The sequence below is a fragment of the Halomarina litorea genome (assembly GCF_024227715.1).
Taxonomy (GTDB): domain Archaea; phylum Halobacteriota; class Halobacteria; order Halobacteriales; family Haloarculaceae; genus Halomarina; species Halomarina litorea.
The window spans coordinates 1640035-1691332 of sequence record NZ_CP100448.1 but is presented as its reverse complement, the minus strand read 5'-3'; the positions used below and the strand labels follow the sequence as shown (position 1 = coordinate 1691332).

65 protein-coding genes (2 of these 65 running past the window's edge) are annotated in these 51298 nt (G+C 69.9%); 32 read left to right on the top strand and 33 right to left on the bottom strand.

Annotated elements, in window-relative coordinates:
• Nucleotides 1-59: the 5' portion of an alpha/beta fold hydrolase gene (locus NKG96_RS09215; protein WP_254534642.1), read on the bottom strand. Its footprint begins 820 nt before the window's first position; the window shows 59 of its 879 coding nt (coding positions 1-59); the start codon lies at nucleotides 57-59; its stop codon lies beyond the left edge, outside the window.
• Between the two features lie 89 nt (nucleotides 60-148).
• Between NKG96_RS09215 and NKG96_RS09210 the strand changes: the two genes are divergently transcribed.
• On the top strand, nucleotides 149-340 hold the full coding sequence (locus NKG96_RS09210; RefSeq protein WP_254534641.1) for a hypothetical protein: 192 nt from the start codon (nucleotides 149-151) through the stop codon (nucleotides 338-340).
• A gap of 18 nt (nucleotides 341-358) precedes the next feature.
• On the opposite strand, the gene NKG96_RS09205 is transcribed toward NKG96_RS09210, so the two are convergent.
• The 3 genes from NKG96_RS09205 to cyaB all read right to left on the bottom strand — a co-directional run bounded on the left by NKG96_RS09205 (nucleotide 359) and on the right by cyaB (nucleotide 2787).
• Entirely contained in the window at nucleotides 359-886 is a 528-nt protein-coding gene (locus NKG96_RS09205; RefSeq protein WP_254534640.1) for a DUF5804 family protein, read from the bottom strand.
• Between the two features lie 87 nt (nucleotides 887-973).
• Nucleotides 974-2179: a methionine adenosyltransferase gene (locus NKG96_RS09200; protein WP_254534639.1), complete on the bottom strand. Its 1206-nt coding sequence runs from the start codon at nucleotides 2177-2179 to the stop codon at nucleotides 974-976.
• Between the two features lie 59 nt (nucleotides 2180-2238).
• Nucleotides 2239-2787, bottom strand: a complete 549-nt coding sequence (gene cyaB, locus NKG96_RS09195) for a class IV adenylate cyclase (protein ID WP_254534638.1) — start codon at nucleotides 2785-2787, stop codon at nucleotides 2239-2241.
• Between the two features lie 462 nt (nucleotides 2788-3249).
• Between cyaB and NKG96_RS09190 the strand changes: the two genes are divergently transcribed.
• Together NKG96_RS09190 and NKG96_RS09185 are read left to right on the top strand one after the other, a co-directional pair.
• Nucleotides 3250-3648, top strand: coding sequence for a hypothetical protein (locus tag NKG96_RS09190; RefSeq protein WP_254534636.1), 399 nt, complete (start codon nucleotides 3250-3252; stop codon nucleotides 3646-3648).
• Nucleotides 3649-3868: 220 nt separating this feature from the next.
• Entirely contained in the window at nucleotides 3869-4840 is a 972-nt protein-coding gene (locus NKG96_RS09185; protein ID WP_254534634.1) for an FKBP-type peptidyl-prolyl cis-trans isomerase, read from the top strand.
• A gap of 24 nt (nucleotides 4841-4864) precedes the next feature.
• On the opposite strand, the gene NKG96_RS09180 is transcribed toward NKG96_RS09185, so the two are convergent.
• The 3 genes from NKG96_RS09180 to NKG96_RS09170 form a co-directional block, all read right to left on the bottom strand.
• Nucleotides 4865-5215 (bottom strand): DUF7344 domain-containing protein, encoded by a 351-nt coding sequence (locus tag NKG96_RS09180; protein WP_254534632.1) that lies wholly within the window; start codon nucleotides 5213-5215, stop codon nucleotides 4865-4867.
• A gap of 199 nt (nucleotides 5216-5414) precedes the next feature.
• Nucleotides 5415-6041, bottom strand: a complete 627-nt coding sequence (locus NKG96_RS09175) for an RAD55 family ATPase (RefSeq protein ID WP_254534630.1) — start codon at nucleotides 6039-6041, stop codon at nucleotides 5415-5417.
• Nucleotides 6042-6068: 27 nt separating this feature from the next.
• Nucleotides 6069-6740, bottom strand: a complete 672-nt coding sequence (locus NKG96_RS09170; protein ID WP_254534629.1) for a MinD/ParA family ATP-binding protein — start codon at nucleotides 6738-6740, stop codon at nucleotides 6069-6071.
• Between the two features lie 96 nt (nucleotides 6741-6836).
• On the opposite strand from NKG96_RS09170, the gene pyrB reads away from it, so the two are divergent.
• The 6 genes from pyrB (at nucleotide 6837) to NKG96_RS09140 (ending at nucleotide 11123) form a co-directional block, all read left to right on the top strand.
• Complete coding sequence (pyrB, locus tag NKG96_RS09165; protein WP_254534628.1) at nucleotides 6837-7754, top strand: aspartate carbamoyltransferase; 918 nt, start codon at nucleotides 6837-6839, stop codon at nucleotides 7752-7754.
• Nucleotides 7747-8211, top strand: a complete 465-nt coding sequence (pyrI, locus tag NKG96_RS09160; protein ID WP_254534627.1) for an aspartate carbamoyltransferase regulatory subunit — start codon at nucleotides 7747-7749, stop codon at nucleotides 8209-8211. Before pyrB ends, pyrI begins: the two co-directional genes overlap by 8 nt.
• Before the next feature lie 30 nt (nucleotides 8212-8241).
• Entirely contained in the window at nucleotides 8242-8391 is a 150-nt protein-coding gene (locus tag NKG96_RS09155; RefSeq protein ID WP_254534626.1) for a hypothetical protein, read from the top strand.
• Nucleotides 8392-8598: 207 nt separating this feature from the next.
• A complete protein-coding gene (locus NKG96_RS09150; protein ID WP_254534625.1) occupies nucleotides 8599-9426 on the top strand; it encodes a hypothetical protein in 828 nt (275 codons plus the stop codon).
• A 66-nt stretch (nucleotides 9427-9492) separates the two neighbouring features.
• Complete coding sequence (locus tag NKG96_RS09145) at nucleotides 9493-10662, top strand: thiolase C-terminal domain-containing protein (protein ID WP_254534624.1); 1170 nt, start codon at nucleotides 9493-9495, stop codon at nucleotides 10660-10662.
• Nucleotides 10659-11123 (top strand): Zn-ribbon domain-containing OB-fold protein, encoded by a 465-nt coding sequence (locus NKG96_RS09140; RefSeq protein ID WP_254534623.1) that lies wholly within the window; start codon nucleotides 10659-10661, stop codon nucleotides 11121-11123. Before NKG96_RS09145 ends, NKG96_RS09140 begins: the two co-directional genes overlap by 4 nt.
• Before the next feature lie 11 nt (nucleotides 11124-11134).
• On the opposite strand, the gene NKG96_RS09135 is transcribed toward NKG96_RS09140, so the two are convergent.
• Together NKG96_RS09135 and NKG96_RS09130 are read right to left on the bottom strand one after the other, a co-directional pair.
• Nucleotides 11135-11335 (bottom strand): hypothetical protein, encoded by a 201-nt coding sequence (locus NKG96_RS09135; RefSeq protein ID WP_254534622.1) that lies wholly within the window; start codon nucleotides 11333-11335, stop codon nucleotides 11135-11137.
• A complete protein-coding gene (locus NKG96_RS09130) occupies nucleotides 11314-11868 on the bottom strand; it encodes an NUDIX hydrolase (protein ID WP_254534621.1) in 555 nt (184 codons plus the stop codon). The genes NKG96_RS09135 and NKG96_RS09130 overlap by 22 nt, the downstream gene beginning before the upstream one ends.
• Before the next feature lie 771 nt (nucleotides 11869-12639).
• Here NKG96_RS09130 and NKG96_RS09125 point away from each other — a divergent pair.
• From NKG96_RS09125 to NKG96_RS09110, 4 genes are all read left to right on the top strand, one after another.
• The gene (locus NKG96_RS09125; protein ID WP_254534620.1) at nucleotides 12640-12843 is read left to right on the top strand and encodes a DUF1918 domain-containing protein; all 204 of its coding nucleotides are present in this window, start codon (nucleotides 12640-12642) and stop codon (nucleotides 12841-12843) included.
• Nucleotides 12844-12853: 10 nt separating this feature from the next.
• Nucleotides 12854-13279, top strand: coding sequence for an RNA-binding protein (locus NKG96_RS09120; protein WP_254534619.1), 426 nt, complete (start codon nucleotides 12854-12856; stop codon nucleotides 13277-13279).
• Between the two features lie 281 nt (nucleotides 13280-13560).
• The gene (locus NKG96_RS09115) at nucleotides 13561-14268 is read left to right on the top strand and encodes an RNase P subunit p30 family protein (RefSeq protein ID WP_254534618.1); all 708 of its coding nucleotides are present in this window, start codon (nucleotides 13561-13563) and stop codon (nucleotides 14266-14268) included.
• Complete coding sequence (locus tag NKG96_RS09110) at nucleotides 14252-14878, top strand: class I SAM-dependent methyltransferase (RefSeq protein WP_254534617.1); 627 nt, start codon at nucleotides 14252-14254, stop codon at nucleotides 14876-14878. Before NKG96_RS09115 ends, NKG96_RS09110 begins: the two co-directional genes overlap by 17 nt.
• A 12-nt stretch (nucleotides 14879-14890) precedes the next feature.
• Here NKG96_RS09110 and NKG96_RS09105 read toward each other — a convergent pair whose 3' ends face one another.
• The gene (locus tag NKG96_RS09105; RefSeq protein ID WP_254534616.1) at nucleotides 14891-16708 is read right to left on the bottom strand and encodes a PAS domain S-box protein; all 1818 of its coding nucleotides are present in this window, start codon (nucleotides 16706-16708) and stop codon (nucleotides 14891-14893) included.
• Between the two features lie 147 nt (nucleotides 16709-16855).
• Between NKG96_RS09105 and NKG96_RS09100 the strand changes: the two genes are divergently transcribed.
• The 3 genes from NKG96_RS09100 (at nucleotide 16856) to NKG96_RS09090 (ending at nucleotide 18931) form a co-directional block, all read left to right on the top strand.
• Nucleotides 16856-17341, top strand: a complete 486-nt coding sequence (locus tag NKG96_RS09100; protein ID WP_254534615.1) for an Rpp14/Pop5 family protein — start codon at nucleotides 16856-16858, stop codon at nucleotides 17339-17341.
• Nucleotides 17342-17346: 5 nt separating this feature from the next.
• Nucleotides 17347-18114: an archaeal proteasome endopeptidase complex subunit alpha gene (gene psmA / locus NKG96_RS09095; RefSeq protein WP_254534614.1), complete on the top strand. Its 768-nt coding sequence runs from the start codon at nucleotides 17347-17349 to the stop codon at nucleotides 18112-18114.
• 91 nt (nucleotides 18115-18205) lie between these two features.
• On the top strand, nucleotides 18206-18931 hold the full coding sequence (locus NKG96_RS09090) for a ribosome assembly factor SBDS (protein ID WP_254534613.1): 726 nt from the start codon (nucleotides 18206-18208) through the stop codon (nucleotides 18929-18931).
• 6 nt (nucleotides 18932-18937) lie between these two features.
• On the opposite strand, the gene NKG96_RS09085 is transcribed toward NKG96_RS09090, so the two are convergent.
• Both NKG96_RS09085 and NKG96_RS09080 read right to left on the bottom strand, forming a co-directional pair.
• Nucleotides 18938-19147: a hypothetical protein gene (locus tag NKG96_RS09085; protein WP_254534612.1), complete on the bottom strand. Its 210-nt coding sequence runs from the start codon at nucleotides 19145-19147 to the stop codon at nucleotides 18938-18940.
• Nucleotides 19148-19218: 71 nt separating this feature from the next.
• Nucleotides 19219-19539, bottom strand: a complete 321-nt coding sequence (locus NKG96_RS09080) for an FUN14 domain-containing protein (protein ID WP_254534611.1) — start codon at nucleotides 19537-19539, stop codon at nucleotides 19219-19221.
• A 115-nt stretch (nucleotides 19540-19654) separates the two neighbouring features.
• Here NKG96_RS09080 and hflX point away from each other — a divergent pair, with 115 nt between their 5' ends.
• Nucleotides 19655-20971, top strand: a complete 1317-nt coding sequence (gene hflX / locus NKG96_RS09075; protein ID WP_254534610.1) for a GTPase HflX — start codon at nucleotides 19655-19657, stop codon at nucleotides 20969-20971.
• 27 nt (nucleotides 20972-20998) lie between these two features.
• Here hflX and NKG96_RS09070 read toward each other — a convergent pair whose 3' ends face one another.
• Nucleotides 20999-21430 carry an SCP2 sterol-binding domain-containing protein gene (locus NKG96_RS09070; protein ID WP_254534609.1) on the bottom strand — a complete coding sequence of 144 codons (432 nt, stop codon included), beginning with the start codon at nucleotides 21428-21430 and terminating at the stop codon, nucleotides 20999-21001.
• A gap of 68 nt (nucleotides 21431-21498) precedes the next feature.
• Nucleotides 21499-22566, bottom strand: a complete 1068-nt coding sequence (locus tag NKG96_RS09065) for a zinc-dependent alcohol dehydrogenase family protein (protein ID WP_254534608.1) — start codon at nucleotides 22564-22566, stop codon at nucleotides 21499-21501.
• 141 nt (nucleotides 22567-22707) lie between these two features.
• Between NKG96_RS09065 and NKG96_RS09060 the strand changes: the two genes are divergently transcribed.
• Both NKG96_RS09060 and NKG96_RS09055 read left to right on the top strand, forming a co-directional pair.
• Nucleotides 22708-23814 carry a mandelate racemase/muconate lactonizing enzyme family protein gene (locus NKG96_RS09060; RefSeq protein WP_254534607.1) on the top strand — a complete coding sequence of 369 codons (1107 nt, stop codon included), beginning with the start codon at nucleotides 22708-22710 and terminating at the stop codon, nucleotides 23812-23814.
• Nucleotides 23815-23856: 42 nt separating this feature from the next.
• Nucleotides 23857-24444, top strand: coding sequence for a hypothetical protein (locus NKG96_RS09055; RefSeq protein ID WP_254534606.1), 588 nt, complete (start codon nucleotides 23857-23859; stop codon nucleotides 24442-24444).
• Nucleotides 24445-24464: 20 nt separating this feature from the next.
• Here NKG96_RS09055 and moaC read toward each other — a convergent pair whose 3' ends face one another.
• From moaC to NKG96_RS09035, 4 genes are all read right to left on the bottom strand, one after another.
• On the bottom strand, nucleotides 24465-24989 hold the full coding sequence (moaC, locus tag NKG96_RS09050) for a cyclic pyranopterin monophosphate synthase MoaC (protein ID WP_254534605.1): 525 nt from the start codon (nucleotides 24987-24989) through the stop codon (nucleotides 24465-24467).
• The gene (locus NKG96_RS09045) at nucleotides 24982-26424 is read right to left on the bottom strand and encodes an NAD(P)H-hydrate dehydratase (protein WP_254534604.1); all 1443 of its coding nucleotides are present in this window, start codon (nucleotides 26422-26424) and stop codon (nucleotides 24982-24984) included. Before NKG96_RS09045 ends, moaC begins: the two co-directional genes overlap by 8 nt.
• Nucleotides 26425-26449: 25 nt before the next feature.
• On the bottom strand, nucleotides 26450-26938 hold the full coding sequence (locus NKG96_RS09040) for a double zinc ribbon domain-containing protein (protein WP_254534603.1): 489 nt from the start codon (nucleotides 26936-26938) through the stop codon (nucleotides 26450-26452).
• Between the two features lie 63 nt (nucleotides 26939-27001).
• Complete coding sequence (locus NKG96_RS09035; RefSeq protein ID WP_254534602.1) at nucleotides 27002-28240, bottom strand: MFS transporter; 1239 nt, start codon at nucleotides 28238-28240, stop codon at nucleotides 27002-27004.
• 100 nt (nucleotides 28241-28340) lie between these two features.
• Between NKG96_RS09035 and NKG96_RS09030 the strand changes: the two genes are divergently transcribed.
• The gene (locus NKG96_RS09030; protein WP_254534601.1) at nucleotides 28341-29699 is read left to right on the top strand and encodes a pentapeptide repeat-containing protein; all 1359 of its coding nucleotides are present in this window, start codon (nucleotides 28341-28343) and stop codon (nucleotides 29697-29699) included.
• Here NKG96_RS09030 and NKG96_RS09025 read toward each other — a convergent pair.
• Together NKG96_RS09025 and NKG96_RS09020 are read right to left on the bottom strand one after the other, a co-directional pair.
• Nucleotides 29638-30492, bottom strand: coding sequence for an inositol monophosphatase family protein (locus NKG96_RS09025; RefSeq protein WP_254534600.1), 855 nt, complete (start codon nucleotides 30490-30492; stop codon nucleotides 29638-29640). The two genes, NKG96_RS09030 and NKG96_RS09025, sit on opposite strands and share 62 nt — an antisense overlap.
• The gene (locus NKG96_RS09020; RefSeq protein WP_254534599.1) at nucleotides 30489-30785 is read right to left on the bottom strand and encodes an acylphosphatase; all 297 of its coding nucleotides are present in this window, start codon (nucleotides 30783-30785) and stop codon (nucleotides 30489-30491) included. The genes NKG96_RS09025 and NKG96_RS09020 overlap by 4 nt, the downstream gene beginning before the upstream one ends.
• A gap of 93 nt (nucleotides 30786-30878) precedes the next feature.
• Between NKG96_RS09020 and NKG96_RS09015 the strand changes: the two genes are divergently transcribed.
• Complete coding sequence (locus NKG96_RS09015; RefSeq protein WP_254534598.1) at nucleotides 30879-31943, top strand: 2,3-butanediol dehydrogenase; 1065 nt, start codon at nucleotides 30879-30881, stop codon at nucleotides 31941-31943.
• Here the strand turns inward: NKG96_RS09015 and NKG96_RS09010 are convergent, their stop codons facing one another.
• A complete protein-coding gene (locus tag NKG96_RS09010) occupies nucleotides 31944-32858 on the bottom strand; it encodes a DNA-3-methyladenine glycosylase family protein (RefSeq protein WP_254534597.1) in 915 nt (304 codons plus the stop codon).
• A gap of 80 nt (nucleotides 32859-32938) precedes the next feature.
• On the opposite strand from NKG96_RS09010, the gene NKG96_RS09005 reads away from it, so the two are divergent.
• Nucleotides 32939-33385, top strand: coding sequence for a DUF555 domain-containing protein (locus NKG96_RS09005; RefSeq protein ID WP_254534596.1), 447 nt, complete (start codon nucleotides 32939-32941; stop codon nucleotides 33383-33385).
• Between the two features lie 67 nt (nucleotides 33386-33452).
• On the opposite strand, the gene NKG96_RS09000 is transcribed toward NKG96_RS09005, so the two are convergent.
• The 3 genes from NKG96_RS09000 to NKG96_RS08990 all read right to left on the bottom strand — a co-directional run bounded on the left by NKG96_RS09000 (nucleotide 33453) and on the right by NKG96_RS08990 (nucleotide 35059).
• On the bottom strand, nucleotides 33453-33686 hold the full coding sequence (locus NKG96_RS09000; protein WP_254534595.1) for a UPF0058 family protein: 234 nt from the start codon (nucleotides 33684-33686) through the stop codon (nucleotides 33453-33455).
• A gap of 155 nt (nucleotides 33687-33841) precedes the next feature.
• Nucleotides 33842-34024 (bottom strand): DUF7836 family putative zinc-binding protein, encoded by a 183-nt coding sequence (locus NKG96_RS08995; RefSeq protein ID WP_254534594.1) that lies wholly within the window; start codon nucleotides 34022-34024, stop codon nucleotides 33842-33844.
• A gap of 60 nt (nucleotides 34025-34084) precedes the next feature.
• Nucleotides 34085-35059 (bottom strand): transcription initiation factor IIB, encoded by a 975-nt coding sequence (locus NKG96_RS08990; protein ID WP_254534593.1) that lies wholly within the window; start codon nucleotides 35057-35059, stop codon nucleotides 34085-34087.
• Between the two features lie 288 nt (nucleotides 35060-35347).
• On the opposite strand from NKG96_RS08990, the gene NKG96_RS08985 reads away from it, so the two are divergent.
• Nucleotides 35348-36829, top strand: coding sequence for a sodium:solute symporter family transporter (locus NKG96_RS08985; RefSeq protein ID WP_368409301.1), 1482 nt, complete (start codon nucleotides 35348-35350; stop codon nucleotides 36827-36829).
• A gap of 270 nt (nucleotides 36830-37099) precedes the next feature.
• On the top strand, nucleotides 37100-37777 hold the full coding sequence (locus tag NKG96_RS08980) for a helix-turn-helix domain-containing protein (protein WP_254534591.1): 678 nt from the start codon (nucleotides 37100-37102) through the stop codon (nucleotides 37775-37777).
• Nucleotides 37778-37792: 15 nt separating this feature from the next.
• Here the strand turns inward: NKG96_RS08980 and NKG96_RS08975 are convergent, their stop codons facing one another.
• The gene (locus NKG96_RS08975; protein WP_254534590.1) at nucleotides 37793-38077 is read right to left on the bottom strand and encodes a DUF357 domain-containing protein; all 285 of its coding nucleotides are present in this window, start codon (nucleotides 38075-38077) and stop codon (nucleotides 37793-37795) included.
• 165 nt (nucleotides 38078-38242) lie between these two features.
• Nucleotides 38243-39343, bottom strand: a complete 1101-nt coding sequence (locus NKG96_RS08970; RefSeq protein WP_254534589.1) for an aminotransferase class V-fold PLP-dependent enzyme — start codon at nucleotides 39341-39343, stop codon at nucleotides 38243-38245.
• A 125-nt stretch (nucleotides 39344-39468) separates the two neighbouring features.
• On the opposite strand from NKG96_RS08970, the gene NKG96_RS08965 reads away from it, so the two are divergent.
• The 3 genes from NKG96_RS08965 (at nucleotide 39469) to NKG96_RS08955 (ending at nucleotide 42630) form a co-directional block, all read left to right on the top strand.
• A complete protein-coding gene (locus NKG96_RS08965) occupies nucleotides 39469-40737 on the top strand; it encodes a putative manganese transporter (RefSeq protein WP_254534588.1) in 1269 nt (422 codons plus the stop codon).
• Between the two features lie 87 nt (nucleotides 40738-40824).
• Nucleotides 40825-41652, top strand: a complete 828-nt coding sequence (locus NKG96_RS08960) for an alpha/beta fold hydrolase (RefSeq protein WP_254534587.1) — start codon at nucleotides 40825-40827, stop codon at nucleotides 41650-41652.
• A gap of 30 nt (nucleotides 41653-41682) precedes the next feature.
• Nucleotides 41683-42630, top strand: a complete 948-nt coding sequence (locus tag NKG96_RS08955; RefSeq protein WP_438267343.1) for a TIGR03571 family LLM class oxidoreductase — start codon at nucleotides 41683-41685, stop codon at nucleotides 42628-42630.
• Nucleotides 42631-42637: 7 nt separating this feature from the next.
• Here NKG96_RS08955 and NKG96_RS08950 read toward each other — a convergent pair whose 3' ends face one another.
• The gene (locus NKG96_RS08950) at nucleotides 42638-43360 is read right to left on the bottom strand and encodes a hypothetical protein (RefSeq protein ID WP_368409300.1); all 723 of its coding nucleotides are present in this window, start codon (nucleotides 43358-43360) and stop codon (nucleotides 42638-42640) included.
• 151 nt (nucleotides 43361-43511) lie between these two features.
• Here NKG96_RS08950 and NKG96_RS08945 point away from each other — a divergent pair, with 151 nt between their 5' ends.
• The 5 genes from NKG96_RS08945 (at nucleotide 43512) to NKG96_RS08925 (ending at nucleotide 46551) form a co-directional block, all read left to right on the top strand.
• On the top strand, nucleotides 43512-44402 hold the full coding sequence (locus tag NKG96_RS08945) for an NOP5/NOP56 family protein (protein ID WP_254534584.1): 891 nt from the start codon (nucleotides 43512-43514) through the stop codon (nucleotides 44400-44402).
• Nucleotides 44399-45043: a fibrillarin-like rRNA/tRNA 2'-O-methyltransferase gene (locus NKG96_RS08940; protein WP_254534583.1), complete on the top strand. Its 645-nt coding sequence runs from the start codon at nucleotides 44399-44401 to the stop codon at nucleotides 45041-45043. The genes NKG96_RS08945 and NKG96_RS08940 overlap by 4 nt, the downstream gene beginning before the upstream one ends.
• Nucleotides 45044-45099: 56 nt before the next feature.
• Nucleotides 45100-45582, top strand: coding sequence for a DUF7992 family protein (locus NKG96_RS08935; protein WP_254534582.1), 483 nt, complete (start codon nucleotides 45100-45102; stop codon nucleotides 45580-45582).
• 316 nt (nucleotides 45583-45898) lie between these two features.
• Nucleotides 45899-46378: a DUF5799 family protein gene (locus NKG96_RS08930; RefSeq protein WP_254534581.1), complete on the top strand. Its 480-nt coding sequence runs from the start codon at nucleotides 45899-45901 to the stop codon at nucleotides 46376-46378.
• Nucleotides 46375-46551 carry a hypothetical protein gene (locus NKG96_RS08925; protein ID WP_254534580.1) on the top strand — a complete coding sequence of 59 codons (177 nt, stop codon included), beginning with the start codon at nucleotides 46375-46377 and terminating at the stop codon, nucleotides 46549-46551. Before NKG96_RS08930 ends, NKG96_RS08925 begins: the two co-directional genes overlap by 4 nt.
• A gap of 236 nt (nucleotides 46552-46787) precedes the next feature.
• Here the strand turns inward: NKG96_RS08925 and NKG96_RS08920 are convergent, their stop codons facing one another.
• The 6 genes in view from NKG96_RS08920 to ilvN are tightly spaced (at most 7 nt apart) and all read right to left on the bottom strand, a layout consistent with a single transcriptional unit that may run on beyond the window.
• Nucleotides 46788-47771, bottom strand: coding sequence for an isocitrate/isopropylmalate dehydrogenase family protein (locus NKG96_RS08920; RefSeq protein WP_254534579.1), 984 nt, complete (start codon nucleotides 47769-47771; stop codon nucleotides 46788-46790).
• Nucleotides 47768-48388 carry a 3-isopropylmalate dehydratase small subunit gene (leuD, locus tag NKG96_RS08915; protein ID WP_254534578.1) on the bottom strand — a complete coding sequence of 207 codons (621 nt, stop codon included), beginning with the start codon at nucleotides 48386-48388 and terminating at the stop codon, nucleotides 47768-47770. The genes NKG96_RS08920 and leuD overlap by 4 nt, the downstream gene beginning before the upstream one ends.
• Nucleotides 48385-49860, bottom strand: coding sequence for a 3-isopropylmalate dehydratase large subunit (gene leuC / locus NKG96_RS08910; protein WP_254534577.1), 1476 nt, complete (start codon nucleotides 49858-49860; stop codon nucleotides 48385-48387). Before leuC ends, leuD begins: the two co-directional genes overlap by 4 nt.
• Nucleotides 49857-50156, bottom strand: a complete 300-nt coding sequence (locus NKG96_RS08905) for a DUF7989 family protein (protein WP_254534576.1) — start codon at nucleotides 50154-50156, stop codon at nucleotides 49857-49859. The genes leuC and NKG96_RS08905 overlap by 4 nt, the downstream gene beginning before the upstream one ends.
• A 4-nt stretch (nucleotides 50157-50160) precedes the next feature.
• Nucleotides 50161-51198: a ketol-acid reductoisomerase gene (gene ilvC, locus NKG96_RS08900; protein WP_254534575.1), complete on the bottom strand. Its 1038-nt coding sequence runs from the start codon at nucleotides 51196-51198 to the stop codon at nucleotides 50161-50163.
• A 7-nt stretch (nucleotides 51199-51205) separates the two neighbouring features.
• Nucleotides 51206-51298, bottom strand: the 3' end of a protein-coding gene (gene ilvN / locus NKG96_RS08895; RefSeq protein ID WP_254534574.1) for an acetolactate synthase small subunit. Its footprint extends 621 nt past the window's final position; the window shows 93 of its 714 coding nt (coding positions 622-714); the start codon falls outside the window, past its right edge — the gene reads right to left on this strand; it ends in the stop codon at nucleotides 51206-51208.

Genomic DNA, 51298 nt, shown 5'->3' with positions numbered 1-51298 from the left:
CAGTCGATGCCGTTGCCGAGGACGACGGACCGGCGGTCGACGGCGGGGGTCGCGGACATACACCGGAGACGGTGGGTCCCGAGATGAAGACTGCGGCAACGTCCGCCCGGTGGGAAAGACACCTACGTGTGGAGTCGAACCGTCGGTCATGGACTACAGTCGCTCACGGTGGACCGGACCCCGAACGGTCATCGCCGCCACGGGCGTCGTCCTCCTCGGCGTCGCGCTAGGCGTCCTCGGCGCGCAGGGGGCGCTGACGACGACGCGCCTCGCGATGGTCACGTTCGCGTTCGCGGTGGTCGCGCTCGCGGGGTCGGTGGCCCACCGCAGACTCGTTTGACGGTGAGGACCGTCAGCGTCAGCCGCCGAACTCGTCTTCCGTGACGCGCACCACCAGCGTCTCCTCGACGTCTCGCAGGTCGTACTCCGGGAGCTGTCGCCCCGTTCGGGCGACGTACATCGGTTCGACGAGTCGCCGCGTCGCGGTCCGACCAGTCGGGGGCGGCTCCGAGTCGGCGTCCCCGCCGTCATCGGCGTCCCCGGGGTCGTCGACTCGCTCGACGCCGTACACCGTCAGGTAGCGGTCGGACTCCGCCGGGGACACCTCCCCCTCGCGGACGGCCGTCGCGAGTCTGCGGGAGAGCCACTCGCCCTCGCTGACGGACGGTTCGAGGACCAGCGCCGTCTCGACGAACCGCACGAGGTACCAGTTGAGGTCGTTGAGCAGGGCGACGGCCGCCCCGAGGCTGATGGTGTCGACGCAGACGCTGTTCTCGAAGGGTCGGTCGAGCGTGTACGTCGCCAGCGCGTCGCGGGCCGTCTCCCGGGAGAGCAACTCGTATCTGAGGTCGCAGTCCTCGGTGCCGACGAGACAGACCCGCGTCATGGCAGAGGGTGGACGAGGGCGAGGCAAAGCGGTTTCGTTCGACCGGCCGGCGATCGCGGGGCGGTCTCGGAGGGGTCGGCCGGCAGTTCAGAAGGTCGTGAGTTCGCCCTCGATGACGCGCTCGGTGATGCCCGTCACGTCCGCGAGTTCGCGGTCGATGATGGCGGACACCTCGTCCTCGATGTCGGCGACGGTGACGCCCTCCTCGGTGACGAGGGTGGCGTCCGCGACGTGCGGGTCGTCGATGGGCTGGCCGATCTGACTCAGGAGGCGGATGCGAATCTCGCGGATGCCCGTCACCTCGCTCACGACGGCCTCGGCGATGTGCGTCGAGAGCAGGTTGTAGATCTTCCCGATGTGGTTGACGGGGTTCTTCCCGCTGGTTGCCTCCATGCTCATCGAGCGGTTGGGCGTGATGAGACCGTTGGCGCGGTTCCCGCGCCCGACCGAGCCGTCGTCGCCCTGTTCGGCGGACGTGCCGGTCGTGGTCAGGTAGATGGCCCCCTCGTCGTAGTCGTCGGCGGTGTTGACGTGGACGGCGACGTCCCGGTCGGTGTAGTCCGTCGCGAGGCCGGCGACGTACTCGCGGACGGACTCGACGGCCTCGCGGTACTCCGCGAGGTCGGCGACGTACGAGTCCACCATGGCGGCCGCGACGGTCACGTCGATGTGGTCGCCCTCGCGCTTGCCCATCACCTTGATGTCCTGCCCGAGTTCGGGGTGGTCAGCGGCGTACTCGCCGTTGAGGCTGCGCTCGGTGTTGAGGACGATCTCTTCGGTTTCCGTGAGGGGGGCGTGGCCGACGCCGAAGGAGGTGTCGTTGGCCATGGGGACGCGCGCGCCGCCCTCGCCGAAGACGCCCTTCAGGTCGCCGCTGCCCTCGCCGAGGCGGACGTCCACGACGATGTCCGTCCCGAAGTCGAGTTCGGGGAAGTGCTCGCCGAAGTACTCGCGGGCCGCCCGGAGCGCGATGGTCTCCGTGGGGATGCGCGTCCCCTCGTACTCCTTCGTGGCGCGGCCGACGATGAGGAGGTAGACGGGTTCGGTCGTCTCGCCACCGCCGAACGCCGGGGCGGACGACCCGGCGACGAGTTGCGTCTCGTCGGTGTTGTAGTGCAGCACCTGCCCCACGCGGTCGAGGTACGCGCGGGCGAGCGCCTGCGAGACGTGTTCGGCGATGCCGTCGCAGATGGAGTCGGGATGGCCCAGCCCCTTTCGTTCGACGATCTCTACCTCCTGGTCCTCGACGGCGAGGCCCGCCATCGGCTCCACGCGGATGTTCCGGTCGGTCATTGACCCCGGTTCACCCCGACCGGGGGTATAACTTACGGAAACTTTCGCCCCGAGATTGATTACTGTGGGGAATCAGCGAGCAGCATCCCGAGGTAGGAGGTGCGAATCTGCTCGTCGGGGTCCAGTCCGAGTCGGTCGAGACAGGCGAACACCGCCTCGCGGGCCGCATCCACGTCCTCGCTCTCGACTTCGACCTCCACGAACTCCCCGAGGTCGGTCACGCGGTCGAGGACGACGGTGAGGCCGTCGAGGGCGTACTGTTCGCGGCGCTTCTCGACGGTCGCCGCCGGCGCGTAGCCCAGTCCGTCGAGCACCCCGGCGAGTTCCTCGTCGTCCGCGACGGCCGTCTCGTGTTCCTCGCGGGTCTTCGAGGCCTCGTCAACGAGCGGTCCCTTGTACGTGACGAGGGCGCGCCGCTCGCCGTCGTCGGACACGACCGTCTCCCGGCGGATGCGTAGCGCCTCGTCGGTCGCGGCGAAGTCGCGGTCGGGCGCGTCGTAGTAGGTGTCGACCTGCTCGACGGTCCGTTCGTGAGTCGCACCGAGCGACCCGAGGCGGTCGCGGACCGGGTCGTGGGTCGCTCGCACCTTCACCTCGACCTCGTACATACCGACACGCGCGAGGGCGGGCGGCAAAAACCTACCCGGTCGGCGCTCCGACAGTTGCTTGCGGACGAAAGGAATGGAACGATACCACCGGGTGCTGTGGGTTGGGCAGAGTCGCCCACCGCCACGCCGCTCACCGACGACGCACCGCGGGGGGACTCGATACTCCCATGCCCGACCACGCGATAGTTACCTGTCGTGACTGCAGCCGCCCGTACACCGCACGGGTCCGTGACAACGGAAGCATCATCCTTCCGGTCGCGGACAACCGGTGTCCGTGCGGCGGCGAGTCATTCGACGAGTTCGCCCTCTGACCGTTCGTCCCGACGACGGACCCCGTCTGAGACACACGCACCGAGCGGTCAGGCCACCGCGACCGTCTCGACTCCCGGACGTACGGGGCCGGCGGGGGCCACCTGCACGCCTCCAGTTTATCCTCCCGTCCGCCCATATAACGGAGCGACGATGACAGGTCGTACGTCGTATGAGAAGCGTGACCGGGACTCCGAGGGCGAGACGGGCACCACCGGGACGAGCGGGCAGTCGAGTTCGAAGTCCGGAACCGCCGGGTCGACCAAGCGGTCCGGCCGGACGTCGGGGATGACCGAGTCCGTGCGGAAGTTCGGTCGGAAGACCGGGATGCGCGAGTCGGAAGAGTACGGGGCCGACATCGCCCTCCTCGGGGCCGCCGGGTCGGTCCTCCTGGCGTGGTTCCTGTTCTACGGACGGGGCAGGCGCGAACACGGCCTGTTCGTCGGCCTCTGGCCGCCGACCATCCTCGCCTTCGCGAGCTACCTCCGCGGGCGGGGCATCGCCCAGCGACTCGAGAAGATGACGCCGGGCGACGACGACACCGGGCGGTAACCCGCCCGACCGGGTCGACGCGGTGAGACCGCCGACCCGTTTGACTGCTTTTCCGGCCGTTCTCCACCGGCGAACGGTACCCGCCCACCCGAGACGCGCCTCGTCCACGCGGGTCGGAAGCGCTCGGCGGGACCGACTGTCAGGTGTTCGCATGGGTCGCCCATCCAACGTGAGGGCGGAAGCGTGGTAATTAAGGGTGCGTCGGGAGGAGGTGTCTGGTATGAGTGACGAATCCGAGGCGGCCGAGAACGAATCCGAGGCCGACGCGGCCGAGGAGGCAGCGGCGGCCGAAGCCGAAGAGACCGAGGAGACGGGACTGCAGGACGGCGACTTCGTCCGTATCGCCTATACGGCGCGCACCGTCGAGGACGACCAGCTCGTCGACACGACCGACCAGGAGGTCGCAGACGAGGAAGACGTCGGCGACCAGGGCGAGTTCGAACCCCGCGTCATCGTCCTCGGGGCGGGCCACATCTTCGGCTCCGTCGAGGAGGACATCAAGGGCAAGGAGGTCGGCGACTCCGGCAGCGTCACCGTCTCCGCAGAGGAGGCCTTCGGCGAGTACGACCGCGAGCAGGTCAGGACCATCACCGCCGACAAGATTCCCGACGACGACCGCTACCCCGGCGCGCAGGTCCAGATCGACGGCGAGCAGGGCTACCTCGAGACCATCGTCGGCGGGCGCGCCCGCGTCGACTTCAACCACCCGCTGGCCGGCGAGAACATCGAGTACGAGTACGAGATTCTCGACGTCGTCGACGACAAACTCGAGCGCGCACAGGGCCTGCTCGGCATGTTCCTCGACATCGACCTCGACATGCACATCCAGACCGACGAGGTCGAGGAAGAGCAGGTCGTCGAGAGCGACGACGAGGACGACGAGGGCGAACCCGAGACGGAGACCGTCACCGTCGAGAAGGAGACGCTCTACATCGAGGCGACGCCGCAGCTGACGATGAACCAGCAGTGGATGTTCCAGAAGCAGCAGATCGCCCAGCAGGTCATGGACCGTGTCGACCTCGACCGCGTCATCATCCAGGAGACCATCGACGGCTCCGGGATGGGCATGATGGGCGGCATGGGCGGTATGATGGGCGGCATGGGCGGTGCCGGCGGCGAGGACATCGAGGAGGCTCTCGAGGACGCCGACGTCGACACCGACGAGATCCTCGACGAACTCGACGAGGAGTAAGAGAAAGCGAGGCGGGCCGTCGGACTACGCCGAGTGGCCCTCGAAGAACACGCCGGGGTCGGCGTCGGGGGTGGCGTCGTCGAGCGGCGGCGTGTAGACGACGTGTGCGTCGGCGTCGTACTCGATGAGTCCCGCGTCCGCCAGTTTCGGGAGGTGGACGTGGTGGAGCGTCGCGCTGACGCTCTCCGGGTCGACCGGCCCGTCGCCGTCCATGAGTTCGCGGGCGATGACCCGACTCGTGAGGTCGTCTATCGCGATGTCCTCGTGCGGGTGTCCACGGAGGTACGCGAGCACGTGCCGCCGCCGCCGGTTCGCCATCAGGTCGTACGCAGCACCGCGAGCGTCGGTGTGTGCAGGGGGTTGTCTCGTGGCCATCTGCCTACAGGTGGTGGCCCGGAGGGCAAAACCCCTGTAGAGCGTTGTGAGTGGTTGCACACCGTTGCACACTGTTTCACACCCGCACCGTCCGTCGATTTTCGCGAAACCGTCGGTGGGGATGACTCTCTCGTAATGCTGCACTTTTGCGCCGCTCGCCGCGAAACAGTTCGACGTTCGTGAGGGTCGCGGCCGACGGCTACGCGATGTCGCGGCTCGTGTCGATTGCCACCGAGTCGGCCAGTTCGAGTTTCACCACGTCGGTGAGCGCCCGGCCCCCGCGGAACTTGGGCACGGTGAGTCGGTTCTCGATGCTGTCGCTCCCGACGCGCGTCTCCAGGTCGAACACCACGTCGGCCATGTGGCGCGTCGTGTCGCGGCCCTGCGGGAGGTGGTTGCCGGCCAGACAGTGGAGGATGGCGAGCCCCTGCGTGTTGTGGATGTGGTTCTGGAGTTCGTTGAGAAAGTTCCGGTACCGGTCGTGTGACTCGCGTTCGAGGACGTCCACCGGGTCGACGATGAGGTTCGACGCCTCCGGGAGCGCGCTGACGAGTTTCGCCGCGTTGTCGATGGGCGCGTCCCCGGAGACGTGCCGGATGGTCGGTTCGCCGGTGCGCGTCGAGGAGTTGGCGATGCTGTCGGCGACGGCCTCCTCGGTCCGACCGAGCGTGATGTAGAGCGTTCCGCGCGTGGCGGTGAGTTCGTGGAGCAGGAGTTCCGCCTGACTCGCCGGCTCCGCACAGAGCGCGACAGTGCTGCCCGCGGGGATGCCCCCGTCGAGCTTCCGGTCGAGCACGTCGACTCCAGTCGGTAGCCGGTCTCTCATCTACACGAGACATTCTCGTGAATATAGTTAACCCTTGTGCCTGCTGAAACGATGTGTCACCCGCCGATACGTCGCGGCGACGGCCCGTGACCCGAGCGGGTCCGCGACAGGGGGAATCGCCGTGACGGGGACGCCTCCGAGGAGCGCACCGACGCCGTCGGGGACCGCCCGACACCGGGTGAGGACCGCCCCGACGAGGGGGGTGTCGAGGGCGTCGGCCATCGCCGCCGTCTTCGCCGCGTCGCGGAGGGCCGCCGGGCGGGACGTCGAGACGACCAGCGCACGGTCCGCCAGCCCAAGCGGGAGCGCCACGTCCCGGCCCGCGCCCGCCGGACAGTCGACGACCACCGGTCCGTCGTGGGCCCGCACCCGGCAGAGCGCGTCCCGGTACGCCGACGACGGGGCGGGACCGCCGGGGACGACCAGCACCTCGGGGTGGTCGGGACCCGGCGTCGCCACTGCCCCGACCGACGCCCCCGCCGCGAGGGCGTCGACCGCGGACGCCGCTGACTCGACGTGCTCCCGCGACCGACCCGGTCCGTCCCCGCTGTCGACGTCGGCGACCCGCGCGAGGTTCGGGGCGTCGCGGTCGGCGTCGACAGCGACCGCCCGGCGTCCGGCCCGTCCGAGTGCGCGGGCGACGCCGAGCGTGGTCGTGGTCTTGCCGACCCCACCTTTCCCCCCGACGACGGCGAGCATACGCCGACTGGCCCCGCCTTCCTACTTGAAGGTTCGTCGCGGGGGAGAGGCGGTCTTCCGGGGGATTGAAGCCGCCTCCCCGACCGGGTTCAGGTGATGCGGCACGACCACCTGATAAGCGCGAAACAGCTCTCGCGGGACGACATCGAGACGGTGCTCGACCGTGCCGCGGCCATCGACGGCGGTGAGGTGACGCCCGAAACCGACGGGGTGCTCGGCCTCCTCTTCTTCGAACCCAGCACCCGGACGAAGATGAGCTTCGACGCGGCGATGAAGCGCCTCGGCGGGAACACGGTGGACATGGGGAGCGTCGAGTCCTCCTCGGTCAAGAAAGGCGAGACGCTCGCGGACACGGTGCGCGTCGTCTCGGGGTACGCGGACGCCCTCGTCCTGCGCCACCCGAGCGAGGGGGCGGCGAAACTCGCCAGCGAGTTCGTGGACGTCCCGCTGATCAACGCGGGCGACGGGGCGGGCCAGCACCCCACCCAGACCCTGCTCGACCTCTATACGATGCGCGAGAACGCGGGGCTCGACGACCTCACCGTGGGCATCATGGGCGACCTGAAGTACGGGCGGACGGTCCACTCGCTGGCGAGCGCCCTCACCAACTTCGACGCGCGCCAGCACTTCGTCAGCCCAGAGAGCCTGCGACTGCCCCGGAGCGTCCGGTACGACCTGCACGAGGCGGGCGCGCAGGTCCGCGAACACACCGACCTCGACGCGATTCTCCCGGAACTCGACGTCCTCTACGTGACGCGCATCCAGCGCGAACGCTTCCCCGACGAGAACGAGTACCGGCAAGTCGCCGGCGAGTACCGCATCGACGCGGAGACGCTTGAGGCGGCCCGCGAGGACCTCGTCGTGATGCACCCGCTGCCCCGGGTAGACGAAATCGCCCCTGAGGTGGACGCCACCACACACGCGAAGTACTTCGAGCAGGCCCACAACGGCGTTCCCGTGCGGATGGCGCTGCTCGACCTCCTCCTGAAAAGCGGGGGTGAGGGCGATGAGTGAGGACGCCGACCGGGAACTCCGCGTCAGCAAGATTCGCGACGGGACGGTCATCGACCACGTCCCCGGCGGCAACGCGCTGAAAGTGCTGTCCATCCTCGGCATCGACGGGTCGGGCGGCGAGACGGTGTCCATCGGGATGAACGTCCCGTCGGGCGAACTCGGGAAGAAGGACATCGTGAAAGTCGAGGGTCGGGAACTGAGTCAGGACGAGGTGGACGTCATCTCGCTCATCGCACCGATGGCGACCATCAACATCGTCCGGGACTTCGAGGTCGAAGAGAAACACCGAGTGGACCGCCCCGACCGGGTGACGGGCGTGTTCACCTGCCCGAACGCCAACTGCATCAGCACGGCGGGGGAACCCGTCGAGAGCGTCTTCGACGTCCTCGACGAGGGCGTCCGGTGTGCCTACTGCGACACCATCGTCCGCGAGGACATCGCCGCCCACGTCGGGTAGCGCTATGTCGGTGCGGGGACGAGTCGTCGTGTGTCCCGTCTCCCGCCCGCCCGCGACCTGACTGTCGTCGCCCTCCTGACCGCCTTCGTGGCCCTCACCGGCGAACTCCTCGTCGGTCTGGGCGTCGCCGTCCTCCTGAACTCCCTCGGACGACGCGCGAAGCGAGGGGAAGGAATATAATCCGTCCCGAGTAGGTAGCGAGTGATGTCCCGCAAACTCATCGCACTCGTCGCACTGGTCGCAATCGCCGTCCTCTTCCTCGCCCGACGGTAGACTCGACCACTCGACGACCGACCACTCGACGACCCGAACGCGAACCACCCGAACGGCGGCCCATCGCGGGGCCGCCTTCCGAACCCTTACCCCGAGCGGCCGCGTTCTCCGACCATGTACGGCGTCGTCACCCGCAACGAACCCGAACTCGACTGGTCGGAGTTCGACCGCACCTTCTTTGAGGCGAAGTCCGTCTCCGGCCGGGCCGCCGACCCGCAACCACACGCGGTGAACATGGTCTCCTGTTTCGCCGACAACGCCGCCACGCAGGCGAACCCCGACCTCCTGCCCGTCGACGACGAGGGGGAACCCGCCACCCGCGACCGGCCGTACTTCGACTGGTCGTACGTCTGCCCGACCCACCCCGAGTACCGCGAGGGCTTGCTCGAGACCATCGCCGACTGCGCCGCCGTCAACGGCGACGTCCGACTGGACGACGTGGGCTTCCCCCGACAGGAGTACTGCCGCTGTGAGCGCTGTGCCGACCAGTTCCGCGAGAGCGAGTACGAGGACCGCTTCGACTGGCGCGCGAGCGTCATCGAGGAGTTCGTCGCCGAGGCGAGAGAGCGAGTTCCCGGCCGCCTCTACCTCACCCTCTATCCCGACCCCTACCCCGGGCACATTCGAGAGCGGACCGGCGTCGACCCGCGGGCCCTCGACGAGTACGTCGACGAGTTCGTCGTCCCCATCTACGACATGGCGTACTCGACGACCTACTGGCTGGAGATTCTCGCCACCGGGTTCGTCGACGAACTGGTGACGCCCTTCTCCATCGAACTGTACGCCGTCGACGTCGACATCGACCGACTGGCGAAGGCCACGGAGGTCGCCGAGGCGTACGCGAAGGACGTCCTGTTCGGCTACGACGCCTCGAACGCGCGGGCCACCCTCCGGCGGATGGACGCCGACTCGCGCGAGGGGAAGTCCTTCGGGCCGGAGTAGTTCGGGCCGAAATAGTCCGGGAGTCGGCAGGAACACCTAAGCGACCGGAGTGACGAACGCCACCGTATGCCACAACCGCGCATCGTCTCGGTCGGCCTCTCAGAGGTGGGCCGGACCGACCTGACGGGCAGAGACCTGTTCTCGGCGGCCCTCGCGGAGGCCTTCTCCGGCCTCCCGGACCCCGCCGAACTCGTGGACGCCCTCTACGTCGGCAACCAGTCCGAGACGTACGAACACCAGATCATGTACGGCACGCTCCTCGCGGAGTGGGCGGGCCTGACGAACGTCCCCGCCGAACGCGTCGAGGGGTGCGCCGCCGCGGGCGCACTCGCCCTGCGCCACGCCGTCGAGGACGTCCGGCAGGGGACACACGACGCCGTCCTCGCCTGCGGCGTCGAGAAGATGACCGCCGGGGGGACGGCAGGCGCGACGGACGCCCTCTCGGCGGCGTTCGACCGGGCGCTCGAACAGCGCTCGGGCATCACCGCCCCGAGCCAGTACGCCCTCCTCGCCCAGCGATACCTCCACGAACACGGGTGCACTGAAGAGGACCTCGCCCGAATCGCCGTCAAGAACCACCGGAACGCCGCCCAGAACCCGCGGGCGCAGTTCCAGCGGGAGATAGACCTCGATACGGTCCTCGACTCGGACTACATCGCCCCACCCCTGAAACTGTTCGACTGCGCGCCCGTCAGCGACGGGGCGGCCGCCGTCCTCGTGACGACGCCCGAACTCGCGGACGAACTGGGCGACGCCGAGGACCAGTTGGTCGCCGCCGGGTCCGGCGCGGCCGCGAACAACATCTCAGTCGCGGAGCGCGACCTGACGTTCGTCGAGGGGGCGAACCACGCCGCGGAGACCGCCTACGGACAGGCCGGCGTCGAGGCGGCGGACGTGGACGTCGCAGAGGTCCACGACGCCTTCACCGTCTGTGAGGCACTGCTCGCGGAGTCCGTCGGGTTCGCCCCGCGCGGGAAGGGAATCGAGTCGGCCCTGCCCCCGGAGGAGCGAAGCGAGGGGTGGACGGACGTCGAACTCTCGACCAGCGGCGGCCTGAAGGCCCGCGGCCACCCCATCGGCGCGACGGGCATCGCGCAGGCCGTCGAGGCGTACGAACAGTTGACGGGACGCGCGGGCGACCGACAGGTCGAGGGCGCGGACACCGCGTTCCTCCTGAACGAGGGCGGGGTGGCCGACGCCGTCACCGTCGCGCACGTCCTGCGGAGGGCGGCATGAGCGACGATACCCCCTCCCTCCGCGGCCCGCTCGCCCCGGAGGACGTGACCAGCGACAGCCCGTTCACCCTGCCGGGGTTCTTCGACGCGCTCGCGGAGGGGACGCTGTACGGCGCCGTCTGCGAGGACTGCGGGAACGCGATGGTCCCGCCGCGACCCGCCTGTTACGGCTGTGGCTCCCGGTCGGTCGTGGCCGAGGAGCAACCCCGCGAGGGCCGCGTCGTCTCCTACACCGAGGTCAGGACCGCGCCGCCCGCGTTCGCCGAGCGAGCGCCCTACACCGTCGCCGTCGTCGAACTGGCGTCGGGCGCGCGACTGACGGGGCGGGTGGACGCCGACTACGAGTCGGTGAGCATCGACGCGCCCGTCGAACTCGTCGTTCGCGAACCGAGCGCGGAAGAGCAGAAGGCGGCGCTCTCCTACGAGGAGGGCTGGCCGGTCCACGAGTTCGAACTCCGGTGAGCGGGCGGGAGTCAGGCCGGGCCGTGGACGAACGGGAACTCGGTCCCGCAGTGTGAACACTCGGTCGTCTCCTCGTCCAGTCCGGGGCGCTTCGAGGCGTCGCGCTCGGTCCCGACGAACGACCGACCCTGCGGGAGCGAGACGTACGTCGCCTGCCCGCAGGCCGGACAGGTCGCGCTGACGAGGCCCATCAGCGCACCTCTGCCCGCCACGCCAGCAGGTCCTCCCGGTCGCGGGTGTCCGGGGGTAGCTCGTCGAACCAGCGCGCGTCGGATATCTCGCCGTCCGGGTCGTCCACGGCGGGCGTCGTCGTTTCCGCACGCGCCTCGAAGACGGGGAGGACGCCCCACGTCCGCTGGTCGCCGTGGCGGACCGTGACGCGCGTGAGCATCGCCAGTCCGTCGTAGGCGGCCTCGACCCCCGCTTCCTCGGCGAGTTCGCGGCGCGCGGCTTCCCGGCAGGACTCCGCCCCGTCCACGCACCCGCCGGGGAGGACCCACAGGTCGACGTCGTCGTGTCTGACCAGCAGGAGGTCCCCGGACTCGCGGTGGACGACCGTGTGCGCGCCGTACGGCGTTCCCGAGGTCCTGATGCGCTCTGCGAGCGTCCGGAAGCGGCCGCGGGAGACCGAGCGGGTGCGCTCGAACTCGAGGTAGCCCTCGTGGTGCGCCGTCAGGCGGTGGTAGGCGCACTCGGCCTCCTGTCGTGCCTCGTCCGCGAGGAACCAGAGGTCATCCAGCGTCATGGTCGGGTCGGGTGGGCGTGTCGGCGGTCGGGTTCATCTGTCACCGTACACCGGACCCGGGCAAGAAGGTTGGCCCGTCTCACCTGTCGTCGGTGTCAGCGTCCCCCGGGACACGCCGGTACCCGCGGCCCACGAGTGCGAGACCGAGGGGGACGCCGAGGGCCGATACGGCCGCTTCGACGGTGTCGCCCGAGGACAGCGACCGACTGCCCGTCGAGACGAACGTGACGTAGCCGTCCCCCGTGTCGACGACCCGTCTGGCCTCGGGGAGTTGCCCGTCCGTGTCGATGCGTCGGTCAGCGTGCGGCGGTAGTACCCGCCGGACTGACGGGGGAACCGGGGGTCGGCGCCGACGAGGAAGCGCGCGGGTTCGACGGGGAAGGCGTCGCGTTCGAGCAGGCGAGCCTCGTACGCACACCCCGCATCGCGGAGGAACCCGGTACACGCCACGCCGTCCAGCGCGACGGTCCGACCGTCGGAGCCGACGACGATGCGGTCTCCGAGGACACGCACCTCTCGCACCTCGTGCTCGGTCTCCGAGAGGTCGAGGTTCAGGGCACCGATGTAGAGGGGTTGAGGACGAGCATCGTGCCGAGGACGAACAGGGCGGCGACGCGCCCGGCCGTCGAGGGGACCCCCCGCGAGCGAGCATGGTCCCCCGTCGTGAACTGTCACCACAGCGCCACCGGTCGACCCGTCGGGAGACGACCGGCGAACCCCCGGAGCCATCGAATCACGGGCTTTTTGACCGGGCGACGGGTAGCGAGGGGCATGGCATTCGAAGAGGACGACCGCGTCATCCTGCACGACGAGCACAGCGAGTACGACGGCCAGACCGGCACGGTCACGCAGGTCATGGAGAACATGTTCGGCGACGCCACGTACACCGTGAGCTTCGAGGACGGCCAGGAGCAGGGTCTCGCGGAGGACCAGCTCGAAGCCGCCGCCGACGAAGCCGAGGACGACGAGGAGTAACCGTCCCCGAATGTCGAGCGTCCCGTTCCACTACGTCGACCTGCAGGCGTTCTGTTACGCCACCGAGGACGACAAGCGCGTCGAGCAGGCGATGCGCACGTTCCTCCCCGAGGAGTTCCCGCTGGAGCGCATCGAGAACGCGGGCCACCACGGGGACCGCATCGTCGTCTTCTCGGCGCGCGTCGAGAAGGCGGACGACGTGCGCCACGTCCTCTCGCTACTCGCCGACCTCGACGACATCGACCGGGTGCTCGACGAACTGGACAGCCGCGTGACCGACAACTGCGAACTGTACCTCTATCTCGACAAACAGGCCGCCTTCTCCGGGGACGTGGCGCTCGGGACCGGTCTCTCCCTGCGCGGGAAGGTCGAAGCCTACCCCGCGAAGAGGGAGACCGCAATCGAGAACGTCCGCGAGGCGTTCGCCGATCTGTGAGACAATAGATACTTTCGCGGCGAAAGGGATGACTTCGCGCCGTCGGCGGTTCGAAACGTGCGTGTAACTATCATTCACAGCCACTCAGCTGTCCCGACCGTCGACGGTCCGGTTTCCTTCGGATTCCATCGGCGGTCCCGGCGTGGCGTGACACGCCGGTTCCGAGACTGCGCAGTCGCTCCGGGCCCCCGGCGCCCCCGTCGCGTTGGGGCTCCGGGCGACACCCCTCACTCGGGCCGCGACTCCACAACCGTCAAACCGTCGTCCAGCGAAGCGTCGGTATGTCCGGCGCGTACGAGACTGCCCACCCGCACCCCGACGGCGACAGCACGGTCGCGCGCCTGGCGCTGACCGCCGCCGAGCAGGGGTACGACGGCCTCGTCGTCCGCACCCACGCCGACGGCGAGGCGGAGTCGTACGACCCGACGGCCATCGGGGAGCGCTACGGCCTCGACGTCGTGGCGGGCGTCGAGATACGCGCCGCCGACCGGGGCCGCGTCGCCAGCGCCATCGGGACCGAACGCGACCGGCGCACCGTCGTCTGCGTCCACGGCGGCGAGCACAACCGACTGGCCTGCGAGGACCCCCGCGTGGACGTCCTCGCCCACCCGATGGCCGACGGCGACGTGAACCACGTCCTCGCGAACGCCGCCGCCGACAACGGCGTCAGACTGGAGTTCGACTTCGGTCCCGTCCTCCGGACAACGGGCGGGGAACGCGTCAGGGCGCTCCGCGGCCTCCGCAAACTCCGGGAAATCGTGACGGCCTGCGACGCCCCCTACGTCGTCAGCGCCGACGCGCGGAGCCACCTCCACCTGCGTGCCCCCCGCGAACTGGTCGCGGTGGGCGAGCAAATCGGCTTCACCCGCGAGCAGGTCGAATCCGGGCTGGCGGAGTGGGGGCGACTCGCCGAGCGCAACCGCGAGCGCGCGTCCGATTCCTTCATTGAACCCGGCGTCCGTAGGGGACGGTATGAAGAAGACGATTGAGGAACACGCCGCCCGCTTCGACGAGTACGCCGCCGAGTACGACACCGACCAGAGCGAGGAGTACCGCGCGTGCGCCTCGCTCGTGGTCGACCACGCCGACCCCGGCCCGGACGACGTGGTCCTCGACCTCGGGTGCGGGACGGGCGCAATCGGCCTCGCCCTCGCCCCGAAGGCGAAACGCGTGGTGGGTCGGGACATCAGCGAGGGGATGATGGAGCAGGCCCGCGAGAAAGCCGCCGAACAGGGCCTCGACAACGTGGAGTTCGGCTACGGCGAGTTCCGCGACCCCGACTACGACGGCGAGGTGGACGTCGTCGTCTCGAACTTCGCCATGCACCACCTCTCGGACGAGGAGAAACGCGAGGCCATCCACGCCATTGCCGACCTCGGCCCGCGCCGGTTCGTGCTCGGCGACGTGATGTTCTTCGGCGCGCCCGACCCCGACGAACCGTTCTACTCGCCGGAGGTGGACGACCCCGCGACGGTCGGGACGCTCGCGGACGCCCTCACCGACGCCGGGTTCGCGCTCGTCGCGGTCGAGCAGGTCCACGAGCAGGTGGGCGTCCTCGTCGCCGAGCGTGCCGGGGGGAGAGTGGAAGTCGAGGAGTAGTCGCGACGGCGCTCAGTCGACGATCGAGAGGTCCGTCGGGGTGAACTCGAAGCGCGCGCCGCCGTCGATCCCCTTGGTCGCGACGACCCGCCAGTGGTGGGCGTCGGAGATACGCTCGACGATACTGAGGCCGAACCCCGTCCTCCCTTCGACCGTCGAGAGGCCGTGTTCGAACACGCGCAGGCGATCCTCCGGGGGGATGCCGGGGCCGTCGTCCTCGACGTAGAAGCCGCCGTCGAGGGGGCCGACGCGGACGGTCACGTCCGTTCCCCCGTGTTCGGCGCTGTTGGTGAACAGGTTCTCGAACAGCGTCTGGACGCGTTCGGGGTCGCCCGTCATCGATCCGAGACCGTCCTCGACGACGAGGCGGGCGTCCGGGGCGTCGACGAGGTCCCACGCGCGCTTCGCGACGGCGTCGAGCGGGACGGGTTCGGACGAACTGACCGTCGCCCCCTCGCGGGCCAGCGTGAGCAGCGACTCGGTGAGGTGGCGGATGCGCGCGAGCGACCGGTCGAGTCGGTCGAGGGAGTCGCCGGCGTCGGTGGGGTCCTCGCGGGCGAGGTCGAGGCTGGCCCGCGCCGTCGCCAGCGGCGTCTGCAGGTCGTGTGAGAGGACGCTCGCGAACTGGTCGAGGTGCTCGATTCGCCGCTGGAGCTGTCGCTCGCGGTACAGGCGGTCGGTGCTGTCGCGCATGACACAGAGGAACCCACCCCCGTTTGCCGCCTCGTCGACCGTGGTGAGCGTCGTCTCGGCCCAGAACCGGGAGCCGTCCTCCCGGACCCGCCAGCCCTCGCCGTGGACCGACCCTTCGGCCAGCGCCCGGTCCAGGTGCTCGGCCGGCCGGCCCCGGGCGCGGTCCTCGTCGGTGTAGAACGCGGCCCAGTCGACGCCCAGGCCCGTCGCCTCGGGGTAGCCGGTGGTGCGTTCGGCCCCCTCGTTCCAACTCGTGACCCGGCCGGTCGCGTCGAGTTCGAAGATGGCGTACTCGACGACGGCGTCCACGAGCAGGTCGAACCGCCGGCGCTCCTCGCCGAGGAGGCGTTCGGTCTCGCGTTCCTCGGTGAGGTCACGGACGACGCAGACCATCTCCCCGGAGTCGGTGTACGAGAGCGCGTGGCTCGTCAGCAGGGGCGACCCGTCCTTCCTGAGCTGTCTGGTCTCGCCGCTCCACCGCCCCTCCACCGGGATGGCCGGCAGTATCTCGTCGTACACCAGCGAGACGTCGGACTCGGGGTAGAGCACCTCCCAGTGCCGACCGAGGAGTTCCTCGACGGCGTAGCCGTACAGGTCGGCGTACGACTGGTTGAGGTAGACGAACCGACCGTCCTCGTCGAGGATGCTGATGCCCTCGCGGGCCGTCTCCAGCGCCTTCAGGCGGCGCTCGACCTCCAGTTCGGCCCGGTGTTTCTCGACGTAGTTGACGACGCGGTTGGCGAGGACCGTGTACGTGTCCGAGGAGCCCTTCCGGAGGTAGTCGGTCGCACCCAGCGAGATGGCCTCGGCGGCGACCTCCTCGGTCCCCTTCCCGGTGAAGAGGACGAACGGGAGGTGCTCGTCGCGCTCCCTGACGGCCTGCAGGAAGGCGAGGCCGTCCATCCGGGGCATCGCGTAGTCGCTCACCACGCAGTCGACGCGGTCGGTCGCGAGGACGTCGAGCGCTTCGCTGGCGTCCACTGTCGACCGGACCCGAATCCGGTCGTCCTCGCGTTCCAGCCAGGTCTGTGTCACGTCGAGCAGGTCGGGGTCGTCGTCGACGTGCAGGACCCGTATCGTGGCGGCGCCGGGGCCGTCCTCGTTCTCCAGCGGTTCGTGCTGGGTATCGGTGGCCATCTCCAATCAGTGGAGATAGACACGCGACGAGAGAAAGCGTTGCCTGCAGGTGTCACCCGCGTGACGCCCCGGCGGGGCGCGTCGTGGCCCCCCCGACCAGCAGACCGGAACAGACACCACGGTTCCCGGACTACTCCCGGTACGCCCATGAAGCACCTGCCGAAGTACCTCCGTCCGCGCTGGCGCTACCTCGGGGTCGGCATCGAGGCCCACCCCGACGCCGCCGTGGACCGACGGTCGTTCCAGCGGGACCTCTGGTACGCGGCGGGCAACCTCCTCGGCGACCCGGGGAGCGCGGACGTCGACTGTTCGGTGTACGGCTTTTCCTTCCGCGACGGGGACGGCGAGTGCGTCGTCCGGGTCCGGCGCGGGGAGGTCGAACGGGCACGGGCCGTCCTCGCCTGTCTGGACGACGTGTCGGGTCACCCCGTTCGGGTGACCGTCCGCGGCGTCGGCGGGACGGTGCGAGCCTGCGAAGAAAGGTATTTAGGACGCCCGCTGGAATCAGCGGACGAGAAGACAGTCGTGCACGGGAACGCCGACCGGTCCGCCGTCGTCCGCGGTTCGCGCGTGGACGTCCGGACCGACGACGGCCTCCTGGGGGCGACGGACTACGACTACGACTACGATTGAATACAATGCAGGGTCAGAACCAACAGCAAGCCTACGACCGCGGGATAACCATCTTCTCCCCGGACGGCAGGCTCTACCAGGTCGAGTACGCCCGCGAGGCGGTCAAACGCGGGACGGCGAGCATCGGCGTCCGAACGGAAGACGGCGTCGTCCTCGTCGTCGACAAGCGCATCCGCTCGCCCCTTCTCGAGGGGACGAGCGTCGAGAAACTCCACAAGGCCGACGACCACATCGGCATCGCCAGCGCCGGGCACGTCGCCGACGCGCGACAGCTCATCGACTACGCCCGCCGGCAGGCGCAGGTCAATCAGCTCAGGTACGGCGAACCCATCGGCGTCGAGGCGCTGACGAAGATGGTCGTCGACAACATCCAGCAGTACACGCAGGTCGGCGGTGCCCGACCGTTCGGCGTCGCCCTCATCATCGGCGGCATCGAGGACGGCGAACCCCGCCTCTACGAGACGGACCCGTCGGGGACGCCCTACGAGTGGAAGGCACTCGCCGTCGGCGGCAACCGCTCGGAGATCGAGGACTACCTCAAGGAGCACTACGACGAGTCGATGGACCTCGAGGCGGGGGTCGGCCTCGCGCTCGCGGCGCTCGCCTCGGTCAACGACGAGGGACTCCGCCCGGCGGGTATCGGCGTCGCCACCGTCGACGTCGAGTCCGAGCAGTACCGCGAACTCCCCGAGGAGGAAGTCGAGTCGCACCTCACCGAACACGACCTGCTGGCGGAGGAGAACGACGACGACGAGTCCTCCGACGCCGAGTAACGGGTCCGAGGCCCCCGGCCCGTTCCGTGACGGGTGACGGTTCTCGTTCCGAGGAAACACCCATTAGGCACCGTGAGGTAGTGGCACCCATATGATTTCACTCGACGAGGCGGTGACGGCCCGTCTCGAGTCACACGGTGCCCGCTTCGAGGTGCTCGTCGACCCGGACGCGGCGCTCGCCATCAAACGCGGCGAGTTCGACGGCGACCTCGAGGAGGTTATCGCCGCCGAGGACGTCTTCGAAGACGCCTCCCGCGGGGACCGGCCCGCCGAGAGCGACCTGGAGAAGGCCTTCGGGACGACCGACCCGATGGAGATCATCCCGCAGGTCATCCGGAAGGGGGAGATACAGATAACCGCCGAGCAGCGCCGCGAGATGCAAGAGCAGAAGCGCCGACAGCTCATCAACACCATCGCGCGGAACGCGGTCAACCCGCAGATGGACGACGCCCCCCACCCGCCGGAGCGCATCGAGCGCGCGCTGGAGGAGGCGGGGTTCAAGGTCGACCCGATGGAACCCGTCGAGAACCAGGTCGACGACGCCCTCGACATGCTCCGGCCGGTCATCCCCATCCGGTTCGACGAGGTGGTGATGGCCGTCCGTCTGCCCGCCAACTTCGCCGGGAAGGGACAGGCGCGGGTCCGCGAGTTCGGCGAACTCGAACGCGAGGAGTGGCAGAACGACGGCTCGTGGGTCGGCGTCGTTCGCTACCCGGCGGGCCTCCAGAACGACTTCTACGACCTCGTCAACGAGGTGTCCTCCGGCGAGGCGGAGACGCGCATCGTCAAGGACGAAGACGACATCGGGATGCGGTAGCCGGAATCAGGCGCTCCCGGACCCGTCCGCCGGCGGTTCGAGGCGTTCGTACAGGACGTACGAGTAGCCGATGGTCACGGCGACGATGAGCACCGCCGGGACGGCGAGGAGGTACATCGCGTACTCCTCGAGGGCGAGGCCGACCAGCGCGACGAGCGCCCCGAGGACGAAGCGTTGCGTGGTGTTCGTCCCGAGTGATAGGACGGGAGCCGGCATAAGCCTGCGTCGGCGGAGGGAGCCGCCTCGCTCCGCGGTGAGCGTGTGTCCGGTGAGAAGCAGTCGCGACCCTATCCGAGTTTGAACCCGGCCATGAAGCCGGCGGCGAACCCGCCGGAGACCGAGAGCGTCGAGAGGACGCTCATGAGGAAGTCCGGGGGCTGGCTGCTGGCGGCCGTGTCGCCCGCCGACAGCATCCCCGCGGAGAGTTTCTCCCAGTCGACGGCGAGGATGCCCTGCGATTCGAGGAACTTGAACGCCGCGAGTTGGAGGCCGACGAGGACGGCGACGACCTTTGCGATCTTCTTGGCCGCGAAGCCCATCACGCCCCCGATGACCCCGCCCGTACCGAGGTCGAGACCGAGCTGCGTCGGGTCGATACCTATGCTCATAGAACACTCACCGTAACCGGTCATTATCCCACTTCCGACTATCAGTATAGCTCTCCGGCGACCCGTCGGGGGCCGCCCCGAGATTCAAATACGAGCGCGACTTAGCCTCCCGTGAGTGACAGGGACACACCGCGACCCGGAGCGCGCGGTCATCGCGAAACGCGTCGACTCCGGGACCGCCGACACCGGGGAGATACGCGAACTCGCGCGCGCCGCGGGCTACACCGTGGCCGGCGAGGTGACGCAGACGCGCACCGAGGACGCCGCCCTCTGCCTCGGCGAGGGGAAGGTCGGTGAACTCGCCGCCCTCGTCGCCGAGACGGGGGCCGGCAGCGTCATCTTCGACAACCGACTTGGCCCCTACCAGACGTTCAACCTCGGGAACGAACTCCCGGAGGGCTGTGAGGTCATCGACCGCTTCCGGCTCATCCTCGACATCTTCGGGCAGCGCGCCCGGACCCGGAAGGCACAGCTTCAGGTCGAACTCGCCGAGTTGCGCTACGAACTCCCGCGGGCGGAGGCCAAGACCAGCCTCGCGAAACGCGACGAGCGTCCGGGGTTCATGGGCCTCGGGGAGTACGACGAGTCCCGCGAGCGCGACATCAAGTCGCGCATCTCGCGCATCAAGGACGAACTCGAACAGATCGAACACGACGAGGAACACCGCCGCGAGACGCGCCGCGAGTCGGGGTTCGACCTCGTCGCCCTCGCGGGCTACACGAACGCCGGGAAGTCCACCCTGCTCCGGCGACTCGCCGCTGACCTCGACGTCGACGAGAACGAGGACCTGCATCCGGACCTCGATACGACCGCCGAGTCGCAGGACAAACTGTTCACGACGCTCGGCACGACCACCCGACGGGCCGCGATGGACCGACGGGACGTCCTCGTGACGGACACGGTCGGGTTCATCTCGGACCTGCCCCACTGGCTCGTGGAGTCGTTCAAGTCCACGCTGGACGCGGTGTACCGCGCGGACCTCGTCCTCCTCGTCGTGGACGTGAGCGAACCCGTCGAGGACATCCGCGACAAACTCGTGACGAGCCACGACACCCTCTACGAGCGAAACGAGGCCCCCATCGTCACGGTGCTGAACAAGGTGGACAAGGTGCCCCGAGAGGAGGTCGAACGCAAGATGGAGGCGCTGGCCGCCCTCGCGCCCGACCCCGTGGCGGTCAGCGGCCAGGAGGGAATCGACATCGACCTGCTCGAAGCCCGCATCGAGCGCGAACTCCCGCCGTACGAGCGCGAACGCCTCGTCCTCCCGATGACCGACGAGACGATGTCGCTCGTCTCGTGGATTCACGACCACACGCGCGTCAACGACGTGGACTACGGCGACCAGGTGGTCGTCGACTTCGAGGCCCGCCCCGAAATCGTCGAGCGCGCACGGGCGAAAGTCGGCGAGTTGCCGGTGCCGGAGTCCGCGTAGTCTGCCGAACTCGTCGGCGTCGGCGAGTCAGTACTCGAACTCGGTGTCGATGGCCGCCGCGTTCTCGGTCATGACCACCGCGGCGTCGCTGTACTGGAGGACCTTCTGCATGTCGCCGTCGAGGTCGAACTTCCCGCTCATCAGGCCGTCCATCGCGCCGACGTCGCCCTCGACGAGGCCCTTCCAGTTCGTGTAGGGGCCGCGGTAGACGAAGCCGTGGTCGACCTCGTCGGGGGAGCCGACCTCGTAGGCGTCGGTACACCGGCCGTCTTCGAGGCCGACGAAGAGGTAGACGGGGTCGCCGGGGTACGTGTCGTCGGGTTCGATGACGAAGACGAAGTCGCCGTCGAAGCCCACGCCCCACCCCGTGCCCTTCTCCGCGTACGCCTCGGAGTCGTTGAGGTGCTCGCGCCACACCGAAATCCACTCGTCGGCCTCACTCGGGAGTTTGAGTGCCATACCCGCCAGATGGTCGGCCCGTGGGCTTGGCGCTTGGAGCGGACCCTGCCGGTGGTTTATCAGGCCCGTCAGAACTCGTCGCAGACGGGGATGCCGACCGTGTCGTACTCCCCGAGGTTCTCGATGGTCCGGGGGACCTCGTCAAGCGAGATGGTCTCGCTCACGACCTTCCCGGGCTGGATGGTGCCGCGCTCCATCATCGAGAATATCTCCTCGTACTCGTTAGGCGGCATGCCGTAGGAGCCGTAGAACTCGCGTTCGTCGGTGACCATCGTGTCGACCGGAAGCGAGACTTCGCCGCCCTCCTCGCTGGTGGTCATCCCTATCTGGAGGTGCCGACCGCCCTTACAGAGCGAGTCGACGGCGTTCCGGCACGTCTCGGCGATGCCGAGGGCGTCGACGCTCACCTCGGTCCCCCGCGAGTTCGGCGTGGCCTTCTTGACGGCCTGCGGGACGTCCTTCACGTCACCGACGCGCACCGTCTCGTCGGCACCCAGTTCCTCCGCGCGGGCGAGTTTGTCGGCGTCGAGGTCGACGGCGACGACGTTCGCGCCGAGGGCGTCGGCGATGTGGACCGCCGAGAGGCCCACTCCCCCACATCCGTGGACCGCCACCCACTCGCCCGCGCCGACGTCGACGCGGTGGACGAGGCCGTGGAAGGCGGTGGCGAACCGACAGCCCAGTCCCGCCACGTCCACCGGGTCCGCGCTGTCCGGCAGTTTCACGACGTTCTGGTCCGCCGCCCGCACCGGGTACTCCTCGGCGAACGCGCCCTGTTGCATCTGCAGGAAGCCCATGGGGACCGAGCGCTCGCAGATGTTCGCCCGACCCGCCCGGCAGTGTCGGCAGGTGCCGTCGCTGAGGTTGAACGGGTTCGTCACCCGGTCGCCCTCGCGGAGTCGCTCGACGTCCTCGCCGACCTCGACGACGGTGCCGGCGGGTTCGTGTCCGAAGACGAGGCCGGACGTCGGCATCATGCCGATCCAGCCCCAGTCGCCCTTCCAGGCGTGCCAGTCGGAGCGACAGACCCCGCAGGCCTCGGTCTCGACGACCACCTCGTCGGCCCCGCAGTCGGGGCGGTCGACCTCCTCGACGGTCAGCGGTTCCTCGACTCCCTGGAAGACGACGGCTCGCATGCCTCCGTCCACCCGCGGCCGACTACTGAACGTTCCGGCGGCGTCACGGGGTAGTTTATCACCCGAGTCACGGACCCCGGATTTCAACGGCCGGGCGGAGACGCCCCAACCGTGAGGTGCGACCCGCCCGCCTCTCGGGCGATGCGCATCACCGACGTCACGCAGACGCACCTCTCGTACCCGGTCGGCGAGTCGTTCCGACCGACGTGGATTCCCGACTACCCGCAGGCGAGCCACGAGGTGGAACTGTTCGAACTGGAGACGGACGCGGGTATCACCGGCGTCGCCGCCTCCCCGAGTTTCGCGGGCGGTGTGGACTACGAGGACGCCCTTTCGTACTTCCTGGTGGGCGAGGACCCTCACGACGTGGCGGGCATCCGGGCGAAACTCGACAGTATCAACCTCGTCGGGCCGCGCCCGTGGCACGTCGAACTCGCCCTCTGGGACATCGTTGGGAAGGACGCCGGCAAGCCGGTGTACGAACTGCTCGGCGCGAGCGCCCGCGACGTGCCCGTGTACGCGAGTACGGGCGAGGTGCAGTCCGCCGAGGACCGAATCGAGTACGTCGAGGCCCGGGTCGAGGAGGGATTCGAGGCGGTGAAACTGCGAGTCACCGCCCCCGACCACGTCGACGTCGTTCGCGAGGTGCGCGAGGCGTTCCCCGACCTGACGCTGATGGTCGACGCCAACAAGGGGTGGGCGGTGCGCGTGATGGACCACGAGGAGCGCTGGTCGTTCGCAGAGGCGCTCGCCGTCGCCCGCGAACTCGAATCGGTGGGTGACGTCGCGTGGCTCGAAGAACCCCTCCCGCGCCACAACTTCGACGCCTACGCTCGCCTCCGGGACCGGACCGATGTGCCCATCGCGGGCGGGGAGTTCAACGACGGCGCGTGGCAGCTCCACGAGTTCCTCGACCGGGGCGCACTGGACGTAATCCAGCCGGACGCCGCCCTCGCGACCGGCATCAGGGGAGCGACCGACGTCGCGGCCGCGGCGGCCCGCCGGGACGTCGAGTTCGTCCCGCACACGTGGACCAACGGAGTGGGCTTCGCCGCGAACCTCCACGTCCTCACCGCGGCGGGCAGTCCGTGGTGCGAGTACCCCCTCGAACCGCCGTGGACGCCCTCGGTGCGTGATTTCCTCCTGACGGAGACGCTGACCCACGACGACGGGACGATTCGCGCCCCCGACGGGCCGGGACTCGGCGTCGAACTCGACCGCGAGGCCGTCGCCGAGGCGAGCGAGTAGCGCCGGGGTGGGGCTTTTCCCCCGGAGGCCCGTCGCCCCGGTGTGAGCTACGACGTTCGCCCAACCGAAGCCGAACTGAGCGAGGCCCGCGCCATCGTCGGCGTCGCCCTCGACGCCTGCGAACGCGCCCGCCCCCTCGACGGCACCCTGCGCGTCGCCCTCGGATGGACCGACAACGAACCGGTCCTCGCGGACGGGTCGGGGGTCTCCGGCACCTGTTACCCCGGCGGCGAGGTCGAACTCGGGTTCAACAGCGACGTGACGGGGTGGGACGAGGCCCTCGCCCCCGAGACGGCCCGCCTGTACGGGACGGCGTGGTTCACGGAACGCGTGGACGTGGCGTTCCGCTGGCAACGGTTGCTCGCGACGGCCTTCGCCGACCGGTTCGCCCGGGAGGTGTACCCCGACGGGCCGACGCCGTGGCGAGGGGAGGACGAACGGGCCGCCGAGGGGCGCTGGACGGAGGTTCGGGACGGACTCGGCGAACGCGACGACCTGCCGGAGGACCGCACACTCGGTCGTCTCGGGGCAGATCTCGGCGAGGAACTGCAACGGGACCACGACCTCGGGGCGTTCGTGGAGTTGACCCGCGAAGCGGTACAGGAGGCCGGAGCGCGGGCGTTCGAGTAGTTCGTCCGTCTGTCGGTTCGTCAGTCCAGTTCGCGTTTCTCCTTCGAGACGACGCGGACGTCCTCGATTCGGGTCGCCGGGTACTGGCCGTCCTCGTCCTTCTCGACGGCCTTCACCATGTCCCAGACGACGTTCAGCCCCGTCGTCACGCCCTCCAGCGCCTCCATCTCGCATCCGGTCTTGCCCGTCGTCTCCACGCCGACTTCGAGGACGACCCGGTCCTCGCGCAGGTCGAAGCTCGTATCGACGTTCGAGATGGGTATCTGGTGGCACATCGGGATGGTCTCCCACGTGTGCTTGACGGCCTGTACCGCCCCGACGCGGGCCGTGGCGAGGACGTCGCCCTTCGCCACCTCGTCGTCGCGGATGGCCGCGACGGTCGACTCCCGGAGGCGAATCTCGCCGCGTGCGACCGCCCTCCGGGCGGTGTCGGGCTTGTCGCCCACGTCGACCATCTGGACGTTGCCCGTCTCGTCGGTGTGGGTGAGGTCCTCGCGGCCGCCCGACTCGGCTCCCGCCTCCTCGCCCGACTCCCCCTCACGCATCGTCGTCACCCCAGACGACCCGCGGGATGGTGTCGAGGAGGTCGGAGGCGAGGAGGCCGTCGCCCACGTCGTCGTCCAGCAGTTCCGCGGCGCGCCCGTTGACGAACGGGGCGATGCAGGCCGCGTCGAACGGTTCTTGGGTCGCGAGGAAGGCGGCGGTGACGCCCGCGAGGGTGTCGCCGGTCCCGCCGACGGCCATCCCGGGCGTGCCCGCCCGGTTGACGCGCGTTCGCTCGCCGTCCGAGATCACGTCGGTCGGCCCCTTCGCGAGGACGACCTGTCCGAGGTCGGCGGCGAGGTGCTCTACCTCGTCCGCGTGCTCGCGCAGGTCATCGACCTCCGGCCCGCCGAGGTCGACGAGTTCCTTCCGGTTGGGCGTACAGACCAGCGTCGCGTCCGTCTCCACGTCCGGGACGACCTGCAGGGCGTCCGCGTCCACCACCGCGCGCCCGGTGAACGATTCGAGGAAGTCGCCGACGGCCGCCAGCGTCTCGTCGGCCGTGCCGAGGCCGGGACCGAGGACGACCACGTCGTCGTGGCTCTCGGCCGTCTCGACGAGGTCGTCGACCCGGTCGGGCGTCAGCACGTCGCCCTCGTAGGGCTGGACGATGAGGTCCTCGGCGTAGCTCTGAATCGGCGTGCTCACCGAGTCGGGCACCGCGACGAACGAGAGGTCCGCCCCGCCCCGGAGCGCCCCCTGTCCGGCGAGGGCGGGCGCGCCGGTGTAGGGGCCGCCGCCGATGACGAAGACGCGTCCCGAGTCCCCTTTCGTCGCGCCGGGATCGGTGGTGACCCGCAGGAGGTCGCCACGCTCGACGACCCGTTCGGCGAACTGCGGGATGCCGATGTCCGCGACGGTCACCTCGCAGTCGAGGTCCGAGAGGCCCGGTTTCGCGTCGTGGAAGGTGACGACGTGGTCGGCGTCCACGGCGGGGTCGGCCGCCTCGCCCGTGTCGGCGTCCACGCCGGAGGGGACGTCCACGGCCACGACGACCGCGCCGCTCTCGTTGACGGCCTCGACGGCGCTTCGCTCGGGTTCCCGGGGGTCGCCCGTCACGCCCGTCCCGAGCATGGCGTCCACGACGACGTCGGGCGACCCGAGGTCGAGGTCACGCGAGTCGCGCACCTCGCGGGCGTCGTACTCTGCCGACTGGAGCGCCGCCCAGTTCTCGCGCGAGATGGCCGTCGAGATGGACTCGGCGCGTCCGAGGAGGTGGACGGTCACGTCGAACTCGTCGAGGAAGCGGGCGGCGACGAGACCGTCCCCGCCGTTGTTCCCGCGTCCGACGACGACGGCGACACTCGCGTCCGGTTCGGCCAGCGCGCAGACCTGCCGTGCGACGGCGTTGCCGCTGGACTCCATCAGCTGTTTCCTCGGTACGCCCAGCGCGGCGGCGTTCTCGTCGACCACCGCCATCTCCTCGCTCGTAATCATGGGCGGGCGTTCGGTCGGAGGTGCGTTAAGCGTGCGGCCTTCCGCCCTCGGCGGCCGTCTCCAGGCGCTTGCCGGTCCGGTAGGCGTCGTAGACGCCGTAGACGAACACCGCGGGCGCGAGTATCAGCCCCACCCCGAACACGATGGAGAAGGAGGCGGCGACGAAGCCGACGAACACGAGCAGTCCCTTCACCACCTCGCGGTTGAGCAGTTGGCCGAGACCGGGGAAGAAGAACGACGCCACGGCGGCGACCACTCCACGGTTCCGACGGAACAGCGACTCGAGGTCCGACTCGACGGACCCGAAGGAGGCGGGGGCCGGTTGCTGGCGGACGCCGCAGTGCGGACATATCTCGGCCGCGCTCCGTATCTCCTCGCCGCAGTCCCGACAGTACGCCATCGGCGTCCCGACGTCGGTGGTCCGGGTGCCGACGCCGCAGTGCGGGCAGACGTCGGTGTCGGGGGCGACGGACTCACCGCAGGCCCGGCAGTAGCGCTCGGTGGTGGAGGACATGGGGTCTCTACCGCTCTCTTGGCCCCCCATCGGAGATACGTTCGGGGGTGGGACGGCGGCAAGTCACCCGTCCACCTCGACCAGTCCGAGGCCCGCAAGCGCGATGACCAGCCCCGCGCCCCCGAACATGACGACGCCGGGGACGAACGACCCGGTGGCGTCCTCCAGCGCGCCCACGAGGAACGGGCCGAGGAACCCGCCCGCCTCGCCGACGGCGAAGACGAGGCCGACGGCCGTCGCCGCCAGTCCCGGTCCCACGTCGTCGAAGCGCACGGGGAGCGCCCGGACCAGCGGCGAGAGCCCGCCGAGACCGACGCCGACGGTGACCACGACGACGCCCGTGACGACCAGCGAACGACTCTCCAGCAGGCCGAGCACGGAGAGACAGAGCAGACCCGAGAGAACGACGGCGGCCCGCCGCCGGTCCCAGCGGTCGGCGAGGGCGGGAACGACCATCGCCCCCGCTATCTGGGCGACGATGAGGAGGCTCGTCGTCCGGGCGGCCGTCGCCGGGGCGAACCCGCTGGCTTCCAGCAGCGCCGTCAGCCAGCCCTGCAGGCCGTGGACGAGCAGGAGGTACATCGTGCCGACGACGACGAGCAGGCGCATGGGCCTGCTGGCGACGACGGCTCGCACGTCCGCGAGGAGGGCGCTCCGGCTGAACTCGCGGGGGTCACCGCCGTCGAACCGCGCCCCGTCCGCGAGGCGGACCGCGAGGAGCCAGCAGAGGGCGACGCCCGCCGCGAACGCCCCGCCGACGAGGAAGGTGTCGCGCCAGCCGAGGAGGGAACCGAGAACGGGGCGGCCGACGGCGAACGCGCTCGCCGTCCCGACGTACGACCCGACGACGTACACCGAGGAGAGCCCGCTGGTGCGTTCGGCGGGGAACAGTTCGGAGACGAGTTTGGGGAGGCCGAAGGTGAGGCCCGTCGCGAAGACGCCGAACAGGAGCGTGAACGCGAGCATCGAGGGGAACCCCGACGCGACCCCCCGGAGCGCGTGGGCGACGCCCGCCCCGAACAGACCGAGGCCGATGGCGCGGCGCGACCCGACGCGGTCGATGACGAGACCGCTGACGAGGGCGACGGGGACGTACGTGAGGGGGACGGCCCCGGCGAGGACGCCCGCCGCCGTACTGGAGATGCCGAGGTCCTCGATGACCGTCGGGAGGAAGGCGGGCAGGGAGAACCACGTGAACGTCAGACAGAGGTAGGCGGCACTCCCGAGGGCGAGGAGCGCGTACTGGACGCCGTCGGTGGGGGGGCGAGGGGACTCGTCGGGCGTGGCGGACTGACGTGACACGTTCGTGGGGAGGCGCGGGCGCGCGCGACAAGTACGGTTCCCTTCCACCGCGCCCCGGCGATAGGTCGGGTTTTATGAACGAAGCCGCCACGAGAGGCACATGGCCGGGGACGTCTGTGGGCACGTGGTGTGGACGGCGGAACTCCCCGTCGGACGCGGCGGGTGGTGTTGCTGGCGGCCCGTCGCGGCCGGCCGCGAGCGGTGTCGCTGGCACGCGACGGGGGCGCTCGACGACTACGCGAGCGCGCTCGACCAGTCGGACGACCGACTCGACGACGCCGTCCTCCGCGGCGAGGACCTCGACTCGCTCCCCATCGACGGATGTTCGCTGGCGCGTGCGGACCTCGCCGGGGCGACGCTCTCTACGACCGTCGAGAGCGGGTGTCTCCGGGGGGCCGATCTCTCGGACGCGACGCTCGACCACGCCGACCTGTCCGGGGCCGACCTCCGAGACGCCACGCTGGCGGGGGCGACGCTCCTCCACGCGGACCTCTCGGCGGCACGACTGCGCCACGCCGACCTCTCGGGGGCGGACCTGCGGTTCGCCGCCGCGTCCGCGCCGAGTCTCGTCCGGGCGGACCTCACCGACGCGAACGCCTCGGGCGCGGACCTCTCGGACGCGACGCTCCTGAGCGCGCGACTGGAGGCCGCGACGTTCCGTCGGACCGACCTCTCCGGGGGGAACCTGCGGCGGGCGGACGCGGTGGCCGCGGACCTCGGGAGCGCCGACGTGCGGGGGGCGGACCTCTACGAGGCGGACCTGCGGGACGCCGACCTGCGCGGGGCGGACCTCTCCGGCGCGAACCTCCGACACGCGCACCTGTCGGGGGCGGACCTCTCGGACGCCGACCTGACCGACGCGACCCTCGAAGGGGCCGACCTGCGCGGTGCGACGCTCGAACGGGCGGAGTTCGTCCGCACGAACCTGTTCGACGCCGACCTCTCCCGTGCGGTGCTGTACGGCGGGGTCTTCGCCGACGTGAAGGTCAACCGCGGGACGGTCCTCGACGCCCCCCGACCCACGGGGGCAGACGACGACCCGCTCGACGAACTCGTCTGGACGAACCGGACCATCGAGCGCCTCTCGCGGGAGAACGCCCTCGTGGAGCAGGCCCGTACCGCCTACGTCCGGCGGAAGGACCTCCGCCGCCGCCAGCACCGCCGACAGGGCAACTACGCGCGCTGGGCGGGGAGCGCCGTCGCCGGGGCGGTGATGGGGTACGGCGAGCGACCGCTCCGGGTGGTCGCCGTCTCCGCCGCCGTCGTGTTCGCGGCCGCGCTCCTCTACCCCGGTCCCCTGTCGGAGGCGGCCTACGCCAGCCTCGCGTCGTTCGTCACGCCGCTCCCGGACCCCTCGCTCGGCACGACGGGCCGGTGGCTCTCCGCGATGGAGGCGCTCACGGGCGCCCTCCTGACCGCGGTCCTCGTGTTCGTCTTCGGTCGTCGCTCGACGGGGTAGCCGCCCACGCGTGGGCGAGGAGGTCCCCGTGGAGGGGCCCCGCCGCGAGCATCGGTCGCCCGCCCTCTGGTTCCGTGCCGGGGTCGAAGCGCTCGCCGTGTTCGTCGGTCACCGTCGCCCCCGCGCCGCGGGCGACGACGACGCCCGCGGCCACGTCCCACGGGTAGGTGTCGAACTCCCAGACGGCGTCCACCTCCCCCGCCGCCAGTCGGCAGAGGTTGAGGGCGGCGGAACTACACCGCCGCCGTTCGCCCACCTCGTCCGCGAGGCCCCGGAGGAACGACCCGCCCCGGTCGTAGCCCGCGACGACCGCCGCGTCGGCGAGTCGCTCCGTCGTCGGGCCGGACAGGGGATCGCCGTTCCGGTACGCCCCGTCGTCGTCCGTCCCTCGGTAGAGCGCCGCGGTCGGCGGGTGGTAGACGACGCCGAGGACGGGCGTCTCCCGGTCGTAGAGCGCCGCGGAGACGGCGTAGCCGTCGGTCCCGGCGGCGAACCCGTCGGCCCCGTCGAGGGGGTCGAGGTGCCACTCGTACCGAGGGCCGTCGGTCCCTCTCCCGCCCGCCCGGACCACGTCCTCGCGGGTGCGGACGGCGTGGGCGGGGAGACGGTCGTCGAGGTGTTCGAGGAGACGCTGCTCGGCGGCGTCGGCCGCCTCGCTCGCGACGGCCCCCGGCGACTCGGCCCGCCCGTCGGCGAGGGCGGCGTGGAGGGGTTCGAGTTCGTCCCCGGCCGCCCGGACCGCGTCGCGGGCCACCGCGATTGCCCCGTCCGGGACCGTGAGCCCCCCGCTCACCGCCGCACCCGGAACCCCTCCTCGCCCTCGGGGTCCTCGTACTCGACGCTCACGTTGCGGACCTTCGCCCGGTCGCTCCCCTCGTGGCACCACTCGACGAGGGACTCGACGTCCTTCTCGTGCCCCTCGAAGGCCGCCTCGACGCGCCCGTCGTCGAGGTTTCGGATCCAGCCGTCGACACCGCGGGACTCGGCCTGTTCCCGCGTGCTGTCCCGGAAGAAGACGCCCTGTACCCGCCCGGCCACGAAGACGTGCGCGCGGACCCGACCACCGTCCGACTCGAAGTCGTCCATACCACCGGTGTGGGTGACCAGCCTCAAAAAACGGTGGCCGGCGAGGGTGCCCGGGAGCGGTACTGCTTTGGTACCCGCCCGCCCGGTCGGACCATGCGCGCCGTTGTCTACCACGGGAGGCGGGACGTCCGCGTCGAGGATGTCTCCGAACGCTCGGTCGGACCGGGGGACGTCCGCGTCGACGTCGCCGCCTGCGGCATCTGCGGGTCGGACCTCCACGAGTACGCCGAGGGACCCATCACGATACCGACCGACGAACCGCACCACGCCTCCGGGGAGCGGGCACCCCTCGTCGTCGGCCACGAGTTCGCCGGTCGGGTGCGCGAGGTGGGCGAGACGGTCGAGGAGTTCGCCCCCGGCGACCCCGTCACGGTCTGCCCGGGCACCGCCTGCGGGGAGTGCCGCTACTGCGCCGACGGGCAGTACGCTCTCTGTGACCGCTTCGTCGCCTTCGGCCTCCACTCGCGGGGTGGGATGGCCGAGTCGGTCGTCGTCCCCAAGTCGACGGTCGTTCCCCTCCCCGAGGGCCTCCCGGTCGCGGACGCGGCGCTGGTCGAACCCCTCGCGGTCTCGCTCCACGCGGTCCGTCGCTCGGCGTTCGAACCGGGCGACAGCGCCGCCGTCTTCGGGGCCGGCCCCATCGGGCTGGGTGTGGTGCAGGTGCTCCTGGAGGGCGGCGCGAGCGAGGTGTTCGTCTCCGAACCCCGGGCGGGCCGCCGAGAGGTGGCGGAGAGCCTCGGGGCGACAGTCGTCGACCCGTCGAGCGAACGCGTCCTCCGGGCAGTGAAGGGGGCGACGGGCGGCGGCGTGGACGTCTCCTTCGAGGCGGCGGGCGTCGAACCCTCGTTCGTGGACGCCGTCAGGGCCACGAAGAAGCGCGGCAACGTGACCGTCGTGAGTGTCTTCGAGGGGAGCGTCTCCTTCCAGCCCAACCTGCTGATGATGGCCGAGCGGACGCTGACGGGCGCGTTCTGCTACGAGGCGGGCCCGAAGGCGCGGACTGGCGAGTTCGGGGCCGTCATCCGGATGCTCGCCGACGGCCGACTGCAGGCGGACCCACTCGTCTCCGACCGGGTCCCCATCGAGGAGGCCCCGGAGGCCTTCGAGGCACTGCTCGACCCCCGGGGTGAACTGGTGAAGGTGCTGGTCGAACCGTGACTACGCCTCGCCGCCCGTCCGCAGGTAGAAGAACACGTACGTCTGGGCGTAGCCGGCGTACTCGCCGCCGAACGCCTCGCGGATAGCCCGCGAGGTGTCGGTGTAGTTCCCCCGGTCGCACTCGGGGTAGTACTCCGCGATGGCCGTCCGAATCCACGTGTCGAGGGGGACGGCTTCGAGGTAGTCGAGCGAGAACAACAGCACGCAGTCGGCCACCTTCTCGCCGACGCCGACGAACCGCGTGAGGTACTCGCGGGCGTCCTCGTACGCCAGTCCGACGGCCTCCTCGGGGCGGGCCTCGCCAGTGGCGACCATCTCGGCGGTCCGGGCGACGTAGGGGGCCCGGTAGCCGAGCGAGAGGTCTCTGAGGTCCGCCTCCGTCGCCTCGGCCAGTTGTTCGGGCCGGGGGAAGGCGTGGTAGGTCCCCCCGTCGAACTCGACCCGTTCCCCGTACTCGCGGGCCAGACGCTCCTGCATCCCGTGGATGCGCGAGACGCGCATCTGGGCCGAGCAGATAAATGAGACGAGGGAGGCGAACGGCGGGTCGCGGACGAGGCGCATCCCGCGGTAGGCGTCGTAGGCCGCTTCCAGAAGTGGGTCGGCGGGCGTCGACGCCATGATGGCGTCGAGGTCGTCGTCCAGTCTGAGCAGTCGGACGAGGTGATCGCGGGCGTCGACACTCGACTCCCACTCGACGGTCCCCTCGTGCTGACGGGCACGGACGACGGCGGGGTCGCCGCCGGTCATCGACGCCGGGAGGACCGTGTAGTACCACGCGTCCCCGCCGTGGGCGAGGTCGTCCTCGTACATCCGGCCGTCCTCGCGCGACCAGACGTAGGTCTGGCCGCTCTCCACGGTGGCCTGCAGGTCGAACCCGCCGGGCAGCGACGCGACGTCGAACGAACCCCTCTCCATCGCGTCGGGAGAGGGGCGTCGAACGTATCGCGGTTTCGATACGGGGAAGCTTCATGACACCCGAGTTGCAAGCGTGTGTTATGGATTGTCGTGTCGTGGTGGAGGCGGCGGTGCCCGTCTACGATGTCGAATCAGAGGACGAGGCGGTTCGCATCGCCATCTCGAAGACGGGGGACATGCTCAACCCCGACCTCAACTACGTCGAGATCTCGATGAACGGTCGTCCGTGTCCCCACTGCGAGGAACATCTCGACCCCGCGTTCGTCGCCGCCGACGAGGGGCTAGTCGCCCTCGACCTGGAGATGACGGTGTTCAACGTCGAGGACGAACGCCACGCGTCGCGCATCGCCCGCAAGGAGATCGGCCAGCGCATGCGCAACATCCCCCTCGACGTACAACACGTCGACGTCGTCGAGGAGGACGAGGAGACGGAAGCGGAGGCCACCGAGAGCGACGACCGGGACGACGCCGAGCGAGACGCCGAGGAGGACCTGGTTCCGGAGTTCGAGGAACTCATCGACGAGTAGCGCGCTCGGGGCACCGTGTCGCCACTCGGGGCGTGATGTCGGTGTAGGATACCTCGAGGAGGTAACGTCAGTCCGCAGCGGCGGAGACGGGCTGTTCGTCCGCGGTCATCTCGCCGGTGATTCCTCGGGCGAGGGCGAACACGGCTCGCTTGTGTTCGGTCTTCGAGCGGTGGATAGATGTCGGTCGCACGCCGAGTTCCGTGTAGGACTCGTGGTCGACGGTCTCCCCCTCGGTCTGTTCGTAGTGGTTGCGTACCTGTGCAAGCAGGCCATGAAGGTGAATGAGCTCCTGCTTTTTCATACTCAGCCTCCGATAACGACTGGGTGCATATAGTATTACCCTGAGGACCGTTAGCACGTTCCCATTCGAGAGCGCTCCTACCGGTCGTAGAAAGAATTTCTGAGTTGAACGGTCATCTCGTCGGGACAGACAATCGAAGGGGAGAATCGAGTCGGTTACCCGAGCTGTTTCAGCGTCTGGAGGTCCTGTTCCGTCCGGGCGAACTCCGCGGTCCGGCGGGTCGCGTGGCAGTTGGGACAGTGAAACATCCGGTTGTGGTCGGGGAGGTCGCGGGGCGCGGACTCCCACTGCTTGCCACACTCGGGACAGAGCAGCCGTACGTACGTCTCCGTAGGCATGACCTGTACGTGTGCGTCCCGGTCACAAAAGCCTTCACCCGCGTCGGGGTCAAGGCCCGCTCACGCGGTGGGAATCTCGCTCGCTTCGAGCAGTTCCTTGTAGCGGTTGCGGATGGTGACCTCCGAGATGCTGGCCACGTCGCTCACTTGGCTCTGGGTCACCTTCTCGTTGCACAGGAGGGCGGCCGCGTAGATGGCCGCCGCCGCGAGACCGACGGGTGACTTCCCGGAGAGGAGGCCCGCCTGCCGCGCCCCGTCGATGAGGTCGCGGGCACGGCGTTCGGCCTCGTCGGACATTCCGAGGTCGCTGGCGAACCGGGGGACGTAGCTCTCGGGGTCGGCGGGCTTGATTTCGAGGTTCAACTGGCGGACCACGTAGCGGTACGTCCGGGTCAGCTCCATCTTGTCGATGCGCGAGACCATCGTCACCTCGTCGAGGCTTCGGGGGGTGCCGGCCTGTCGCGCGGCGGCGTACAGTGCGCTCGTCGCCACCCCCTCGATGGAGCGGCCGGGAAGCAGGTCCTCCGCGAGCGCCCGCCGGTAGATGACGCTGGCCGTCTCGCGGACGTTCTCGGGCAGGCCGAGCGCACTCGCCATGCGGTCGATTTCACCGAGCGCCTGCTTGAGGTTGCGCTCCTTGGAGTCGCGCGTCCGGAAGCGCTCGTTCCACGTGCGGAGCCGTTGCATCTTCGCGCGCTGGCGACTGGAGAGCGCCCGACCGTAGGCGTCCTTGTCCTGCCAGCCGATGTTCGTCGAGAGCCCCTTGTCGTGCATCATCTTCGTGGTGGGTGCGCCGACCCGAGACTTGCTGTCGCGCTCGGCCGAGTCGAACGCCCGCCACTCGGGGCCGTGGTCGATGCTGTCCTCCTCGACGACGAGACCGCAGTCTCGACAGACCGTCTCGCCGTGTTCGCTGTCGGAGACGAGTCGACCGTCGCACTCGGGGCAGGTCGTCGCCTCGGCCTCGCGGCGCTCCTCGTCACGCTCCGACTCGGACATCTCCTCGCTGTAGGTTCGGATGGTGGTGTCGCTCATGATGGGGAATGTCCACGTCGATGCGAGAGGAAAGAAAGTGCGCTCTCGGCGACGCGTCTTCACACACAGTTAGTCCGCAAACTATTTAAGTATTTCGTCGAGAGCGAGAGTGAAGACGACGTTTACTGGCCGTGAGACGCCCGATTCCGCCGAAGACGACGACTCCTCGACGAGCGAAATCTACACGATACCCAATTAAACTTATCGGGAGGCACGTCGGTCGCCACGTCTTTGTACCAACGACCGATACCATCCGGTGATGATACAGTGCGAACGGGGTCGGTGGACGTGGTGAGCAGCGGGATTGCGCTGGGACTGACGCTCGCGGTCGTCCTCGTCGTCGCCGCGGTCGGAACCCTCGCCTCCCGGGGTCGAATCGGGTCCGTCGAGGGGTTCATCACGGCCCGCGACTCGACCGGCGGCGGGGCGCTGACGGCGACGCTCGTTGCCTCCAGCATGGGCGCGTGGATACTGTTCTCGCCCGCCGAGGCGGGCGCGGCCTTCGGTGGGGTGGCCGCCGTCATCGGGTACGCCGTCGGGAGCGCCCTCCCGATGGTCGTCTACGCCGGCCTCGGGCCGCGCATCCGGCGGCTCATCCCCCGGGGCCACTCGCTGACGGAGTACGCCTACGCTCGCTACGGCGGCGCGATGTACGCCTACGTCCTCGTCGTCACCGTCACGTACATGTTCACCTTCCTCGCCGCCGAGATGACGGGCATCACGGGTGCGCTGGCGCTCGTCGCGGGCGTCCCCCGCTGGCAGACGGCGGCCGTCGTCGGGTTCGCCGTCCTCGCGTACACCACCTACGGCGGCCTCCGGGCGAGCATCGCCACGGACGTGGTCCAGACGCTCGTCATCCTCCCCCTCCTCGCCGTCACCTTCGGCGGGGCACTCCTCGCACTCGGCGGGACCGACGCCGTCCACGCCGACATCGTGGCCGCAGACCCGCGCCTGCTCGACCCCGGCTTCCTCGTCGGCGTCGAGTTCGGCGCGTACGTCGCCGTCGCCATCCTCGCCGCCGAGATGCTCAACCAGGCGTGGTGGCAGCGCGTCTACGCCGCCCGCGGCGAACGGGAACTCCGACGGTCGTTCCTCCTGACCGCCCTCACCGTCGTCCCGATGGTATTCCTCGCCGGCCTCTTCGGCCTCGTCGCGCAGGGGCGCGGACTCGTGGAGGGAAACGCGAGCGTCTCCTTCTTCCTCGTCGTCGACGCCGTCCTCCCCGAGTGGGTGGTCCTCGGCGTCGTCGTCCTCGCCGTGTTGCTGGTGACGAGCAGCGCCGACACCATGCTCAACGCCATCGCCAGCGTCGTCACGGCCGACCTGCCCCGCCTCGTCGACCTGCGCGACCGGGCGCTCACGGCGGGCGCTCGCCTCCTCACCGTCGTCGTCGCCCTCGCGGCCATCGTCGTCGGGGCGCAGGGCTACAGCGTCCTCACGGTGTTCCTGACCGCAGACCTGCTCGCGGCCGCGACGTTCGTCCCCCTGCTCGCGGGGCTCTACACCCACCGGGTGCGTGGGTCGAGTGCGCTCGTGGCCAGCGTCGCTGGTCTCCTCGTCGGAGCCGCCTTCTTCCCGCCTGCACGGGCCGTCGTTCCGCTCTCGGCCCCCACGCCCTCGTTCTTCGCGGCGTTCGTCGGGGCCGCGGGCGTCTCGTCGGGTGTGACCGTCCTCCTCGCGGCACTCCTCCCTGCAGAGTACGACCTCGGACGACTGCGCCGGGAGGTCACGCGTCTCGACGGGACGGCGGACGGAGGTGAGCGCGAGTGACGCTCGGTCCGGTGGCCTTCGCCGCCCTCGCCTGGGGGTCGCTCGCCGTCGTCCTGTTCGTCTTCGTCTACGAACTCGCCACCGTCGTGCGGGATCTGTCTGCCGGAGACAGCTAACGTTTTTAGGTGCGTGTGACGAACCGGAAGACAATACTGTACCCCCTCGGTCCGTGCCTCTGGACCCTCGCCGCTCGGCGGAACGGCATCACGACGCCATCCGTCGGCTCGTGGGTCCGTCGGACGGCCGTCCGCGGTTCACCGACCCACAACTATGACCACAATCGCAGAACTCAGGATTCCCGCCGAGGAGTTCGCCCTGGAGGAGGCCTTCGCGGCCTGCCCCGACCTGAAGATCGACGTCCTGCAGGGCGTCGCACACAACAGCCCCGGTCTGTCGAACCTCGTCTGGCTCGAAGCCAGCGACCACGAGGACGCCGACGAGGCGCTGAGCGGGGACGACACCGTCGGCGAGGTGTCGAACCTCGGCGACGTCGACGGTCGCTGGCTCTACTCCATCGAGTGGTCCACCCCCGTCGCCGTCGCCATCGCCGTCCTCCTCGAGGACGCGACGATGCTCGGCGCGACCGGCGAGAAGGGAAGCTGGTCGTTCCGCGTCCTCTTCCCCCAGCGGAGCGCCCTCTCCATCGCCGCGACCATCTTCGAGGAGTACGACATCGACCTGCGAATCGAGCGCATCTACGAACTCGGCGGCACGGGCGAACACGGCGAGTACGACCTGACCGACGAGCAACGCGAGGCGCTGGTGGCCGCACTGGAGGAGGGCTACTTCAAGATTCCGCGCGACGCCACCCTCGGGTCCATCGCCGACGACCTCGGCATCTCCCACCAGGCGCTCTCGGAACGCCTCCGACGGGCCAACGAGATTCTCGCAGAGGCGGCGCTCGGTCCGGCACCCGAGGAGAGCCGGAGCGCGGAAGTCGACGACTGATTCTGTACACCCGATTCAGACGGTGAAGAGGTGCCCCTCCTCGGGGACCGCGAACACGCCCAGCCGCGCCCCCGCGTCGAGCCACGCGTGCCCGTAGGAGAAGGCGGCCAGCGCGTTCACCAGGTCGTCCTGTTCCCGGAAGTGCCGGCCGTCGTCGAGGTACGACGACGCCATCTCCTCGAACTCCGCGGCGGCCGCCGCGAGGGGCGTCCCCGCGGGCGGGGCGACGCTCGCGGCGGCGAGCGCCTCCGAGAGCAGTCGTTCGTAGCGGTCCGTCTTCTCGGCGAGGTCGGCTGCCATGTGCCGAGAGACAGCCCCGCGAGGCAAGACCGCACCGACTCGGGAGAACGGTCAGTCCGTGAACGGCGACGGCCCGAGCGGCCGTACCGCTTGTGTCTTCGACATGACGCCACGTGTGATTGTCCGCCGGTGGCTCAGCCGCACGCTCACCGCCGGGTAACCCGCTCAGAGCGCCGCCAGCAGGGCGTCGACGTCCTCGGGAGTGTTGTAGACGTGGACAGACGCGCGCACCGCCTCGGGGGTCGGGAGGTCCCGGACGACGATACCCTCGTCCGCGAGTCGCTCGACGAGTCCCGCGGGGTCCTCGGCGGCGAACGGGACCAGCCCCGATTCGGGGTCCGCGGGGCCGAGCGCCCGGTCGCCGAGCCCCTCGACCAGCCGTCCCGCGAGTTCCGCGACGCGCGACTCCACCGTCCCCATCCCGATCGACTCCAGCGTGTCGATGGCCGCCTGCAACCCGACGTAGGGCGCGGGATTCGTCGTCCCCACCTCGAAGCGCGGCGCGCCCGCTTTCAGTTGCGGGTCGGCGGCGTCGGGTTCCTCGACGCTCCGGTAGCCCACCTGCGCCGGACGCATCCCCTCGGCGACGTCCTCCCGGACGTAGAGGACGCCCGCGCCCCACGGCCCGAGGAGCCACTTGTGGCCCGCCAGCGCGACGAAGTCGGCGTTCCACTCTCCGAGGTCCACGTCGGTCTGGCCGGGCGACTGGACGGCGTCGACGAGGACCCGCGCGCCCGCGTCGTGGGCCTCGGCGGTCAGTTCGCGGACCGGCAGGCGCGTCCCGTAGTTCCACGTGATGGAGTTGAACACGACGAGGCGAGCGTCCGCGACGGCCTCTCGGTACGCCTCGCGGTCGATGCGCCCGCCCTCGGTGGGGACGACGCGCACCTCCACCCCCCGCTCGCGGAGGTTCCACCACGGGAGGATGCCCGCCGAGTGCTCGCAGTCGGTCCTGACGACGACGTCGCCCGAGTCCCAGTCGATGCTGGCGGCGACGCGACTGATGCCGTCGGCGGTGCTGGAGGTGAGCGCTATCTCGTGGGGGGCCGCCCCGAGGAACTCCGCGACCCGCCCTCTGGTCTCGTCGAACGTGTCGAACGCCGACGGGTAACAGCCCTCCGCGACCGGCGCGTCGGCCTCGTGGTGGCGGACGAAGTCCGTCGTCGCCTCGAGGACGGGCTCCGGCGAGGGGCCGGACGCGCCCGTGTTGAGGTAGATGCCGTCGTCGAACGCCGGGACCGCCGCGCGGAGTTCCTCGGGGGTCATACCTCCCGCTCCGGGCGCGCGTCGCCTGAACCTTGCGGGCCGACGGTCGGTGACACCAGCACCTATAAGTTACCACGTGCGAAAACAATAATTAGATATGTCTAAAACTTCGTCTGAGGGGGAACATGGACGGTAACGCGGTCGTCCTCCCGCTTCAGGGGGTCGCCCTTCCGGAGCCGCTCCCCGCGCTCGGCGAGCTGTTCGTCTCGCTCGTGCGCGACGGGTTCGTCCAGGTGAGCGCGTTCGTCGCCGTCACCGTCCTCGTGTTCAGTTACGTCCAGTACAAGACCGACGGGAAGCTCATCCGCGCGCTCGACGAACACGAGCACGCACAGCCCCTCGTGGGTGCGCTGATGGGCCTCACCCCCGGCTGTGGTGGGGCCATCGTCATGATGCCCCTGTACGTCCGGGGCACCGTGAGCTTCGGCACCGTCGTGGCGACGCTCATCGCCACGGCCGGCGACAGCGCGTTCGTCATCCTCGCGCTCGCCCCCGAGGCGGCGCTGTACGCCTACGCCATCGCGTTCGTCGCGGCCATCGTCACCGGCTACGCCATCGACACGGTGGGGCTGGGCGTCGGGCGCATCGACGACGCCGTCGCCCAACTCCGCGCGGCCCGGACCGACGGCGGTGCAGTCGCCCGGGGCGGGGCCGCCGCTGTCGGGAGTCAGGTCCACCACTACGACGAGGGGCCGGACTGTGAGGTCCACGACCACGGCGAGACCCGCGACGCGCCGGTCATGCGCCGCCTGACGCAGGGCGCGCTGGCGCTCTGGTGGGTCGCCGCGACGGTCGGTCTCGTCGCCGGGGTGCTCTACCTCCTGCGCGGCGCGCCGGACGTCCCCCTCGAACTCGGCCTCGACTACGCCGGCACGTTCACCGTCTTCGGCATCGCGGGCACCGTGCTGTCGTTCTACCTGTACTTCGTCGGGCGGAACTACGTCGGGCACGGCCACGTCGGCCACGGGCAGGACACCTTCGAGAACGTCTACGAGACGTTCACCCACGCGGCGATGGAGACGTCGTTCGTCACGGTGTGGGTCCTCGCGGCCTACGTCGCCTACGAGTTCCCGGTGTTCCTCTTCAGCCTCGACATCGCCGCGGTGGCGGCGGCGGCGGGCATCCTCGCGCCCGTCGCGGGCGCACTCGTCGGTCTCATCCCGGGCTGTGGCCCGCAGATCGTACTGGCGACCGCGTACGCCGAGGGGGGTATCCCCTTCTCGGCACTGACGGCCAACGCCATCAGCCAGGACGGCGACGCGCTGTTCCCCCTCATCGCCATCGACAAGACGGCCGCCATCGTGGCGTCCATCTACACGACCATCCCGGCGCTCATCGTGGGCGTCACGATGCACGCGGTCATGGGTCCGATGTTCGGCTTCGGCGTGCTCTGAACGCGGGCCGCGCTGTTTCGCCCCCGTGCCACCCGATGGGTGCGTTTTTCCCCCAATCGCGAGAGGTCCCGCCATGACGGTGCCGTGGTGACCCCGTGGTTCGAACTCGGCCAGCGACGCGACCACCCGTACGTCCGCGTCGGTCCACCCCCCGAGGAGTCGGGCGAGACGCCGCTCGTCGTCGTCACGGGCCTCAACGACCCGCTGCTTCGCGTCACCGACGCGCTCTGGTTCGCCGGCGCCGTCGCCTCCCTCGGCGTCCGTCTCCGGGCACGGGGCTACCCCGGTGCGGTGTACGTCTACAGCAGACCGGTCGGTCTCCCGGCGGACCACACGACGCGCGACATGGCGCGGGCCCTCGCGAGGGCGCTCCCCGCACCATCGGTGGACCTCCTCGGCGTCTCGATGGGTGGGTTCGTCGCCCAGCACCTCGCGGCCGACGCTCCCGACAGGGTCGACCACCTCGTCTGCGGGCTGGCGGGCGCGCGCCTGAGTCCCCGCGGTCGGGACCTCATCGAGCGCTGGCGCGAGTGGGCCGCGGCGGGCGAGTGGGGCCGCATCTACCGTGCGGGGGCAGACGCCGTCGCCGTGGGACCCCTCCGTCGGGCGATGCGCGCCGCCACGTACCCCTACGAACGCCTCGTGTCGATGCCGCCCGCAGCGGTGGACTTCGACGTCTCGGCGCGGGCCTGTCTCTCCCACGACGCGAGCGACGCACTCGCCGGTGTCGAGGTCCCGACGCTCGTCGTCGGCGGGACCGAGGACCCCTTCTTCGCCGCCGAGGAGTTCCGCCGGACCGCCGACGTCGCCGACGCCCCGTTCGCCCGTCTCGACGGTCTTGGCCACGAGGCCGTGGTCTGCGAGGGGCCGCGGTTCGACCGGCCAGTCCTGGAGTTCCTCACCCCCGGGAAGTGAACACCCCCCGAAGGCCGGACCCACAGTCACATGTCCGCCCCACCCCGAGCGTGGGGCGTGCGCAGCGACCACGAGAACGCGGGCTACGAGCGACTGTTCGGCGGCGACAGCCTCACCTTCGGGACCGGCTTCCCGCTGACGGGGACCCGAGAGTCCCGCCCCGACCCCGCCCGGGAGATGGAACTGGCGGCCCGCGCCGAGGCGCTCGGGTACGACGCGCTCTGGGCGCGCGACGTCCCCCTCTACTGGCCGCGCTTCGGCGACGCCGGCCAGACCTTCGACCCGTGGACGTGGCTGGGCTACGCCGCCGCCCACACCGACGAGGTGGCGCTGGGGACGGCGAGCGTCGTCCTCCCGCTTCGCCACCCGCTGCACGTCGCCAAGAGCGCCGCTTCGCTCGACCGCCTCTCCGCCGGGCGACTCGTCCTCGGCGTGGCGACGGGCGACCGCGACCCGGAGTTCCCGGCGTTCGACGTGGACCCCGACGAGCGGGGAGAACTGTTCCGCGAGAGCGTCGACCTGCTCAGGACCGTCTGGCGCGGTGAGTTTCCCGAGGTCGACTCCCGGTGGGGCCGACTCGACGGCGACCTCGATCTCGTGCCGAAGCCCACCACGGCGACGGTTCCGCTGCTTCCGACGGGCCGCGCCCGACAGTCGATGGAGTGGCTCGGCGACCACGGCGACGGCTGGCTGTTCTACCACCTGCCGCGGGACACCCTCGAGACCTACCTCGACGACTGGTGGGCCGTCTCGGGCGGAAAACCCTACGCGATGGCCGTCCGGACGGAACTCGCCGAGGATCCCGAGGCGGGCCCCGAACACGTCCATCAGGGCTTTCGCGCCGGGAGCGAGTGGTTCGTCGAGTACTTCCGCGAACTGGAGTCGATGGGCGTCGACCACGTCCTCGTCTCGCCCACGGGCGAGGACCCGGAACGGGACCTCACCCGGTTCGCACGGCGGGTCGTCGAACTGGTCTGACGGCCGGTCAGAGGGGGAACCCGCCGTAGCGGAGGTACACCATGTCGAGGATGAGGACCAACTGGAACACTCCTTGCACGCCGCCGAGCATGGCGTTCTGCTTGCCGATGGACGCGATGACCGACGGGTCGGAGCGAGCCGAACGCATCTCCCGGTACATCCGTATCTCACCGGGCAGCAGGAAGCCGAAGCCCTGCACGGAGAGTATCGTCACGATCCCGAAGGCGACGGCGAGGGCGGGGTCTATCATCCGGAACTCGCCGACCGTGACCGCGACCCACGCGAGCGATCCGACGGTGCCGACGGCGAAGGGGACCTGCCAGCGCCAGTCGTTCCAGGCGTTCAGCCGCCAGCCGAGCAACAGGAGGACGGGAATCACGTTCGCCGCGGTGAACAGCGCTAGCCACGCCCCTGCGCCCTCCAGCAACCCGAGGCGCTGGGCCAGCGTGATGCCCCCGGCGATGGTGACCGTCGCGAGCGACGGCAGGAGGAACGACGTCTTGGGCGTCAGCCGGCCGAACAGCGCGGCGCTCTGTTCGTCGTCCAGCCCGCCGATGACCGGCCCGAAGACGGCACCCATCAACACGTCGAACCCCGTCCAGAGGACCCCCGCCATCACGTGGACGTAGGTGTGCTGTTGGACCGACCCGACGGTGCCCGCGTAGCCGAGTGCGGCCAGCGGAACGACCACGACTGCCACCGCGAACGCCGGATTCGCCCGCTGGCCCATCCCCGCGACCGTACCCCGAACGGTACTAGTTGACATACATGCTGGATTAGTAATATCTAATATGTCAACAACTGTGCGAGCAACAATTGCCGGTATCTGTCCGGCTGGCGCTTACCGGGACCGATAAACCGGGTCGGGGACAGGTGGGGGTATGAACGACGGGACCCCACCGGCAGGGACCGGCTGGTTCGACGGGGTCGACCCCGAGGACGTCGAGGCGGCGGCCGACGCCATCACCGACGGGAACGCCGAGTCGCCGCGCGACTGGCCGGCGCTCGCGGTCGAATCCGGCTTCGCCGAATCGGAGGAGGCGTACTACGACGCGCTCCACGAGGCCACCCTCCACGCCGCCCGACGCGAGGTCCGCGAACGCGAGGGGGCGGACGACCGACAACTCGTCCACGCGGTCCGCGCGATGGACGACGTCGAACGCGTCGCCAACGAACTCGCCGAACGCGTCGCCGAGTGGGGCGGGACGCGGGACGCCGACGCGGGCACCGGCGTCGAGTACGCCCGGACGCTCGCCGACCGCGAGGCGGACGACCCGGCGGGTGCCGCCCTCCGCGGCCTCGCCGAACGCGTCGCCGACCTCGACGAGGAGAGCCAGTCGCTCAGGGCGTACGTCGAACGCACCGCCCCCGAGGTGGCCCCGAACCTCTCGATGCTCGCGGGACCCGTCCTCGCGGCCCGCCTCGTCGCCCTCGCGGGAGGGTTGAAGCCGCTGGCGCGGAAGCCGAGCGGGACGGTGCAGGTCCTCGGAGCCGAGGACGCCCTGTTCGCCCACCTCCGGGGGCGGGCCCCCTCGCCGAAACACGGCGTCATCTACGTCCACGAGTACGTCTCCGGCATCGACCCCGCCGAGCGAGGGTCGGCGGCACGTGCGCTCGCGGGGAAACTCTCCATCGCCGCGCGGGTCGACCACTACTCGGGCGACCTGCGGCCCGAACTGCAGGCGGAACTGGACGAACGCATCGAGCGAATCCGGGCACGGACGAGAGACGGGGACGGCGAGAGCGGCGGGGACGGAGGGACGGGCCAGTGACCCCCGCTCCCGACCTCCCGGAGGGCGTCGTCCGCCACACCTTCGACGGGCGAGAGCGCCTCGCCACCCGCGGCGAACCGGTGTACGGCGAACCGACCGACGGCGACCTGCGCCTGTGGGACGCCGGGCGCTCGAAACTCGGCGCGATGCTGACGACGGGGATGGACACGGGACTCGTCGGCGGCGAGACGGTGCTCTACCTCGGAGCGGCCTCCGGGACGACGGTGAGCCACGTCGCCGACTTCGCGGGGCCGACCTACGCCGTCGAGTTCGCCGCCCGTCCGGTCCGTGACCTCCTCCCGGTCGCCGAGGCCCGTCCGAACCTCGTTCCCCTCCTGAAGGACGCCCGCGCGCCCGAGACGTACGCCCACGTGGTCGAACCCGTCGACGTGGTCGTACAGGACGTGGCGACGCGCGGGCAGGCCCGCGTCGCCGAGATCAACCGACAGTTCCTGCGCGACGACGGCCGCCTGCTGGCCGTCGTGAAGGCCCGCTCGGAGGACGTGACCGCAACCCCGGAGGACGTCTTCGACGCCTTCCTCGACGACCTGACGGGCTACGAGGTGCTGGAGACGGCCCGACTGGACCCACACCACGAGGACCACCTCGCCGTCGTCGCCCGGCCCGCCCGGAGCGAGTGAGGGGGACGCGGGGCGTCGACCACTCCGTTTTATCCTCGGGAACCGTACACGACGGTATGAGTCTCGACGTGGAGCGACCCGCGCCCCCGGAACTGCAACACGCGTTCGACCCCGACGAGTACGGCGACGCGGACGTGATGGGCGACGAGTACCGACGGGAGGAACTCGAACGATTCCTGAACGACGGCGCGTGGGCGGAGGCGTTCGGCGAGTGGGCCGAACACACCGACCTCGGCCCGGTCGAGTGGGGCATCGTCACCGACCTCGACCTGACCCGCCAGTTCGACTTCTTCTGGGACGACTTCGCCGACCGCGTGGGGTATCACGCCCCCGGCATCCCCGAGGACTGGCGCGAACGCGACATCCACCCGGACCTCGACTCCTGGGGGAAGGTGTCGGCCATCAACGCCGGCCTGACCGAACTCGGACAGGTCGTCTCGGACCTGCTCAAACGCGAGTACATCACGTGGGAGGCCGAGTACGAACCGCCGGAGGACCTGCCGAACTTCTCGGAGCACGTCGAGTCGGACGAGGAGTAGCGAGGTTCGGAGCGAGCGAGAACCTCGAAGAGACGAGCGGGGAGCGACAGCGACCCGCGAGTGGCGCGGTCTCGCTTCGCTCGACCGCGGAAGACGAGCGACGAAGCCGGGAGCAGCGAGGTCAGAACGGAGTGAGGACCTCGCAAACGCGAACGGTGACCAGCGGGAGCCGTGAGCAGCGCGGTTCGGAGGGCCAGAGGCCCGAAAACCGCGGAATCCGAGCGACGAAGTCGCGAGTAGCGCGGGCCTGAGCGAAACACCGAACGACGTGACCGACGAGGGGTAGTTTAACGGCCAGCCACCCGAACCGTCACCCATGTCACGGAACTGGACCGACCGCATCGTGGGCACGCGCATGGCGGTCGACCGCGAGTTCGAGGAGCGACTCGGGCAGTCGGAGTTCGAGCGACAGGAGTGGGGTCTCGTCATGACCGCCGTGGAGTTCGACATCGAGAACCCCGAGGACCCCGAGAGCGCCCGCCTCGTCGGGGACACCGAGAACCTCCCCGCGATCGTCCCGGAACTGGAGCGCATCGCCAACGAGAACCCGATGGGCGGCGGGTCGAAGAAGCAGTCGAGCGGCGTCCTCGGCTCTCTCAAGAACGCCCTCGGGATGGGCGGCGACGACTCGAAGTTCGACGAGTCGAAGGTACAGGCCGCGGAGGCACTCGTCGCCGAGTACACCGACATGCTCCAGGCGCGTCTGGAGGATAACGGGCGGTGGGCGGAGATATGCGAGGCGGCACGTACGTCGAAGGAGGCTGAAGGGGCCGACGCCGACCCCCTGGAGAAGTGAGCGCCACCGACTGGTTGCTGGTCGGCCTCCTGCTGGCCGTCGTCGGTGGGTTCCTCGCCGTGCTGAGCAGCGGCGAGCCGAGCGACGTCGGGAGCTACCTCCTCGTCGGGGCGATTCCGGTCGGTCTGGGCGGCTACCTCGCCGCCCGCCTCCAGCCGGAGCTGTCGGACTGACGCGAACGTTGAAATAAGAACGCGGACCAGTCGCCGCATGGACACGACCGACGTTCTCCTCGCGGGTATCCTGCTGGTGCTATTCGGCGGGTTCTCCGTACTCAGTCGAGACGTCCCACTCGACGCGGCGCCGCCGGACTCCTCATGGTCGTCGGAATCGCGGCCCCGGCGGCGTACGGGGCGTGGACGCTCGTCGAGTGAACGGACCGGACGGGAAACGAGCCGGCGGGAAGTGATTACAGTCGCTCGACGACGGCGCTCGTCACGTCCTCGGTGGACGCCTCACCGCCCAGGTCGGGCGTCCGCGGGCCGTCCGCGAGGACGCCCTCGACTGCCTCGCGCACCCGGTCGGCCTCGGCGGGGTAGTCGAGGTGGTCGAGCAGCAGCGCCGCGCTCAGAACCATCGCGCTGGGGTTGGCGACGCCCTGCCCGGCGATGTCGGGGGCCGACCCGTGGACGGGCTCGAACAGCGCGTTCTCGCTACCGACGTTGGCGCTCGGCAGGAGGCCGAGGCCGCCGACGAGGCCGGCCGCGAGGTCCGAGAGCATGTCGCCGGCGAGGTTCGGACAGATGACGACGCCGTACTCCTCGGGACGGAGGACGAGGTGCATCGCGAGGGCGTCCATCAGCGCCTCGTCGTACTCCGCGCCGCGGGCGTCGCCCACGGCGCGGACCGCGTCGAGGAACTGGCCGTCCGTGACGCGCATCACGTTCGACTTGTGGGCGACGGTCACGTCGTAGCCGCGCTCCTCGGCGTAGTCGAAGCCGAACTCCGCGATGCGGCGGGAGGCCGCCTCGGTGACGACGCGCGTGCAGGTGGTGACGCCCTCCGCTATCTCGCTCTCGATGCCGGCGTAGACGCCCTCGGTGTTCTCTCGGACGAACACGAGGTCCGTCTCGGGTTTGAGGGCGTCCACGCCGGGGTACGCGCGGGCGGGGCGGACGTTCGCGAAACTGTCGACCGCCCGCCGGAGCGGGAGGATGACGTCCGCGGCCGTCTCGCCCGCCGCGCCGAACAGCGTCGCGTCCGCGCGCTCGACCGTCTCGCGGGTGCCGTCGGGGAGCGCCGTCCCCCGCGATTCGAGGACGTGGTCGCCCGCCGCCCGTTCGACGAACGAGAGCGGGAGGTCGAGGGCCTCGAGGACCTCGACGGCGGCGGGCGTGACCTCCTGCCCGATGCCGTCGCCGGGGACGACGGCGATGTCGTGGCCCCCGGTCATCGGTCCGCACTCCCGACGTACGGCAGGCTCTCGGCCGTCGCCCGTACCTCCTCCGGATTCGCCCCGAGGAGCGCCGTCGTGTCCCACTCGCCGTCGACCAGCGACTGGCGCTGGGCGGGGTCGACCGAGACGTCCACGGCGTTGCCGTCGTAGGTGACCGTCTCGCCCTCGACGTCGACGTGAATCTCAGTGGCGGGCTCCGACTCGATGTGCGCCTGCAACGCGCCGACGGCCTCCGGCGAGGCGGTGACGGTGGGGACGCCGAGTGCGAGGCAGTTGCCCGCGAAGATTTCGGCGAACGACTCGCCGACGATGGCGTCGATGCCCCAGCGCTTGAGCGCCTGCGGGGCGTGTTCCCGCGAGGAACCACAGCCGAAGTTGGCGTTGACGACGAGGACGTTCGCGCCGCTGTAGCGTTCGTCGTTGAACGGGTGGTCTTTCGGTTCGTCGTCGTCGTCGAAGCGCTGGTCGAAGAACGCGGCCTTCCCGAGGCCCTCGAAGGTGAGGACCTTCAGGAACCGCGCCGGGACGATCTGGTCCGTGTCGATGTCGTTGCCCCGGACGGGGATGCCCGTGCCGCTGACCTCCTCGATTGGGGGGACCTCCTTCTCGCTCATCGGCCGGTCACCTCCGTCGTCTCGGGCAGGTCGCGCACGTCCGTCACCTCGCCGGTGACGGCGGCGGCGGCGACCATCTTCGGGCTCATGAGTACGGTTCTCCCCTCCTTGCTCCCCTGCCGACCGACGAAGTTGCGGTTCGACGAGGAGGCGCAGGCCTCGTCGCCGACCAGTTGGTCCTCGTTCATGCCGAGACACATCGAACAGCCCGCACCGCGCCAGTCGAAGCCCGCCTCGCGGAATATCTCGTCGAGGCCCTCCGCCTCGGCGGCGGCCTTCACGCGCTGGCTTCCGGGGACGACCATCGCGCGCACGCTCTCGTGGACCTGTCGTCCCTCGACGACTTCGGCCGCGGCGCGGAGGTCGGACAGTCGCGCGTTCGTACACGAGCCGAGGAAGGCGACGTCGATGGGGTAGCCCGCCATCGTCTCGCCGGGTTCGACGCGCATGTGTTCCTGCGCGCGCCGTGCGGTGTCCTGTTTGTCCTCGGCGAGGTCCTCCGGGTGCGGAATCGGCTCGGAGATGCCGATGCCCTGTCCCGGTGTGGTGCCCCACGTGACGACGGGTTCGATGGCCGACCCGTCGATGGTGACCACGTCGTCGTACTCGGCGTCCTCGTCCGACCGGATGGACTCCCAGTACTCCTTCAGTTCCTCGAACCGTTCCGGGTCGTCGCCGGACTTCGTCCGGCTGCCAGAGGAGCTCTGCTCCTCGCTGTCCGTGAACTCGTCCGTCTCGCGGAGCCACTCGTAGGTGGTTTCGTCGGGGTTGACGTAGCCCGCGCGCGCCCCACCCTCGATGGACATGTTGCAGATGCTCATCCGCCCCTCCATGTCCAGTGACTCGATGGCCTCGCCCGCGTACTCGTAGACGTAGCCGACGCCGCCGTCGGTGCCCAGTTCGCGGATGATGGTCAGGATGACGTCCTTCGCGGTGACACCCTCGCCGAGTTCGCCGGTGACCTCGATGCGACGGACGGCCTTCTTCTCCATCGCGATGGTCTGGGTGGCGAGCACGTCCCGAATCTGGGAGGTGCCGATGCCGAAGGCGAGCGCCCCGAACGCGCCGTGGGTCGCCGTGTGGGAGTCCCCGCAGACGATGGTCTTGCCCGGTTGCGTCAGCCCCTGTTCCGGCCCGATGACGTGGACGATGCCCTGATTTCCCGTCTCGGGCGAGTCGAACTCGACGCCCGCCTCGCGGACGTTCTCCTCCAGTTCGCCCATCATGTCCTCGGCGGCGTCGTCCGAGTACGGCCGCTCCTTGCTCGACGTCGGGACGATGTGGTCCACCGTCGCGTGCGTCAGGTCCGGGCGGGCCACCTCCAGTCGGCGTTCGCGCAGCATCCCGAACGCCTGCGGGCTGGTCACCTCGTGGATGAGGTGAAGTCCCACGAACAGCTGGTCCTGCCCGCTCGGCAGGGTCCGCACCCGGTGGCGCTCCCACACCTTGTCGTACAGCGTCCCCTCGCTCATTCCTCTACGTCGTCTCCGGTGGTCGCCTCCCCGCCGCGTTCGTGGACGCGGTTCACGTCCACGTCGCCGCGGGCGGGGGTGTGGTCGACGTCCTTCAACTGGTCACTCTCGGCTGCCTCCTCGGCGTCGGCGGGGACGGCCTCCGCCTCGCCGCCGTCCGCGGCCACCGTCGGCCCGCGGCGGTACACCATCGCGTCGCCGAAGCTCTCGCCGGTCTGCGGGTTGGTGTGGCTCATCTCGCCGAGCGTCGGTCGGTACTCATCGTCGCGTCCGTTCCGCCGTGTGTCGTCTGTCATTGGTTCAGTCGTCCGCTGGTGCTTCCGCTTCCTGTTCTCGCTCCGAGTCGTCGTCGCCCCACGCGAACAGCGCGCGCAGGTCCTCGCCGACCGCCTCGATGTCGTGGTTCGCCTCGGCGGCGTGGCGCTGGTTGTAGCCGGGGCGTCCCGCCTGGTTCTCCAGAATCCACTCGCGGGCGAACTCGCCGTTCTGGACCTCCTCCAGCACCTCCTTCATGTTCTCGCGGGCGTGGTCGTCGACGATTCGCTCGCCGCGGGTCAGCCCGCCGTACTCGGCCGTGTCGGACACCGAGTCCCACATCCCGCCCAGCCCACCCTCGTACATCAGGTCGACGATGAGCTTCATCTCGTTGAGGCACTCGAAGTAGGCCATCTCCGGCGAGTAGCCGGCGTCCACGAGCGTCTCGTATCCGGCCTTGATGAGTTCGGTGACGCCGCCACAGAGGACGGCCTGTTCGCCGAACAGGTCGGTCTCGGTCTCCTCGCGGAACGACGTCTCGACGACGCCCGCGCGGGTACAGCCGATGGCCTTCGCGTACGCGAGACCCTCTTTCTTCGCCTCGCCCGTCGCGTCCTGGTAGATGGCGAGCAGGCCGGGCGTCCCCTCGTCGTTCTCGAAGTTCCGGCGGACGAGGTGGCCCGGCGACTTGGGCGCGACCATCGTCACGTCCACGTCCTCTGGCGGTTCGATCTGGCCGTAGTGGATGTTGAACCCGTGGGCGAACTGCAGGGTGTCGCCGGGGTCGAGGTGGGGCGCTATCTCCTCGTACACCGCCGGCTGGACGGTGTCGGGCACCAGTACCGAGATAATCTCGGCTTCCGCGGCGGCCTCTGCGGCCGTCGCCACGCGCAGGCCGTCGGCCTGTGCGGCCTCGCGCGAGGAAGAGTCCTCGCGCAGACCCACGATGACCTCGACCCCGCTGTCGGCGAGGTTCTGGGCGTGGGCGTGGCCCTGGCTCCCGTAGCCGAGGACGGCTACCGTCTTCTCCGCGATGTATCCGTGCTCCGCGTCGTCGTCGTAGTAGATGGTTGCGTCTGTCATCTGAGTCTCAGTCGTCCGCTGTGGTCGGTGTCGGGTCGGTCTCGCTGCGCAACTGCTCGTAGCGTTCCTCCTCGGCGTGGGTCGTCCACTCGTCGCCGCG

What these genes read in the sequence shown, in the direction of transcription:
- NKG96_RS09210 (WP_254534641.1), top strand. Translation starts at nt 149, where the DNA reads ATGGACTACAGTCGCTCACGGTGGACCGGACCCCGAACGGTCATCGCC.
- NKG96_RS09205 (WP_254534640.1), bottom strand. Translation starts at nt 886, where the DNA reads ATGACGCGGGTCTGTCTCGTCGGCACCGAGGACTGCGACCTCAGATAC.
- NKG96_RS09200 (WP_254534639.1), bottom strand. Translation starts at nt 2,179, where the DNA reads ATGACCGACCGGAACATCCGCGTGGAGCCGATGGCGGGCCTCGCCGTC.
- cyaB (WP_254534638.1), bottom strand. Translation starts at nt 2,787, where the DNA reads ATGTACGAGGTCGAGGTGAAGGTGCGAGCGACCCACGACCCGGTCCGC.
- NKG96_RS09190 (WP_254534636.1), top strand. Translation starts at nt 3,250, where the DNA reads ATGACAGGTCGTACGTCGTATGAGAAGCGTGACCGGGACTCCGAGGGC.
- NKG96_RS09185 (WP_254534634.1), top strand. Translation starts at nt 3,869, where the DNA reads ATGAGTGACGAATCCGAGGCGGCCGAGAACGAATCCGAGGCCGACGCG.
- NKG96_RS09180 (WP_254534632.1), bottom strand. Translation starts at nt 5,215, where the DNA reads ATGGCCACGAGACAACCCCCTGCACACACCGACGCTCGCGGTGCTGCG.
- NKG96_RS09175 (WP_254534630.1), bottom strand. Translation starts at nt 6,041, where the DNA reads ATGAGAGACCGGCTACCGACTGGAGTCGACGTGCTCGACCGGAAGCTC.
- NKG96_RS09170 (WP_254534629.1), bottom strand. Translation starts at nt 6,740, where the DNA reads ATGCTCGCCGTCGTCGGGGGGAAAGGTGGGGTCGGCAAGACCACGACC.
- pyrB (WP_254534628.1), top strand. Translation starts at nt 6,837, where the DNA reads ATGCGGCACGACCACCTGATAAGCGCGAAACAGCTCTCGCGGGACGAC.
- pyrI (WP_254534627.1), top strand. Translation starts at nt 7,747, where the DNA reads ATGAGTGAGGACGCCGACCGGGAACTCCGCGTCAGCAAGATTCGCGAC.
- NKG96_RS09150 (WP_254534625.1), top strand. Translation starts at nt 8,599, where the DNA reads ATGTACGGCGTCGTCACCCGCAACGAACCCGAACTCGACTGGTCGGAG.
- NKG96_RS09145 (WP_254534624.1), top strand. Translation starts at nt 9,493, where the DNA reads ATGCCACAACCGCGCATCGTCTCGGTCGGCCTCTCAGAGGTGGGCCGG.
- NKG96_RS09140 (WP_254534623.1), top strand. Translation starts at nt 10,659, where the DNA reads ATGAGCGACGATACCCCCTCCCTCCGCGGCCCGCTCGCCCCGGAGGAC.
- NKG96_RS09130 (WP_254534621.1), bottom strand. Translation starts at nt 11,868, where the DNA reads ATGACGCTGGATGACCTCTGGTTCCTCGCGGACGAGGCACGACAGGAG.
- NKG96_RS09125 (WP_254534620.1), top strand. Translation starts at nt 12,640, where the DNA reads ATGGCATTCGAAGAGGACGACCGCGTCATCCTGCACGACGAGCACAGC.
- NKG96_RS09120 (WP_254534619.1), top strand. Translation starts at nt 12,854, where the DNA reads ATGTCGAGCGTCCCGTTCCACTACGTCGACCTGCAGGCGTTCTGTTAC.
- NKG96_RS09115 (WP_254534618.1), top strand. Translation starts at nt 13,561, where the DNA reads ATGTCCGGCGCGTACGAGACTGCCCACCCGCACCCCGACGGCGACAGC.
- NKG96_RS09110 (WP_254534617.1), top strand. Translation starts at nt 14,252, where the DNA reads ATGAAGAAGACGATTGAGGAACACGCCGCCCGCTTCGACGAGTACGCC.
- NKG96_RS09105 (WP_254534616.1), bottom strand. Translation starts at nt 16,708, where the DNA reads ATGGCCACCGATACCCAGCACGAACCGCTGGAGAACGAGGACGGCCCC.
- NKG96_RS09100 (WP_254534615.1), top strand. Translation starts at nt 16,856, where the DNA reads ATGAAGCACCTGCCGAAGTACCTCCGTCCGCGCTGGCGCTACCTCGGG.
- psmA (WP_254534614.1), top strand. Translation starts at nt 17,347, where the DNA reads ATGCAGGGTCAGAACCAACAGCAAGCCTACGACCGCGGGATAACCATC.
- NKG96_RS09090 (WP_254534613.1), top strand. Translation starts at nt 18,206, where the DNA reads ATGATTTCACTCGACGAGGCGGTGACGGCCCGTCTCGAGTCACACGGT.
- NKG96_RS09085 (WP_254534612.1), bottom strand. Translation starts at nt 19,147, where the DNA reads ATGCCGGCTCCCGTCCTATCACTCGGGACGAACACCACGCAACGCTTC.
- NKG96_RS09080 (WP_254534611.1), bottom strand. Translation starts at nt 19,539, where the DNA reads ATGAGCATAGGTATCGACCCGACGCAGCTCGGTCTCGACCTCGGTACG.
- NKG96_RS09070 (WP_254534609.1), bottom strand. Translation starts at nt 21,430, where the DNA reads ATGGCACTCAAACTCCCGAGTGAGGCCGACGAGTGGATTTCGGTGTGG.
- NKG96_RS09065 (WP_254534608.1), bottom strand. Translation starts at nt 22,566, where the DNA reads ATGCGAGCCGTCGTCTTCCAGGGAGTCGAGGAACCGCTGACCGTCGAG.
- NKG96_RS09060 (WP_254534607.1), top strand. Translation starts at nt 22,708, where the DNA reads ATGCGCATCACCGACGTCACGCAGACGCACCTCTCGTACCCGGTCGGC.
- moaC (WP_254534605.1), bottom strand. Translation starts at nt 24,989, where the DNA reads ATGCGTGAGGGGGAGTCGGGCGAGGAGGCGGGAGCCGAGTCGGGCGGC.
- NKG96_RS09045 (WP_254534604.1), bottom strand. Translation starts at nt 26,424, where the DNA reads ATGATTACGAGCGAGGAGATGGCGGTGGTCGACGAGAACGCCGCCGCG.
- NKG96_RS09040 (WP_254534603.1), bottom strand. Translation starts at nt 26,938, where the DNA reads ATGTCCTCCACCACCGAGCGCTACTGCCGGGCCTGCGGTGAGTCCGTC.
- NKG96_RS09030 (WP_254534601.1), top strand. Translation starts at nt 28,341, where the DNA reads ATGGCCGGGGACGTCTGTGGGCACGTGGTGTGGACGGCGGAACTCCCC.
- NKG96_RS09020 (WP_254534599.1), bottom strand. Translation starts at nt 30,785, where the DNA reads ATGGACGACTTCGAGTCGGACGGTGGTCGGGTCCGCGCGCACGTCTTC.
- NKG96_RS09015 (WP_254534598.1), top strand. Translation starts at nt 30,879, where the DNA reads ATGCGCGCCGTTGTCTACCACGGGAGGCGGGACGTCCGCGTCGAGGAT.
- NKG96_RS09010 (WP_254534597.1), bottom strand. Translation starts at nt 32,858, where the DNA reads ATGGAGAGGGGTTCGTTCGACGTCGCGTCGCTGCCCGGCGGGTTCGAC.
- NKG96_RS09005 (WP_254534596.1), top strand. Translation starts at nt 32,939, where the DNA reads ATGGATTGTCGTGTCGTGGTGGAGGCGGCGGTGCCCGTCTACGATGTC.
- NKG96_RS09000 (WP_254534595.1), bottom strand. Translation starts at nt 33,686, where the DNA reads ATGAAAAAGCAGGAGCTCATTCACCTTCATGGCCTGCTTGCACAGGTA.
- NKG96_RS08995 (WP_254534594.1), bottom strand. Translation starts at nt 34,024, where the DNA reads ATGCCTACGGAGACGTACGTACGGCTGCTCTGTCCCGAGTGTGGCAAG.
- NKG96_RS08990 (WP_254534593.1), bottom strand. Translation starts at nt 35,059, where the DNA reads ATGAGCGACACCACCATCCGAACCTACAGCGAGGAGATGTCCGAGTCG.
- NKG96_RS08980 (WP_254534591.1), top strand. Translation starts at nt 37,100, where the DNA reads ATGACCACAATCGCAGAACTCAGGATTCCCGCCGAGGAGTTCGCCCTG.
- NKG96_RS08975 (WP_254534590.1), bottom strand. Translation starts at nt 38,077, where the DNA reads ATGGCAGCCGACCTCGCCGAGAAGACGGACCGCTACGAACGACTGCTC.
- NKG96_RS08970 (WP_254534589.1), bottom strand. Translation starts at nt 39,343, where the DNA reads ATGACCCCCGAGGAACTCCGCGCGGCGGTCCCGGCGTTCGACGACGGC.
- NKG96_RS08965 (WP_254534588.1), top strand. Translation starts at nt 39,469, where the DNA reads ATGGACGGTAACGCGGTCGTCCTCCCGCTTCAGGGGGTCGCCCTTCCG.
- NKG96_RS08955 (WP_438267343.1), top strand. Translation starts at nt 41,683, where the DNA reads ATGTCCGCCCCACCCCGAGCGTGGGGCGTGCGCAGCGACCACGAGAAC.
- NKG96_RS08950 (WP_368409300.1), bottom strand. Translation starts at nt 43,360, where the DNA reads ATGGGCCAGCGGGCGAATCCGGCGTTCGCGGTGGCAGTCGTGGTCGTT.
- NKG96_RS08945 (WP_254534584.1), top strand. Translation starts at nt 43,512, where the DNA reads ATGAACGACGGGACCCCACCGGCAGGGACCGGCTGGTTCGACGGGGTC.
- NKG96_RS08935 (WP_254534582.1), top strand. Translation starts at nt 45,100, where the DNA reads ATGAGTCTCGACGTGGAGCGACCCGCGCCCCCGGAACTGCAACACGCG.
- NKG96_RS08930 (WP_254534581.1), top strand. Translation starts at nt 45,899, where the DNA reads ATGTCACGGAACTGGACCGACCGCATCGTGGGCACGCGCATGGCGGTC.
- NKG96_RS08920 (WP_254534579.1), bottom strand. Translation starts at nt 47,771, where the DNA reads ATGACCGGGGGCCACGACATCGCCGTCGTCCCCGGCGACGGCATCGGG.
- leuD (WP_254534578.1), bottom strand. Translation starts at nt 48,388, where the DNA reads ATGAGCGAGAAGGAGGTCCCCCCAATCGAGGAGGTCAGCGGCACGGGC.
- leuC (WP_254534577.1), bottom strand. Translation starts at nt 49,860, where the DNA reads ATGAGCGAGGGGACGCTGTACGACAAGGTGTGGGAGCGCCACCGGGTG.
- NKG96_RS08905 (WP_254534576.1), bottom strand. Translation starts at nt 50,156, where the DNA reads ATGACAGACGACACACGGCGGAACGGACGCGACGATGAGTACCGACCG.
- ilvC (WP_254534575.1), bottom strand. Translation starts at nt 51,198, where the DNA reads ATGACAGACGCAACCATCTACTACGACGACGACGCGGAGCACGGATAC.